This window comes from Streptomyces bluensis (genome assembly GCF_014650715.1).
GTDB classification, from domain to species: Bacteria; Actinomycetota; Actinomycetes; order Streptomycetales; family Streptomycetaceae; genus Streptomyces; species Streptomyces bluensis.
The window spans coordinates 57,182-114,852 of the sequence record NZ_BMVM01000019.1; the positions used below are offsets into that span (position 1 = coordinate 57,182).

42 protein-coding genes and 1 pseudogene (2 of these 43 running past the window's edge) are annotated in these 57,671 nt (G+C 72.9%); 13 read left to right on the top strand and 30 right to left on the bottom strand.

The features are described 5' to 3' along the window. From IE262_RS32895 to IE262_RS32915, 4 genes are all read left to right on the top strand, one after another. Nucleotides 1–279: the 3' portion of a DUF6317 family protein gene (locus IE262_RS32895; RefSeq protein ID WP_189878864.1), read on the top strand. The gene continues 48 nt to the left of window position 1, outside the view; the window shows 279 of its 327 coding nt (coding positions 49–327); its start codon lies beyond the left edge, outside the window; its stop codon occupies nucleotides 277–279. After that, the gene (locus IE262_RS32900; protein ID WP_189878866.1) at nucleotides 279–1,559 is read left to right on the top strand and encodes a putative T7SS-secreted protein; all 1,281 of its coding nucleotides are present in this window, start codon (nucleotides 279–281) and stop codon (nucleotides 1,557–1,559) included. Before IE262_RS32895 ends, IE262_RS32900 begins: the two co-directional genes overlap by 1 nt. A 270-nt stretch (nucleotides 1,560–1,829) precedes the next feature. Further along, the gene (locus IE262_RS40390; RefSeq protein WP_308432825.1) at nucleotides 1,830–2,864 is read left to right on the top strand and encodes a CBS domain-containing protein; all 1,035 of its coding nucleotides are present in this window, start codon (nucleotides 1,830–1,832) and stop codon (nucleotides 2,862–2,864) included. After that, nucleotides 2,861–4,795 carry an NAD-binding protein gene (locus IE262_RS32915; RefSeq protein ID WP_229877714.1) on the top strand — a complete coding sequence of 645 codons (1,935 nt, stop codon included), beginning with the start codon at nucleotides 2,861–2,863 and terminating at the stop codon, nucleotides 4,793–4,795. Before IE262_RS40390 ends, IE262_RS32915 begins: the two co-directional genes overlap by 4 nt. 302 nt (nucleotides 4,796–5,097) lie before the next feature. Here IE262_RS32915 and IE262_RS32920 read toward each other — a convergent pair whose 3' ends face one another. Beyond that, the gene (locus IE262_RS32920; protein ID WP_189878870.1) at nucleotides 5,098–6,672 is read right to left on the bottom strand and encodes a hypothetical protein; all 1,575 of its coding nucleotides are present in this window, start codon (nucleotides 6,670–6,672) and stop codon (nucleotides 5,098–5,100) included. 199 nt (nucleotides 6,673–6,871) lie between these two features. On the opposite strand from IE262_RS32920, the pseudogene IE262_RS39870 reads away from it, so the two are divergent. Next, nucleotides 6,872–6,952, top strand: a pseudogene (locus IE262_RS39870) (PIN domain nuclease); the annotation flags it as partial. Nucleotides 6,953–7,039: 87 nt separating this feature from the next. Here the strand turns inward: IE262_RS39870 and IE262_RS32925 are convergent. From IE262_RS32925 to IE262_RS33010, 18 genes are all read right to left on the bottom strand, one after another. Continuing rightward, the gene (locus tag IE262_RS32925; RefSeq protein ID WP_189878872.1) at nucleotides 7,040–8,437 is read right to left on the bottom strand and encodes an NADase-type glycan-binding domain-containing protein; all 1,398 of its coding nucleotides are present in this window, start codon (nucleotides 8,435–8,437) and stop codon (nucleotides 7,040–7,042) included. Between the two features lie 4 nt (nucleotides 8,438–8,441). Further along, a complete protein-coding gene (locus IE262_RS32930; RefSeq protein WP_189878874.1) occupies nucleotides 8,442–9,005 on the bottom strand; it encodes a phage tail protein in 564 nt (187 codons plus the stop codon). Further along, entirely contained in the window at nucleotides 9,002–10,972 is a 1,971-nt protein-coding gene (locus IE262_RS32935; protein WP_189878876.1) for a putative baseplate assembly protein, read from the bottom strand. Before IE262_RS32935 ends, IE262_RS32930 begins: the two co-directional genes overlap by 4 nt. Continuing rightward, nucleotides 10,972–11,394: a GPW/gp25 family protein gene (locus IE262_RS32940; RefSeq protein WP_134034321.1), complete on the bottom strand. Its 423-nt coding sequence runs from the start codon at nucleotides 11,392–11,394 to the stop codon at nucleotides 10,972–10,974. The genes IE262_RS32935 and IE262_RS32940 overlap by 1 nt, the downstream gene beginning before the upstream one ends. Next, nucleotides 11,394–11,702 carry a PAAR domain-containing protein gene (locus IE262_RS32945; RefSeq protein WP_134034318.1) on the bottom strand — a complete coding sequence of 103 codons (309 nt, stop codon included), beginning with the start codon at nucleotides 11,700–11,702 and terminating at the stop codon, nucleotides 11,394–11,396. Before IE262_RS32945 ends, IE262_RS32940 begins: the two co-directional genes overlap by 1 nt. Nucleotides 11,703–11,727: 25 nt before the next feature. Then, nucleotides 11,728–13,551, bottom strand: a complete 1,824-nt coding sequence (locus IE262_RS32950) for a VgrG-related protein (RefSeq protein WP_189878878.1) — start codon at nucleotides 13,549–13,551, stop codon at nucleotides 11,728–11,730. Beyond that, nucleotides 13,548–14,270, bottom strand: coding sequence for a CIS tube protein (locus tag IE262_RS32955; RefSeq protein ID WP_134034312.1), 723 nt, complete (start codon nucleotides 14,268–14,270; stop codon nucleotides 13,548–13,550). Before IE262_RS32955 ends, IE262_RS32950 begins: the two co-directional genes overlap by 4 nt. Before the next feature lie 96 nt (nucleotides 14,271–14,366). Beyond that, nucleotides 14,367–14,792 (bottom strand): phage tail protein, encoded by a 426-nt coding sequence (locus IE262_RS32960; protein ID WP_134034309.1) that lies wholly within the window; start codon nucleotides 14,790–14,792, stop codon nucleotides 14,367–14,369. Nucleotides 14,793–14,869: 77 nt separating this feature from the next. Next, nucleotides 14,870–17,899, bottom strand: coding sequence for a hypothetical protein (locus IE262_RS32965; RefSeq protein WP_189878881.1), 3,030 nt, complete (start codon nucleotides 17,897–17,899; stop codon nucleotides 14,870–14,872). 4 nt (nucleotides 17,900–17,903) lie between these two features. Then, the gene (locus tag IE262_RS32970; protein WP_166681600.1) at nucleotides 17,904–18,062 is read right to left on the bottom strand and encodes a DUF6760 family protein; all 159 of its coding nucleotides are present in this window, start codon (nucleotides 18,060–18,062) and stop codon (nucleotides 17,904–17,906) included. After that, nucleotides 18,059–18,550 carry a zinc-ribbon domain-containing protein gene (locus IE262_RS32975; RefSeq protein ID WP_134034302.1) on the bottom strand — a complete coding sequence of 164 codons (492 nt, stop codon included), beginning with the start codon at nucleotides 18,548–18,550 and terminating at the stop codon, nucleotides 18,059–18,061. Before IE262_RS32975 ends, IE262_RS32970 begins: the two co-directional genes overlap by 4 nt. Beyond that, a complete protein-coding gene (locus tag IE262_RS32980) occupies nucleotides 18,547–18,987 on the bottom strand; it encodes a phage tail protein (RefSeq protein ID WP_134034299.1) in 441 nt (146 codons plus the stop codon). Before IE262_RS32980 ends, IE262_RS32975 begins: the two co-directional genes overlap by 4 nt. 71 nt (nucleotides 18,988–19,058) lie before the next feature. After that, a complete protein-coding gene (locus tag IE262_RS32985; RefSeq protein WP_134034296.1) occupies nucleotides 19,059–20,618 on the bottom strand; it encodes a phage tail sheath family protein in 1,560 nt (519 codons plus the stop codon). Nucleotides 20,619–20,782: 164 nt separating this feature from the next. Next, nucleotides 20,783–22,705 (bottom strand): eCIS core domain-containing protein, encoded by a 1,923-nt coding sequence (locus tag IE262_RS32990; RefSeq protein WP_189878883.1) that lies wholly within the window; start codon nucleotides 22,703–22,705, stop codon nucleotides 20,783–20,785. A gap of 144 nt (nucleotides 22,706–22,849) precedes the next feature. Beyond that, complete coding sequence (locus IE262_RS32995; RefSeq protein WP_189878970.1) at nucleotides 22,850–24,946, bottom strand: ATP-binding protein; 2,097 nt, start codon at nucleotides 24,944–24,946, stop codon at nucleotides 22,850–22,852. A 26-nt stretch (nucleotides 24,947–24,972) separates the two neighbouring features. Continuing rightward, the gene (locus IE262_RS33000) at nucleotides 24,973–25,680 is read right to left on the bottom strand and encodes a Pvc16 family protein (RefSeq protein WP_134034293.1); all 708 of its coding nucleotides are present in this window, start codon (nucleotides 25,678–25,680) and stop codon (nucleotides 24,973–24,975) included. Continuing rightward, nucleotides 25,677–28,877, bottom strand: a complete 3,201-nt coding sequence (locus IE262_RS33005; RefSeq protein ID WP_189878885.1) for a DUF11 domain-containing protein — start codon at nucleotides 28,875–28,877, stop codon at nucleotides 25,677–25,679. Before IE262_RS33005 ends, IE262_RS33000 begins: the two co-directional genes overlap by 4 nt. Nucleotides 28,878–29,032: 155 nt before the next feature. Next, on the bottom strand, nucleotides 29,033–29,704 hold the full coding sequence (locus IE262_RS33010) for a helix-turn-helix transcriptional regulator (RefSeq protein ID WP_229877737.1): 672 nt from the start codon (nucleotides 29,702–29,704) through the stop codon (nucleotides 29,033–29,035). A 256-nt stretch (nucleotides 29,705–29,960) separates the two neighbouring features. On the opposite strand from IE262_RS33010, the gene IE262_RS33015 reads away from it, so the two are divergent. Next, complete coding sequence (locus IE262_RS33015; protein ID WP_229877716.1) at nucleotides 29,961–31,319, top strand: COG1470 family protein; 1,359 nt, start codon at nucleotides 29,961–29,963, stop codon at nucleotides 31,317–31,319. A 451-nt stretch (nucleotides 31,320–31,770) separates the two neighbouring features. Beyond that, nucleotides 31,771–32,673 (top strand): hypothetical protein, encoded by a 903-nt coding sequence (locus IE262_RS33020; protein WP_189878889.1) that lies wholly within the window; start codon nucleotides 31,771–31,773, stop codon nucleotides 32,671–32,673. Between the two features lie 19 nt (nucleotides 32,674–32,692). Here the strand turns inward: IE262_RS33020 and IE262_RS33025 are convergent, their stop codons facing one another. Then, nucleotides 32,693–36,538 (bottom strand): nSTAND1 domain-containing NTPase, encoded by a 3,846-nt coding sequence (locus IE262_RS33025; protein ID WP_189878891.1) that lies wholly within the window; start codon nucleotides 36,536–36,538, stop codon nucleotides 32,693–32,695. Between the two features lie 391 nt (nucleotides 36,539–36,929). Between IE262_RS33025 and IE262_RS33030 the strand changes: the two genes are divergently transcribed. Continuing rightward, the gene (locus tag IE262_RS33030; RefSeq protein ID WP_189878893.1) at nucleotides 36,930–37,403 is read left to right on the top strand and encodes a hypothetical protein; all 474 of its coding nucleotides are present in this window, start codon (nucleotides 36,930–36,932) and stop codon (nucleotides 37,401–37,403) included. Between the two features lie 6 nt (nucleotides 37,404–37,409). Beyond that, on the top strand, nucleotides 37,410–38,861 hold the full coding sequence (locus tag IE262_RS33035) for a hypothetical protein (protein WP_189878895.1): 1,452 nt from the start codon (nucleotides 37,410–37,412) through the stop codon (nucleotides 38,859–38,861). 229 nt (nucleotides 38,862–39,090) lie between these two features. Here the strand turns inward: IE262_RS33035 and IE262_RS33040 are convergent, their stop codons facing one another. After that, nucleotides 39,091–39,858 carry a hypothetical protein gene (locus tag IE262_RS33040; protein WP_134034275.1) on the bottom strand — a complete coding sequence of 256 codons (768 nt, stop codon included), beginning with the start codon at nucleotides 39,856–39,858 and terminating at the stop codon, nucleotides 39,091–39,093. 398 nt (nucleotides 39,859–40,256) lie between these two features. Between IE262_RS33040 and IE262_RS33045 the strand changes: the two genes are divergently transcribed. After that, nucleotides 40,257–41,324 carry a hypothetical protein gene (locus IE262_RS33045; RefSeq protein WP_189878897.1) on the top strand — a complete coding sequence of 356 codons (1,068 nt, stop codon included), beginning with the start codon at nucleotides 40,257–40,259 and terminating at the stop codon, nucleotides 41,322–41,324. Nucleotides 41,325–41,393: 69 nt separating this feature from the next. On the opposite strand, the gene IE262_RS33050 is transcribed toward IE262_RS33045, so the two are convergent. From IE262_RS33050 to IE262_RS33060, 3 genes are all read right to left on the bottom strand, one after another. After that, on the bottom strand, nucleotides 41,394–41,828 hold the full coding sequence (locus IE262_RS33050; RefSeq protein ID WP_189878899.1) for a patatin-like phospholipase family protein: 435 nt from the start codon (nucleotides 41,826–41,828) through the stop codon (nucleotides 41,394–41,396). Nucleotides 41,829–41,880: 52 nt separating this feature from the next. Then, entirely contained in the window at nucleotides 41,881–43,884 is a 2,004-nt protein-coding gene (locus IE262_RS33055; RefSeq protein WP_229877718.1) for an aconitate hydratase, read from the bottom strand. A 145-nt stretch (nucleotides 43,885–44,029) separates the two neighbouring features. Continuing rightward, on the bottom strand, nucleotides 44,030–44,608 hold the full coding sequence (locus IE262_RS33060) for a YceI family protein (protein WP_229877720.1): 579 nt from the start codon (nucleotides 44,606–44,608) through the stop codon (nucleotides 44,030–44,032). A 239-nt stretch (nucleotides 44,609–44,847) separates the two neighbouring features. Here IE262_RS33060 and IE262_RS33065 point away from each other — a divergent pair, with 239 nt between their 5' ends. Continuing rightward, complete coding sequence (locus tag IE262_RS33065; protein ID WP_134034263.1) at nucleotides 44,848–45,372, top strand: hypothetical protein; 525 nt, start codon at nucleotides 44,848–44,850, stop codon at nucleotides 45,370–45,372. A 68-nt stretch (nucleotides 45,373–45,440) separates the two neighbouring features. Here the strand turns inward: IE262_RS33065 and IE262_RS33070 are convergent, their stop codons facing one another. Beyond that, a complete protein-coding gene (locus tag IE262_RS33070; protein WP_189878902.1) occupies nucleotides 45,441–46,184 on the bottom strand; it encodes a DUF4232 domain-containing protein in 744 nt (247 codons plus the stop codon). Between the two features lie 214 nt (nucleotides 46,185–46,398). Between IE262_RS33070 and IE262_RS33075 the strand changes: the two genes are divergently transcribed. Both IE262_RS33075 and IE262_RS39875 read left to right on the top strand, forming a co-directional pair. Next, entirely contained in the window at nucleotides 46,399–47,793 is a 1,395-nt protein-coding gene (locus tag IE262_RS33075; protein WP_229877722.1) for a helix-turn-helix domain-containing protein, read from the top strand. A gap of 187 nt (nucleotides 47,794–47,980) precedes the next feature. Beyond that, nucleotides 47,981–49,603, top strand: coding sequence for a serine/threonine-protein kinase (locus IE262_RS39875; protein WP_229877724.1), 1,623 nt, complete (start codon nucleotides 47,981–47,983; stop codon nucleotides 49,601–49,603). Nucleotides 49,604–49,629: 26 nt separating this feature from the next. Here IE262_RS39875 and IE262_RS33085 read toward each other — a convergent pair whose 3' ends face one another. The 5 genes from IE262_RS33085 to IE262_RS33105 form a co-directional block, all read right to left on the bottom strand. Then, on the bottom strand, nucleotides 49,630–51,954 hold the full coding sequence (locus IE262_RS33085) for an ATP-binding protein (protein ID WP_189878905.1): 2,325 nt from the start codon (nucleotides 51,952–51,954) through the stop codon (nucleotides 49,630–49,632). Between the two features lie 98 nt (nucleotides 51,955–52,052). Continuing rightward, nucleotides 52,053–53,843 (bottom strand): VWA domain-containing protein, encoded by a 1,791-nt coding sequence (locus IE262_RS33090; protein WP_189878907.1) that lies wholly within the window; start codon nucleotides 53,841–53,843, stop codon nucleotides 52,053–52,055. Next, nucleotides 53,840–55,048 carry an AAA family ATPase gene (locus IE262_RS33095; protein WP_189878909.1) on the bottom strand — a complete coding sequence of 403 codons (1,209 nt, stop codon included), beginning with the start codon at nucleotides 55,046–55,048 and terminating at the stop codon, nucleotides 53,840–53,842. Before IE262_RS33095 ends, IE262_RS33090 begins: the two co-directional genes overlap by 4 nt. Nucleotides 55,049–55,132: 84 nt before the next feature. Further along, entirely contained in the window at nucleotides 55,133–56,587 is a 1,455-nt protein-coding gene (locus IE262_RS33100) for an MFS transporter (RefSeq protein ID WP_229877725.1), read from the bottom strand. Nucleotides 56,588–56,610: 23 nt separating this feature from the next. Next, nucleotides 56,611–57,671, bottom strand: the 3' portion of a protein-coding gene (locus IE262_RS33105; protein ID WP_189878911.1) for an FAD-dependent monooxygenase. Its footprint extends 685 nt past the window's final position; the window shows 1,061 of its 1,746 coding nt (coding positions 686–1,746); its start codon lies off the right edge, out of view; its stop codon occupies nucleotides 56,611–56,613.

Sequence of the window (57,671 nt, forward strand, 5' to 3'; positions counted from 1 at the left end):
AAGTCGCTCCAGCAGGCGACGAAGGACCTCGACGAGGCCCGTAAGGCGCTTTCGCACGTCCGCAGCGAGGAGGTCGGCACTGCCCGACTGGACGAGGCCTGCGACACGTTCCAGGAGAGATGGAAGTACGGGTCCGAACAGTTGAGCGAGCTCATCGGCAGCATCAGTGAGGGCGTGAAGTCCAACAAGCTGAGCTATCAGGAATTCGAGGAGAACCTTGAGAAAACCCTGAAGCAGATGGCAGATTCGGCTACTTCGGGTGACAGGGGGAAGAACTGATGGCTACGAACCCGTATCCGAATCTCGGCTGGAATCCGGTCCCCGGCATCCCCGCTGAGGTCGCCGCGCTGCAGCAGAAGGTGAAGGCCGCGGCGAACGCGCTGGACAGCTCCCACCGCCAGATCGAAAGACTGCTGGGGGAGAGCGCGCACTGGGAGGGTGACGCGGCGGACGCCTTCCGGGATGCACTCGACGGCGAACTGCCGAAGTACATGATGAACGCGGCGCGTTCGCTCGACAAAGCCGCGGCGTCGCTGGATGGCTGGAACGGCGACCTCTCCTCCCACCGCGACCTCGCGAAGAAGTACGACGAGGAAGCCGGCGAGAAGAAGTCCGCCGCCGAGAAGGCAAAGCAGCACCATGACGAGGCTGCCAAGCACCCCGACCTCCAAGCCGGCAAGGAGTTTCCCAGTCAGCAAGAGGCCGACGCCGCGACAGCGCGCCTGCGTGCGGCCGAGCGCTCGCTGAACGAGGCGGCCACCCAGCTCAACAACGCCAACCAGGCGTACGAGGACGTCCTCACCAAGGCCCGCACCCTTGAAAGCGAGAACAAGGAGAAGGCCGAAGCCGTCGCCAAGAAGCTCGACGAGGCGGACGACAAGCTGGCGCCCAAGGAACCGGGGTGGTTCGGCAAAACCCTTGAGGCCATCGGGGAGGGCCTCAAAGCGGTAGGACAGTTCCTTCTGGACCACGCCGGAACCATCGGCGCCATCGCCGGCCTCCTCGCGCTCTTCCCGACCCCCCTCGCCCCCGCCTTCGCCGCCATCGCCATCGTGGCCAGCGCCGCCGCGCTGAGCAAGAATCTCGCGAGCGAGGACTTCAGGGACTCGCTCATGGGTGAGCACGGGTGGAAAGCGGGTCTGACCGCATGGGGTTCCGTCGTCGGCGACACCCTGGGCGTCGTACCCGGAGTCGGCATCCTGGCCCGGGCGGGAAGCGAGGTGGGTCTGGCGGCAGCGGTTGCCAGGGAGAGCGGCGAAGCCATGTCGCTGGGTTCGAAGGTCACTTCCTTCGCCAGCGAAGTGAAGGCCGTCAACTGGGACAGGGCCGTGGATGTCGCCACCGCCCCCAGCAAGCTGCGCGACTGGGCCCTCAACGGTGTCAACGCGACCGCGAACGTGGTCTCCTCGGCGGAGACGATCACTGCCAGTCCCCGGCAAGAAGGAGCCGGTCCGAGTTGGGCCGCCCCACAGGCGAGCGCCCGACGCGGCGTCTACGCTGCCCGCACGTGCGCCGGGAAGTCTGGTCGGCGGCCACGTGGGCCTGCCCCGAGCCGCTGACCAACCTCTTCCGTTTCCGCCGCCGGCAGTCGGTTCCCCGCACAGCAAGGCTGATCATCATGCACCCCAACGATCAGGTGCGGTCCGCCATGTGGAAGATCGGCCTGACCCGGGCCCGCGCCCGCCCCCATGCCCGACGGGGGTGATACATGCTGCTGAAACACGTCTCGGGCGGTGCAGTGGTGCCGGGATCCGGCAACGTAGGGGTTCCGCGGCTGCCCGCCATGAGCCTGTCAACGCCGCGTAAAGAACGTGTACGGTGCCCCTGGTGTGCCGGGAAGTCTGGTCGGCGGTCTGGGAGAGCTCTCTTCGCCGATCGAGGTCGTGGTCATGGTGCTTGTCGTGGTCTTCGGGGTGGCGCTGCTGGTCGCGGTGCTGCTGTCGGGTCTCGCCGCCCGCACGATGCTGTCCACGTCGCTGCTCTTCCTGGTCGGCGGCGCTCTCCTCAGCGACGGTTTCCTGGGCTGGATCCACCCCTACCTCGCCGCGTTCGGCGCGTTGCTGACGCCGCAGCTGTTCGGTGACCTGTCCTTCGGTGGATACGTGGCGGTCGTCCTGGCCATCGTCCTGATCCGCCCGGCGTCACTGCTGCTGTCGCTGCTCGGCACCCGGTTCACCCGGCAGGAGAAGCTGGTCGCCGCCTGGTTCGGGCCCAAGGGCTTCGCGTCGGTGGTGTACGGGCTGCTCGTTCTCCAGGCCGGTATCCCGCAGGGCGAGCCGGTATCCCGCAGGGCGAGGAGGCGTTCACCCTCATCGCCGTGTGCATCGCCTTCTCGATCGTCGCGCACAGCTCCACGGACGTCCCCATCGCACGGCTCCTCCACGTCGACAACCTCGCGGGCGTACCCTCCCGTACCGCCACGCCGCCCGCAGCCAGGGAGGCGGCCGACCGTGTTGGCGCGTGACCTCGCCGAGCCCTACCCGTACGTCACCACCGACGAGGACGCCGCCGTCGCGATCCGGCTGCTGAGCCTGCACGGGTTACCCGCGCTGTTGGTCGTCGACACCGACACCGCGCCGTACGCCCTCGTGCCCTGCGCCCACCTCGTCGGACGACTCGTGTCCGACGGGCGGGGCCACGGCGAGGCACCGACGAAGATCGCCGGTCCAACCGTCGCGGACTGGCTACCCCCCGACAGTCCCACCCCGAGCATGAGCAGCCGGAAGAGCCGCAGGAGCGTCGCCGCAGGCGCGGCTGAGCGCGGCCCGGCCCTCACCCGTGCCACCCCGGGGGCTCCCGGCCGTCGGGGCCGGACGTCCACAGGGCCCCGTCCGGGTCCCGGTCTGCGGGGAGGCCCCGTATGACGGTGTTCCCCCAGCCCGCGCGGCGGGTTACCCGATCAGGGCACATGATCGTGTGCGGTGACGACGCATTGGCCGAGCGGCTGGCCGGTGAACTCACCACGGTGTACCAGGAGCGGGTCACCCTCGTCGTACCGCCGGAGCCCCGGGCCGGCCACGTCGCGCGAGCACGTGCCTCGGCTCTGCTGGGCCGGATGCAGTCCGTGATCGGGCGTACGGACACCGGCCCGGACGCACCGCGCGTGCTCGCAGCCCCCGAGCTGGACGAGAGCGTGCTGACCGAGGCCGGGGTGCACGGGGCCGCCGCACTGGCCCTGGTTTATGAGGACGACGAGACCAACATCCGCGCCGCGCTCGCCGCCCGCCGGCTCAGTCCCCGGCTGCGCCTGGTCATCCGCCTCTACAACCGCAAGCTCGGCCAGCACCTGGAGGAACTCCTCGACCAGGCCGCCGCCCTGGCCGTCCCCGGGCTGGACCCGGCGGCCCTGGACACCTCCACCACCGTCCTGTCGGACGCGGACACCGCCGCCCCCGCCCTCGCGGCCACCGCCGTCGCGGGCACGAGCAAAGTCGTCCAGGCAGACGGGCTGCTGCTGCGCGCGGTGGAACGCACACCACCGGCCGCGGGCGAGGTGGCCGACCCCGGCCTGTGCACACTCGCCCTGCTGTCGTCGACCACCGACGACCCGGCCGGTGCGGAGGGCTCGGACGCCAGCGGCCGGGAAGGTCCGACTCTGCTGCCCGACGACGAGACGGTGGCCGCCGCCACCGGACGCGGCACGGTCGTCCTGGAGACCGTCACGCACACCGGCGCCACTCCCCCGCCGGGCCGTCTGGCCGGACGGGGTCTGCCGTTCGGCTCCCTGTTCCCGGCCCGGCTTCGCTGGTCACTGGCCGGGCTGCTGCTCTCCGTGCTGGCTCTGGCGGTCGCCACCTGGCTGACCATAGACGGTCACCCGCTGCACGCCGCCTACCTCACCCTGCTCGACCTGTTCGCCATCAACGACCCCGCCCTCGACGAACCCACGAGCCGTCAGGTACTCCAACTCCTGGCCGGTCTGGCCGGACTGCTGTTCCTGCCCGTGCTGCTCGCCACCGCCCTGGAGGCGTTCGGTACCTTCCGCACCGCCTCGGCGCTGCGCCGCCCGCCCCGCGGTCTGTCCGGCCACGTCGTCCTGCTCGGCCTCGGCAAGATCGGCACCCGCGTCCTCGCCCGGCTGCACGAACTCGGCATCCCCATGGTGTGCGTCGAGGAGGATCCCGAGGCACGCGGCATCCCGCTCGCCCGCCGCCTGCGCGTGCCGACCGTCCTCGGCGACGTCACCCAGGAAGGCGTGCTGGAAGCCGCCAAGATCCACCGCGCTCATGCCCTGCTCGCCCTCACCAGCAACGACACCACCAACCTCGAAGCCACCCTGTACGCCCGCTCGGTCAAACCCGACCTGCGCACAGCACTCCGCCTGTACGACGACGACTTCGCCACCGCGGTCCACCGCACGCTGCGCGCCGCCCACCCCGACGCCCTCACCCGCAGCCGCAGCGTCTCCACCCTCGCCGCGCCCGCCTTCGCCGGCGCCATGATGGGCCGCCAGATCCTGGGCGCCATCCCCGTCGAACGGCGTGTCCTGCTCTTCGCGGCCCTGAACGTCGCCGGGCACCCGCAGCTGGAGGGACGCACGGTCGCCGAGTCCTTCCGGCCCGGCGCCTGGCGCGTCCTCGCCCTGGACACCGCCGCCCCCGACGACCGCCTCCCCGACCTCGCCACCACCCCGGCCCACGACGACACCGAACGACCCGCCGGCCTCGTCTGGGAGCCGCACCCCGGGTACGTTCTGCGCCCGCAGGACCGGGTGGTCCTCGCCACGACCCGGCAGGGCCTGGCCGAGCTCCTCGGACGGCAGCCACGACTCTGGACGCGGTCCCCCGACCCCTGAAGCGGACACCGAGCAGCACCCCGGCAGCGACCAGCCTCGGAGACGGATCCGGGCCGTCGGCTCAGAGGCACACCGTTCGCCGTGTGGTCACCCCTGGCCCTGGGAGTCATCGCCTTGGCGAGTCCGTTCTCCTGACGGCGGCGCGCGGGCCTTCCCCGGCATTCACTGAACCACTCAAGGCGTGTCGCCCGTCACCAACGTCCCCGGACAGCACACCAGGGCCCTTCTGATGGATCTCCGTGGGAGAAGGAGCGGCGCACGTGCATGGCGTCGCGAGGCAGACGGGAGTTTGACGACAGGCCCTAGCGGACGTCGACGAAATCCTCTCGTCCGTAGTCCGCGTAGTGGGTGCTCGGTGTGTCGATGTAGCGCATCTGCCAGGTGCCGTCCTGCTGCGCGGTGAACTTCTTGCTGAAGGTGCCGTCGGTCCGGGTCGTGGCGGTGCCCAGTTGCTTCCAGGTGGCGCCGCTCGTGGAGGGCTTGAAGTAGATGCGGACCGTCTGGCCGGGGAACACCTTCCAGGAAGTACCGCTCTGCTGCATCAGGCCGCCCTTGGCCGTGATCAGCGTGCCCTTGCGCACGCCTTCGGGCGTGACGTCGTCGTTGTAGAGCTGGGTGGACTTGCGGCCGAGCTTGAAGGACGTGCTGGTCAGGCCCGCGTTCGTGTGGCGCAGGCGCCAGTAGCTGCTGGTCGAGCCCTTCTTGGCCGGGGACTGGGTGAAGGTGGCGCCGTACTGCGCGGTGAAGGTGCCGGCATTCGACCAGGTCCGGCCGTCCGTGGAGTGCTCGATGGTGATGGCCGCCGTCGTCCCTGCGGGGTACGAGCCGGCCGTGACGTCCAGTTTGCCGGTGAAGGTCACCTTCCGGTACTTGTCCACACTGGCCTTCAGCGACGAGAACGTGCTCGTCTTCGCAGGCGTGGCGACCGTGAAGGAGTGCGTCGGCGGCGTGTTGAACCAGCCCGATCCGCTGGGCGCGATCTTCACCGTGCCGCCCTGCTTGACGGTGAACTTGTCGGAGAAGGTGCCGTCGTCCCGGGTCGGCACCGTCTTCTGGCTGCCGATCGCGATGCTGTGGCCGGGCATCGGCTTCTCCGTACCGTCATCGGCGATACGGGTGAGCCTGCCCTTCACGGGAACGTCGCTCCCGTACGGGGCGTTGACGGTGCTGAGGGGCGCGTCCACCTTCAGTTTCAGTTCCTGCCTGCGGAACGGCAGGGTGAGCGTCTCGTCCTCCGCGTCGAAGATGAACTCGACCTGGGTGTCCGTGCTGTACTCGGAGAAGGTCAGGCGCTTGGTGAAGCTCCCCTTGTCGTTCGTCCGCAGCCAGCCCTCGGAGCCCGTCGCGCGGCTGCGGTAGTAGAGCCCGGCTCCTGCGAACGGCTTGACCTCGTGCGTGTGCGGGTCCTCGGCCACGAGGGTGCCGGACGCGTTGATGAGGAAGTTGTCGTAGGAGATCCACGGACGGTCGCTGGTGACCGTCAGGTGAGGGTCGAGCGCGTAGTTGAGTTCGCCGTTGTCACGGTCGACGAGCTCGTCCGACTGGCCCTCCCGGACCACGACGTCCATGGTGTAGACGCCCATCTTGGGGAGTGTGACCGGCTCCGAGAGGAACGTCATGTCCCAGCAGTCGCTCTCGGGGGCGCACTGGTCGGTGCCGGCGAGCCCGACAGTGGCGAGGACTTGGTCGCTGCCCTTCTGCCGGACACGGATGCTGACGTCCTCAGGGCGTACGTCGTCGTAGGACTCGTAGACGGCGTGTATCTTGCCGTCCTTCACCTCGGTCGAGGTACGCGACTGGAGGTTGACGTCGACCGCCTGAGCGGCCGGCGCGGCGATCAGTGTGGAGGCGAAGACCGCGATGGTCGTTGTGCCCACCGCAGCCGTGATCTTTCTCAAGGATTCCCCCGTCAGGTGTGTACTTGTGGATCTACCGCGGCTCTGACTCCTACACCGGCTCAATGGTTGTACACGCGAACGTTGAGGGCTCACCGAAGATGAACGCGCTCACCGAGCCGGCATCATCGATGGCGGACGGAGCAGTCCCTCGCCTGCGCCGTCGGCCAACGTCAGCTGAAGCGCCGGAGCCGTCGACCTCCGGGTGGCCGCCACAGCCGAACTGCAAGGGCTGGCCCTCCTGCATCGTGACCGGGACTTCGCGGAGAACGTGCAGGGAACACCCCGAATCACCGCGTCGGCACAACGAGACCAGACCTTCTCGGCCAACACTCGCGGATGTACTGGGTCAGCTTCGCTGGAAGAACTCCACCTCCGCCAGGGCCAGGTGACGGCCCGGGGTCAGGCCGACGGCCGAGCGCAGGACCAGGCGTACCGTCTTCGCGTCGCTGATCCCGGTGGGGATCGTCTGTGGGCCCGGTTTGTCGCTGAGGGTGAGTTCCTTGTCGTGCCGCCGGCCGTCCTGCGTCGTCACCTCCAGGTCCAGCTGGAGCGCGCGGGCCTGGCGGGCGTAGTCCTCCGGAGAGGCGGAGGCGCCGTTGGTGATGATCAGGTCGACCAGCCGGAACGGCTTGCGGAAGGTGTAGGTCACCGAAGCGCCCGGCGCGGGCGCGCCCCAGTAGCGGTTGTTCAGCCCGTCCGTCGTGTTCGTCGCCGGGTGTCGGGGTACCTCGGCGCTCGCCTCGATGTCGACCGGGGTCACCGGTTTGGCCTTGCTCAGCTTGTCCCGGGTGTCCTCGACCAGGGCACGTCCGGCCGGCAGCAACAGGAGGCCACCCGCGCACAGAGCCACCACCACGGCCAGGATCACCAGGAGCCGCACCGCCCGGCCCGAGCCCGCCCGTACCCGGCGGCGCAGCGGCCACACCGTCCGCCACCACGGCAGCTGGGCGGGCTTCGCGGCGGGGTTCAGCGCGGTCGCGCAGCGTCGGCAGAACCGGCGGTCCGGCAGGTTGAGCGCGCCGCAGGCGGGGCAGGGCACCCCCGCCCCTTCGTCCGGCACCGCCGCGGGGCGTACGACGGGGCGCTGGGCCATCGGCTTCGCGGGGCGTACGGGCAGCACAGGGTCCGGCGTCGGCGCCTCGGGGGTGGGGACGGCCGGGGCCGGAGCACGCGGGGTGGTGGAGGCCGACGGTGCGGCCGGTGTCCCCGGTGGGCGTGCCGCCGTTCCGGCTGCGGCGGGTCCGGAGTCGGAAGGTCCTGGTGTCGTGGTGGGGGGAACCGCTCCGGGGTGGGGGGTTTCGCCGGCGCTGGTGGTCGAGCGGTGCGCGGGAGCGGAAGGCCCGGTGCGGACATCGTCGGGTCCGGTCCGGGGCGGAGGGCTCGTGGTCTCCTCCTGGCCGGGGGTGGCGCCGGGACCCCTGTCGTGTCCGGGGCCCTCGTCGCCGCCGGAGCGTGAGCCCGCGGCGTTCGTCACACCCGCCCCCCTCGCCTCACTGCGGTTCCGGCCCGTCAGCCGGGTGCGCAGCGACGAGGTGCGGGGAGGCGTGGCGGAGGCGGGCTCGTCCGCCGGGGGAGGTGCCTGTGCCGGAGTGGGGCCCGGCGGGGTGGGATCCGGTGCGGCCGGGGGCTCCGTGGGCGTGCCGGGGGCCGGTGTGGTGTCCGACCAGCCCAGGTACGCGCCACAGTTGCCGCAGAAGTCGTCCGTGGGGCCGTTGGACGCCCCGCACGAGGGGCACGCGCGCATGACGTCACCTCCCTTCGTCGGCGGGCGGGCCGGGCAGGACCTCCACCCGGCAGACGGTGTGCACCGGGCACATGGCCCGGACGATCTCGCGGACCTTGTCCGGGTCCACCCGTGTCCCGCGGCCCGGCCACACCCGGACCAGGGGCCCGGCGGGGGGCTCCGGCGGCAGGTCGGCACCGGAGATGTTCGACCACGCCGCGCCGCCGTCCTCGGTCACCTCGGCGTGCACTCCGAGCGCGAGCCGCAGGCCCTCGACCAGGCCACGCCTGGTACCGCGCCAACGGTGCAACTCCACCGCGCGGACGACCGCCTCGCGGCGCAGTTCCTCGGGCCACTGCCGGTCGTCGGCTGCACCCACCCAGGACGCCAGCCAGGCCAGGAAGTCGGTCGGGGCCACCCTGGGGTCGAGGTAGGCGGGCAGGTTGTCCAGGGTCGCGAACACCGGGGCGAGAACGGTGTCGAGGCCGGCGGTGAACCGCTGCGCGAAGTCGTCGGCGGCGTACAGGGCGGGCAGTTGCCCGCCGATCGGGTACCTGCTCGGCAGACCGGGTACGGCGGCGCGGCTCATCCTCGTACCTCCGGCTCCACGGCCGTGACGACCACCTGGTGCTGGTAGGAGAAGACCAGGGCGCCCGGGGCCACGTCGATGCGGTCCGTCGGCGCTCCGCGCCGACCGGTGATCGGGTCGGCGGGGAAGAGGCGGATCTCCTCCACCAGGGCGTTGCCGGTGGCGCGTTGCAGGACGCCGAAGACATCGCCGTACTGCACCGGCCGCCCGAACGGCCACCCGGTGCCGTCCGGACCGCCGACCAGCGGGTTGAGGTGCCGGAACAGCGCGGCGAGCGCCGCGTCGCGCACCCGGTCGGAGTCGCCCGGCGCCGTCGCGAGCCGGGCCACCACGGTGACGCCTTGGTAGACCGGCGGCTCCACCACCAGGCGGGTGCCGATCAGGCGCCGCTCGTCGAGGCCGGCGGTGATCGCTTCGAGGACCTGGTCGGAGGGGATCAGCTGCTCGAAGCGGAGCCGGTCGTCGCCCTCGTCGGCCACCGCGTCCGGCACCACCAGGACCCGTACCGCGCCCGCGCCACGCCCACCGTCCGCGGCCGGCAGACAGCGGACCCGGCGCACCGAGGGCGCCGCCTGGCGACTGATGATCTCGTAGTCCTCGGCGGTCACCGCGCGCTCCTGCATCCGCAGCGCCTGAGGTGCCCGCAGCTTGGCGTTCTCGACGGTCTCACCGGCGACGCCGCCGCGCGCCGCCTCCCGGTTGGTGACCCGGGCGACGTACGGAACGGAGCTGCGCAGCACGGAGATCGCCCCGCGGGCGACGTTGCCGGCCGGGCCGCCGCCGGTGCGGTAGCGGGCCACCCGCACCTGGGCGCCCTTGGGCGGCACGGCGCCGCACTGCCGCAGCGTGCCGTCCGGCTCGCGCAGCGCCGGGGGGAAGGTGAACTCGCCGGTGGTGGCGTCCACCCGGACGTGCCGGTCGGCGGGGCCGGAGCGGCCGAAGTGCTCGACCACGTCCCAGCGTTGCCATCCGTCGGCCGAGGACACCTCCACGGCCGGGGGTTCGGCGTCGAGGAGGACGGGCGGGCGGCCGAGCCGGAACGTCTGCCCCGCGACGCCCTCCGAGGTGCCGAGCGGTACGTCCGTCACCGTCTCGGCGTGTTCGACGGACATGGTGCCGCCCACGGTGAACACCGCCGCCTCGCGTACCGTCGGGGACTCCGAGTAGAACGGCTGGCCCGGTTCCGCCTCGGTGACGCGGCAGCGCAGCCAGCCGGCCCGCGTCCCGCCGATCACCGACGCCGTGTGCCCGGCCGGTACGTACACGATGACCTCGCCGGGCCGGTTCAGCCCGCCGGTGGAGTCCGTGCCGGTCTCGCACACCCGCCAGCCGCCGCCGTCCCACGCCTCCCATACGAGCGGGGGCTGGCGCGGGTCCACGCCCACGCCCTCCACACGGCTGTCCAGGCGCACCGCGACGATGCAGTGGGGCACGGCTGTCGGCAGGCCGAACAGCAGCGCGTCGCCCGGTTCCGGAGCGGCCTGGAAGCAGGGGATGTCGCGGCCTTCGGCGAGCGTCCCGGTCCGGTCGGTCTGTTCACCGGACCGGTACGCGGTCACCAGGCGCGTCAACTCGCTGGGCAGGATGTTGAGTTGCCCCGTGGTCGTGAACACCACGGCCTCGTCGTTCTCGCCGCCCGCGGTGGTCACCTCGGTGCCCGCGGGCAACGCCACCGTGTCGGGCTGAGGCGCCGACAGCCAGAAGTCGACCTCGGCCACGGCGGCAGCCGGCGGGAACAGGCGGATGCCCAGCAGGTCGAGGAAGGCGGTGTAGTTCTTGTCCGGGACGCGGTTCAGCCGGTAAAGCAGCTGGTCCACGAGGTAGGCGAACGTCTCGATCAGAGTGACGCCCGGGTCGGAGACGTTGTGGTCGGTCCACTCCGGGGCGCGCTGCTGCACGTACCGCTTCGCCTCGTCGACGAGTTGCTGGAACCGCCGGTCGTCCAGGTTCGGGGAGGGCAGGGCCATCAGTCCGCGACCACATCCTCGGCCCCCTCCTCGGAGGGGATCGTGTAGAAGGGAAAGACCAGGTTGCGCCGGTCGTTGGTGGAGCGCACGGTGTAGTGCACGTCGATGTAGAGGGTGCCGTCCTCCACGGTGTCGAAGGCGACCACCACGTCGTCCACCGCGACGCGCGGCTCCCACCGTTCGAGGGCCTCGCGTACCTGCTGCGCGATGCGTCCGGCGGTGGCGCCGTCGCCGGGGGCGAAGACGTAGTCGTGGATGCCGCAGCCGAACTCGGGGCGCATCGGGCGTTCGCCGGGCGCGGTGCCGAGCACGAGGCGGATGGCCTCCTCGATCTCCCGCTCCCGTTCGACCATGGCGATCCCGCCGGTCGGCCCGACCCGCAGCGGGAACGCCCAGCCGCGCCCGATGAACCGCTCGCTCATCACACGCCCCCGATCAGGACGTTGGGGGCGCCGGTGAGGATCATCGCGCCGCACGCGGTCCGGTCGCGCGCCCGCGCGGCCGGCACCCCGCCGATCAGGACCGTGGCCGCGGCCGGGCTGGGCAGGATCACGTTGGCGGGGCCCGTGGCCGCGTGCGGTGGCATCGGGCAGGTGTGCAGGCTGCCCACGACGGCGGCGGGGCGGCCGCCGATCAGGACGGTCGCCACCCGCACGGCGGCGCCGGGCGGCGGGGTGGCGATCACCCCGCCGTGGTCGGTGGGGTCACCGGTACGGGCTGCGGCCGGCATACGTTGCTCCTCAGGAGAGTCGGGGTCAGTTGATCCGGATGAGCTTGGCTTTCAGGACACCCAGGAGGCCGCCGTCGACGGTGACGTCCGAGCTGCCGTTGACGCTCACCGAACGGCCGCCGATCTTCACCCCGACCCTGCCTTGGATGTCCACGTTCCGGCCCGACACGCTCACGTTGCCCCGTCCCGCGTCCAGGGTGATGCCCGTCCTGTCGAGCAGGACGGAGGTGAGCGGTTGCCGGCCCCTGGCGTACACCGTCAGCTCGATCCGGTCCCGCCGGTCGTCCAGGAACACTTCGAGGCGCTCGTCACCGGTCATCAGCCGCACCCCGGAGCGACCCGGCGCCCTCGCGTCCAGCAGTTCCACCCGGTGCCCCGAACGCGACACTACGGAGCGGCGGTTGACCTTCCCGGTGGTCCCGTCGATCAGCGGGACGTCGTGGGGCGAGGGCTTGTCGACGCCGTTGTAGAGCCCTCCGATGACGTACGGGCTGTCCAGCAGGCCCTGTTCGAAGCCCACCAGGACCTCGTCGTTGACCTCGGGGCTCACCACGCCTCCGCCGCCCCTGCCGCCCCACTGCACGGTGCGCACCCAGTCGGTGGTGTACGTGTCGTCCAGCCAGGGGAACTTCAGCTTCACGGCACCGCTCTCGGCGCCGCCCGGCTCGCGTACGTCCGTCACCACGCCGATCGCCAGCCCCGGCATGCGCGGGCCGCGGCTGGGCGCGTCGGCGCCGGTCACCAGGCCGGTCAGGGAGCGGTCCGGGGTGGCGCTCACCCACACCGTCGTCCGGTATCCGCCGTGCGGCTCCAGGACGTGCTGCACCGCCGTCGCCGTGTACTTGCCCGAGAACGCCGGCCCGACGTTGCCGAGCGCCACCGGTTTGCCCGCCCGCAGCCGGGGGTTGCCCTCGGCCACCGCCTCCAACTCCCCGAAACCGGCGCTCACCTGCGCGGCCGTCGCGTCCGCGACCGCCGTCGTCTCCGCCTGGGTGCGGTACGGGGTGTCCGTGACGGTCAGCTTCGCCGGCTTCCCGAACCGGGCGGCGAACGCCGGGCTCAGACCCGGCACCACCGTGTCACTGGTCACCGACGGCTGCCGGGCCACCAGCGGCCGCTTCGTGGTGACGTCCCAGCCGCGCACCTCCACCTGCGAGGCGCCGTCCGCGGCCGACAGCGAGGCCCGCAGCGCCAGCAGGTTGCGCCCGTACTCCAGCACCATCGGGTTCCGGGTGGCCGAGGTCGACGGCGCGGGCGCCCCGGACGCCTTCTGCGGCTTGGTGAACTGGAGCAGCCCCTTGTCGTCGACGCGCACCTGCGCGCCGCTCTCGGCCGCCAGGTACTGCAGGAAGTCCCAGTCGGACACGTTCGCCTGCGAGAGCTGCTTGTACGTGACCGGGGCGGCCTCCACGGTCCCGCAGGCCAGCCCTGCCCCGGCGGCCACCTTGCGGACGATCGCCGCCGCCGTCATGTTCCGGTACGCCACCACCTTCCGGCCGCGCTGGAGGCGGTGTGCCGTGGAGTAGGCGCGCACCACCGTGAACGAGCCCGTGCGGTCCCGGTCCACCTCCAGGGCGGTCACCTCGCCGTTGAACAGCCGCTCGCGGGCCTGCCCGGCCACGGTCACCACGGACACCCGGAGCGGGGTGCCGATGGTGATGCCGGTCGCCCTCAGGAACTCGTGGTCGGGGTCGCGGAAGGTGAGCACCGCCGCGTCCGGCAGACCCACGTTCTCGTCCACCACGCAGCTCACCAGCTGGGCGGCCCAGACGGGCGGAAGTTCGCCAGGTGTCTCCACGACGGGATCCGCCGCGAACGACCGGCCGCCCCGCTCTCCGGGTGTGGTCATCGCTCCTCCTCACCGCCCGCGTCCCGGAGCCCCGGCACCACCAGTTCGGTGCCGGGTACGAGCGCCATCGGGTCGTCGATTCCGTTCGCCGCCGCGATGACCCGCCAGGCTGTCGCGTCGCCGTACTCCCGCCAGGCCAGCAGGGCCAGGCTGTCGCCCGCCACCACGGTGTGCGTACTGCGGGCGGTGCGCGCCCCGGACGTCGGGTTCTGGCCGGGCGGGTCGACGCTCGCCTCCTCGACCGACAGCGAGCACGTGGCCCGCAGCGGCTTGCCGTCCACGTCGAACAGGGTGTACGTCACCGACAGGCTGGAGACCACGCCGTCGAACGAGGTCGTCCGCGCGGTGCCCCACTCGAACCGCACCCAGGGGCTCGCCGGCTTCTTGCGGCCCAGGCTGGCCGGGGTCGGCACACACGCCTTCATCAGCTTTTCCACCGCCTGCTCCACGGAGTTGTCGTGGGTGGCGGTGGCGTCCAGGAACACCTCCAGGCTCAGCTCGCGCGGGCCACTGCCGACGAACTCGGGCAGCGCCGACTGCCCCGCCATCCGGGACGGGGAGCGCCGCCACTCGGTGGTCTTGCGCAGCTCCAGGGTGGAGGGGTTGAACTGCAGGTCGAGCCGCGCGATCGTCCCGCCGGGCTTCGCGCCGACCGACGCGGGGGGCTCCTTCAGGGTCAGCTGGGCCCTGGCCCGGCTGGAGCGGAACGCTGGGGACATACCGGGACCTCCTTTCCGGGGCCTCTGGGGGGCTCAGGGGTCTTCTGGGGGCTTCTGGGGCGGATACGTGGCTCTGGAGCGGCGTATGAGGGCGGGTCAGGACGGGCGCAGGCCCTCGTGGGCGATCTCCAGGGTCTCCACCGCCGGCTCCGAGCTGGCGGGGTCGAACGACGGCCCCTGCCAGCGCACCGGGACGATCCCGAACACCTGCCAGCTGATGATCCGGCTCAGGTCCGGTTTCAGTGCCACGATCTCGCCGTCCTTGGGCTCCACCCGCTTCAGCGTCTCGTCGAGCCAGCGGCCGATCTTCGCCGTGTCGGCGGTCACCGGACGGGTGAGCGTGATGTTCGACCAGGTCACGCGTCCGGGCAGCTGCCAGGTGAAGCCGTTGTTGCCGCCCTCGGCGTAGCTCTCCATCTCGACCTCGGCGCCCATGCCGGAGCAGGTGTGGAAGGCGCCCAGGTCGTTGCCGCCGATCGCGAGCCGGAAGAACACGCTCGTCGCGAAGATGCTGTCCGTCATTCGTCCGTCATCCGTTCCGTGACCTCATCCCGTTCCGTGACCTCATCCCGTACTGGGGCCTCATCCGTTCCGTGGCCTCAGCGGCGCCCGTCGTGGGGGCGGCCCGCACGTTCCCGGCCGCGCCGCAGTTCGGCGCGCAGCAGCCGGGCCACCGGGTCGAGCAGGCGGCGCGCCAGGTCGTCCAGGTCGAGACCGGGGTCCGGCGGCGGCTCGGCACTGCGGGCCGCCGCGGCCTTGTCGGAGGCGGACGACGTGGCGGACGCCGGCCGCGGGCGGCCGCGCTCCGGTACCGCCTTGGCGGGCACGCCGCCCGGCGCGGCACTCCTCCGCTGGACCACGGGGACGGCCGGTGCCGGTGCGGGCGCCGGCGTGGCCGACGGGCGGTCGGTGAGCGGCGGCGCCTGCGGGGCGGTCACCGGCAGGGGGCTCGTCGGTACGGCAGCGGACGGAGCGGGCGCCCCGGACCCGGGAGCCTGAGAGTGGGGCGGCGCGGGCCGGATGACCGGGACGCGCTGAACGGGCGCCGCGGAGCCGGTGGTTCGTACGCCCGGGGCCTCCCGTCCGTGACGGACGGCCGCGGTCCGCTGGATCCGCGGCGTCGCCGGGGCGACCGCGGACCGGGCCGGCGCCGGACGCGCGGGGTCACGGGCGGGTGGCACGGGGTTGCCCTGAGCGGCGGCCGCTGTGCCGGGCCAGCGCGCCGCCACCACGGGACGGCCGCCGGGGCGGGCGGCGGCGGGCCGTGCCGCCCCTTCCGGGGGCCGGGTGTTCAGGGAGAGCGGGCGCGCGGCGAGCAGAGAGAGGGTGCGGGGTGCCGCCGGGGCGGAGTGCGCCGCGGAGCGGCTCACGGTGAAAGGGTGCGGCTCGGCCGGGCCGAAGGGCCGGGCGCCCGGAACACCTGACGTGCCTTCGGCCACGGTCCGGGCGACGACGACCGGTCCCGGGGCGGCGGGGCCCCGGTGCCGCTGCCCGCCGGAGCCGGGCCCGCCGCCGGGCGTCGTGCCGGGCCCTCGTGCGTCTCCCGCGGCGCCGGCCGTGCCCGCCTCACCCACGGCGGTCACCAACGGTGTGGCGGGGCCGTTTCCGTGGTGCGCGGGGCCGGGCTCCGAGGTGCTCCGGCCGGCGGAGTCGGCTGCGAGGCGGCGCTGCACGTCGCTCGCCCCCAGCAGCGGTGCGTCCGCCCCCTGTCCTCCCGTCGGGCGGGACGCGGTCCCGGTGGGCGTCCGTTCGCGATCCGTCGTGGGCCGCGCCGGAGCGTCCGCGGGGCCACGGTCCTGTCGTACCGGGGCACCTCGGCCGTCCGGGGCGGGCTCGGTGGGGGAGGTGCGGGCGCCCGACCGGGTGGCACGCGCCAGGTCGGCGCTCGGCGGCAGCGCGGGCAGCGGCGCGCCCAGGCCGCCGCGCACGCGTGTCCCGGTGGGGACGGAGGGCCGGTGCGGGGTGTCGGCCGGTGCGGCGCCGCTGTCCGGAGTGCCGTGGGCCGTTGCCCTCGCCCCGCCGTCGTGTGGGGCCGGGGTACCGGCCGTGCCTTCCGCGCGGCGCTGGACGACGGGAAGCGCCGGACCGGACGCGGCGCCGGCGCCGGACGCGGAAGGCGGGACGGCGGCACCCTCCGCCAACGCTGCTGCCGTGGAGGGCAGTTCACTCAGCGGGGCGCCGAGAGGCGCGCGGGTGGCCGCGCCTTGTGCGGGGGTGGCCGAGCGCGCCCTCGTCCCGGACGGTGCGGTCGTGGTGGAGGGGCGGCCGGACCCCTCGGTGTCGTTGCCGAAGGCGGGGGTGGTGGCGGGCCGCAGCGCGGGGACGCGGCGCACGGGTCCGGCCGGGCGCCGGGCGACGGTCAGGGAGGGCCCCGCCGGTCGGAGCCGGATCGCCGGGTGGGACGCGTCGGCGCCGGAGGCGCGGGGTGCCTGCGGCTGCCCGCCTCCCCGGGTGGGCCGTGGCCCGGTCGTCCCCGTCGCGGTGCGCCGGCCGTCCGGGCCGGAAGGCGTACGCGCCCCGGTACCGGCCGGAGACCCGGATACGCGCCCGGAGTCCGGCTTGGGCGGGCCGGACCGCGCCTGTGGGGCGGGGCCTTCGGGATCGGGCCGGGTCGCGGCTCGGTCGACGGCCCGGCCCGGGACCACCGACACACGCCGTACCAGCGGGATCTCCGGCACGACCGGACGGCGGCCGGTGTCGGCGGGAGTCACGACCGGGCCGATGCCGGGCTCCGCTGCCCGTTGGACGGAGGGAGGTGACGAGGAGGCCGACGCGGACAGCACGGCGGGGGAATCCGCGGACGTGATGCCACGGCTCCGCTGAGCGTCGCCCGAACGTCCCTCCCCCGCAGCGCTGTTGCCGCCGGGACTCGCCACCACGGGCTCCGGCCCGGAGCCCGCGTCCGCGGTTCCGGCCCGGCGGGAGCCGCTGAGGGAAGGCCGTGGGTCCGAGGGCACGGGACCGGACGAGACCCCGTCGGACAGCACCGAACCGGATGACGCGGTGCCGGACGACTCGGTGCCGGACCGCGCCCCCGGCCGCGTCCGGTGCGCGACCTGCGGCACCCCGGTGGATGACGGGCGGGCCGTGCCGCCCGAGGTTCCGCCCCTCGCGGTCCCGGCATCCGGCACACCGGCATCCGACGCACCGTCATGCGGCCCGGCCGGCCCCTCCGGCCGTAGCGCCCGGAGCAGCAGCGGCCCCCCGCCGGTGCGGGTGGCCTGCGGGGCGGCCGGGCGCGCGACGCCACGCACCAGGCCGGTCGGGGCCGTGGGCAGCAGAGCGTGGCCGAGGCCGGCGTCGAACGACGGGTTCTGCCAGGCGGCGAGGCCCGCCCGGAAGGCGAGGCCGTCGCTGACGCCGAGCGGGGCACGGGAGACGGTGAGCTCCGGCGCCGTGGTGCGGCGCCAGCCGCCGTCCCAGTCCCCGGGCACGGAGGGTCCCGGGCCACCGGTCCCGGCAGCGCCCGCACGGCCGGGCACGTCGGAGCCCGAACCACGGGCCACGCCCCGCTCCGAGTCCCCGCCGGACGGACCGCCCGCTGCGGCGCCGTGGCGCTCCGTACGCCGCGAAGGGGCCGCGGCGAACGCCCCGGCGGCCCGGCGGCGCAGCCTGTCCCGCCATGCCATGTGCTCAACCGCCTTCGTTCACGCGGGTGTTGATGCGGGCGATCTCGGCCACCCACTGCCGGCGTTCGCCGTGGGTCAGGTCGAGGATCTCCTCGCGTGGCCAGTGGAAGTGATAGGCGATGTACGCGATCTCCTCCCGGAGCCGGGGAAGGGCGTACGTCACGATTCCCCCAGGCGCCCACCCGAGAGGTCGACCTCGAAGCCGCCCTCGCAGTGCGGGCAGGTCACCGCCGCCCGGGTGTGGCCCTCGCTGTTGACACGGCGGTAGAAATCCTGGAGGAAGGCGACGTCGGTGGCGTACATCCGTTCCACGATCCCGGCGTGCACATCGGTGAGGGAGCCGATCCGGGTGATCACCTGGCTCAGCAGCACCACGCTCAGGTACGCCGGGTTCTCCTTGACCCGCAGGTCGATCTGGGGCCGCAGCTCGTCGCGGGCCGTGGCCAGGCGCATCGCGCCGTGGCGGTGCACCGTGCCCGCCTCGTCGACGTATCCGCGCGGCAGCTCGAACTCGAACTCGGTGCGCAGCCCCTGGTCCTCCCGTGGCGGCGGGGCGGCGGGGGGTGCCGCCGCCTGCTCGGTCTCCGGGGCGGGCGCCGTCACCTGGAGGATCTCGTCCAGGTTGCCCGCCGTCACCGTACGGCGCCTCATTCGACGACGATCTCCTCGAACACGATCGTGACGGACTCCGTCGCCGCGGACGACTCGCCCGCCTTCAGGGACGGGCCCTCCCACTTGGAGGCCCATCCCTGCATCAGCTGGATGCGGCGGACCGTGTTGCCCTCGGTGTCCTTGATCTCGATGGTGAGGTTCTGGCGCGCGGAGTTCACGGCGCCGTTGTTCAGGGTCTCCTTGATCCAGTTGGTGAACTCGCTGCTCTGGTCGAGTCCCCGGGTGATCGTGATCTCGCCTGCCTGGCGGCCGCCCGGCTGCTTGCGGATGATCTGCTTGCCCTCCGCGCTGACCTGCTTGACCTCGACGACGTCCTCCTCGACGGTCAGTCCGCTGATCTCCTGGATCGACTCGACCAGGTAGCCGCCGAGTTGCACGCCGAAGACATGGGTGGAAAGAGCATCGCCCGTTGCCATGACTGTCTGTCACCTTCCGTTGCCGACCCGCGGGTCACTCGTCTCACCGATGAGGTCACTCGTCGATGAGGTCACTCGTCGATGAGGCTGGTGCTGTCGGAGAACTGGGCCAGCCGGAACACCACGAACTCCGCGGGCTTGACCGGCGAGACGCCGATCTCGCAGACGACCCGGCCCTGGTCGATGGACTCCTGCGGGTTGTTGTCGCGGTCGCACTTCACGTAGAACGCCTCCTCCGCGGTGCGGCCGAACAGCGCTCCCCGGCGCCACTCCTCGGTGAGGAACGCCGTGACGTTGCGCCGGATACTCGACCAGAGCCGGTCGTCGTTCGGCTCGAAGACCACCCACTGGGTGCCCAGGAGGATGGACTCCTCCAGGTAGTTGAACAGGCGACGCACATTCAGGTAGCGCCACGCCGGGTCGGAGGAGAGGGTGCGGGCGCCCCACACCCGGATGCCCCGGCCGGGAAAGGCCCGTACACAGTTCACGCCGATCGGGTTCAGCAGGTCCTGCTCGCCCTTGCTGAGCCGGAGCTCCAGGTCCACCGCGCCGCGGATCACCTCGTTGGCGGGCGCCTTGTGCACGCCGCGCTCGGCGTCGCTGCGCGCCCACACACCGGCGATGTGACCGCTCGGCGGAACGGTGGTGTTGCGTCCGGCGGCCGGGTCGAAGACGCGCACCCACGGGTAGTAGAGGGCGGCGTACCGGGAGTCGTAGCCCGCCTCGTCGTTGCGCCAGGTGCGTGCCTGCTGGGCGGTCAGCCCGGGCGGGGTGTCCAGGACCGCCACCCGGTCGCCCATCTGCTCGCAGTGCGAGATCACGGCGAGCTGCACGGTGCGCACGCCCTCGGCGTCGATGTCGCCGCGCTGGTAGGCACTCATCAGGTCCGGCACCGCGACCATGGTGATCTCGTCGATGGTCTCCAGACCACCGAACCCGGTGCGGGCCCCGGCGTCCCCGACGTACTCGGCCGGGTCGATGCGGGCCACCTCGCCGGAGCCGGGGGCGGCGGGCGCGGCCGGGGCGTCGGCCAGCGTCACGGTCTGGTTGGCGGGCCTGCTCTGGGGGGCGCCCCGCTGCTCGGTGACCTCGATCAGCTTGGAGGCGCGGGCCTGGTTGACCAGGTACCCCTTGACGTTCTTGCGGGTGGAGACCTCGTACGTCTCCGCCACCTGGTCGCCCTGACGGACCAGGACCCTGAAGCGGTCCTCCGGCGGGTTCTCGCCGTCCGCGTCGGCGACCTCCACCGACACGCCGGATGCGCCCGGCCGGGCGGTGACCAGGAAGCCGCCCAGCTCCACCGGTTCCCCCGCCTTGGTTTCCCGCCGCCGGGCGCCGCCGGCCGCCGGGGCGGAGGCGTCCTCGGCCAAGCCGCCGATCCGCACCACGTACGCGGCGCCACCGCCGTTGGCGAAGTACCCGTAGACCGCGTGGGCCAGGTAGGTGCCCTCGGTGAAGCCGCCGAACAGCTGGGTGTACTGGTCCCAGCTGGTGACCAGCGTGGGCGCGTGGAACGGGCCGGTCGCGGCGAACCCGACGAACGCGGCGACGGCGGTGCCCACCCCTTCGATCGGTCGGGCACCGGACTGCACCTCCTCCACGTACACGCCCGGGGTGAGGTACGTCGGCATGCTCGCTCCTTCGGGTCCTCGCGGGTCGGTCGGTTGTGTCCAGAGCGAGTCTGCGGAGCGGGTCAGGCCCGGCGAAAGGGACCGACGGGCCCTGCCGAGGGCAAGACCACTGCCTTTCCGGACGCCCCGGCACTGCCCCGGGCGCCCGTCGGCCCGCGCAGCCGCTACGGGTTGTTGACCTGGCGGATGATGTCGAACGCCATCAGCGCCAGGGCGGCCCACTCGGTGTGCGGCACGTTCTTGCGCATGCGGCGCAGCTCCAGGATCGGCATGTTCCCCGGGTCGGTCTTCGCCCCGTAGGAGCCCATCGACTCGAACTCCGTGGCGAGTTGGTCGTTGTCCGTGCGACCCCAGTCGTGCGCTCGGTAGCCCGCGGCGGACATCAGGTCCTGTCCGGCGACCATGCCGCCCAGCCAGATCCGGCGGGTCACATGCCGCAGGTCCACCGGGGCGGTGGTGCCGATGGTCCCGGCGAAGACCGGCGCGTCCGCGGTGGGCAGGCCCGCAGCCCGCAGCGCCAGGTCGACGAAGATGTCCGGGGAGGCGGCGAAGTTCGCCCGCTCGTCCTGCGGGAGCTGGCCGTACATCGCGGCGAAGTCGGTGCGGGCGAGCAGGGGCGCGATGCCCTTCAGATAGGCCTGGCCGCCGGAGCCGGCGCCTCCGACGAGATACGTCGCGACGAGGGTCAGCAGGCCGCGCAGTTCCTCGCTCGGCGCGGCCGGTGCCTGGTTCTGTACGGCGCTCGGGACGACGAAGCCGCCGCCCAGGAACGCGGTCACCCGCTGCTCGGCCGTGGCCTGGACCTTCTTGATGTCCTGCTGCGACATCGGGTGCAGGGCCGGCGCGGCCCCGGCGGCCGGCGGCTGCGGGGTGGTCTCCTGGATCAGGTCCGGGATGCGGGAGAGGCCCACTCCGGCCGTCGTCTGCGGGTTGGCGGTGACCGCGCCCAATGCCTTCACCACGTACTGCGGAGGCGGGAAGCTCTTGAACGTCTTTCCGATCGCTCCGCGCGGCTTGCCCGTCGCCAGTCCCGACGGGGCGGGCACCCGGGCCGTACCGCCGACGAGGGCGGCCAGTTCCTCGGCGTCGAAGGGCCTCTGGCCCTGTTGCAGCGCGGCCGCCACCGCGTCGATCAGTGCCATGGCCTGGACCAGCCGGGCCCGGCCCGCGTCGGTCTCCGGGAATGCCTCCGTGACGAACTCCAGGTCGGAGCCGCCGACGATGGCCTCGTCGGCCTCCATCGTGAAGAGGTTCGCGACGGTGACGAGGTTCTCCTTCTTCGTCAGCCCACGGCCCATGTACTCCTGGGAGGGGGCCTGCGCGTCGCGCCCCTCCCAGGTGCCCCTGGTGGTGAACTGCTTGATGAACCTCTCGTTCCTGCGCTCCGACTGGCGCAGTCCGGGATCGGCCGCCAAGGTCTCCATGGGTGTCTCGAACTCGAAGCCCACCGCCCGCTGCACCACCCCGGCGGCCCGCTCGTGGCCGGGCCCGTCCGCGTGCGGGGCCGTCGCGCCCGGTACCGGGCCGGACAGGGCGCGCCGCGCGTTGGTCTCGGCCGCGCGCTCGAAGCGGTCGCCGGGATCGCTGACCCGCAGGCCGGCCCCGTTGTCCGTGCCCGAGACCGGGCCGGAGCGCTGCTGGATCACATGGGTCAGCTCATGGGCGAGCGTGTGCCGGTCACGGCCGCCCGGCCCGATGACGACGTGCTCCCCGGACGTGTAGGCCCGCGCGCCGATCTCGGTGGCGGACCGCTGTGCCAGCGGCCCGTCGTGGACGCGCACCGAGGAGAAGTCCGCGCCCAGCCGGGCCTCCATCTCGGTGCGGGTCGGCGCGTCCAGCGGACGCCCGGCGGACCGGAGCACCTCGGGCACGGCAGAACGCCGCACAGGGGCGACGGTCCGCGCCGCCGGCTCGGCACCCGCCCCGCTCGCGCGGGCCAGCAACCGGGTCACCGCGGCATTGCCCACCGCGCGTTGCAGGGCGAGGAGCGACGCCGGGGGGCGCGGACCGGCCGGCGTCCGTGCCTGGCCGGGGGTGCGCCGCGCCGGGCGGCCGACGGACTCGGTGCGATGTGTGCGGGCATGCATGACGTCGGCCCTCCGCGCTCAGGACAGGGTGCGCATCAGCTCATTCAAGGGACCCTCGCGTGTGCGGGACAACAGCAGCGGGGCACGCCTCGGGGCAGTGCCGTTGCCCTCGCGGGCGGCTTGCGCTGCCCGTCCGGTCGCCTCTCAGACGTCGTTGACGTCCGCCAGATACGGCCCGAACTCGCCCTCCAGTACCAGCCGTCCGAGCTTGCGGTACTCCTGCGCTATCGCCGTCACCAGCTGCCGCATGGTGAGCGGTTCGCCGGACTCCGCCGCGAGGTAGGCCGCGGTCACCGCGCAGGCCCGGATCGAGCCGCCGGCCAGTTCGAAGCGGTCCGCGCAGAAGCGAAGGTCCAGGTCTCCGGCCCGGGGCAGGCGGTCGCCCAGGCAGCGCTCCCACAGGGCGAGGCGCTGGCCGGGGTCGGGCACCGGGAAGTCCGCCACCACGTCCAGGCGGCGCGTGAACGCCTCGTCGAGGTTGGCCCGCAGGTTGGTGGTCAGCACCGCGATCCCGTCGAACGACTCCATGCGCTGGAGGAGGTAGGCCGACTCGATGTTGGCGTGCCGGTCGTGCGCGTCCTTCACCTCCGAGCGCTTGCCGAAGATCGCGTCGGCCTCGTCGAAGAGCAGCACGGCGTTGACCGCCGACGCCTCGGTGAAGATCCGCTCCAGGTTCTTCTCGGTCTCCCCCACGTACTTGTCGACGACCGTGGAGAGGTCCACCACGTACAGGTCCATGCTCAGATCCGCGGCGACGACCTCGGCGGACATGGTCTTGCCGGTGCCCGACTCGCCCGCGAACAGCGCGATGACACCGCGCCCCCGCCCGCCGCCGGGCCGCATCCCCCACTGCCCGAGCACCTGCTCGCGGTGGCGGGCCCGTAGCGCGAGTTCGCGCAGCCGCCGGTGGGTGAGCGGCGGGAGCACCAGGTCGTCCCAGGCGACTGACGGCTCCACCCGGCGGGCGAGCCGGTCGAGCCCGGCTCCGTTCTGGGCGCGTACCGCGGTGCGCAGATCGTCCGGGCCGACCGGGCGGCCCGCGAGGGCGGCCGTGCGCACGGCCACGTCGGCCGCGCGGCGCACCTGCCCGGAGTCCAGGCGGTGTGCGGCCACCGCCCGGGCGAGCGCCTCGGCGTCGCCGGTCACGGAGCCGTCGGCCCAGCCGTCACCGGCGGCCCGCTCCAGGGCGTGCCGCCAGCGCTCCGCCTGCCGATCGGGAGAAGGCGCCGGCACCGTCAGGACGACGGGGGTGTCGGGCGCCCAGGCCGGGTCCCAGCCGACGGTGCCGTGCGTCAGCAGGGGGATCCCCCGCAGCGCCGTGCACACCGTCCTGAGGGTGCGGGCCCGTTCGGCGGGTTCCGCGGGCAGCGCTTCCAGCGGGCCGAGGACGACCCCGGCACCGGTCAGGTGGGCTTCGCGTGCGGCCACCCTCGCCAGCTCCGGTATGTCGCCGGAACGCCGGGCGAGCGCCGCAGCGTCCAGGACGAGGGGGCCCGGCCCGGCCGAGCGCAGGGCGGCGGTGGCCAGACCCACGGCGTCGCCGCCCCGGCCGCGCAGGTGGACGAGACCGGTGCCGGTCCCGGTCGCGGCCGCCGTCCGACGGACCTCCGCGGCGTCGGCGGTCGGGTCCTCGCGGGCCTCGTCGAGCACGTCGGCGAGCGCGGCGTCGGGCCGCGTGTTCCCCAGGAGGTGCGCGGTGACCCGGTCGGGGACCACCAGGACACGGGACAACGGCGGCCGTTCCGGCTCGGTGACCTCGACCAGACCACCCGCGACCAGCGGCGCTCCGGGGGCGAGCCGGAATCGGCCGGACGCCGCCCCGGCGAGCCCGCACAGCTCCAGGGCCAGCCCGACCGTGGGCCGACGGCGCGTCAGGTCGTCGTTGAGGTAGCCGTAGAGCCGTTCGAACCGCGCGTCCAGATCGGGCGCCACCGCGACCAGGAGCAGGTCCATGTCCAGCGGCGACAGCCCGAACCGCGCGGCGAGTCCGTCGAGGACGGAACCGGCCGACGGCTGCCAGGGTTCGGGGGCGGGTACGTCGAGCCCACCCGGTTCGTCCAGGATGCGGGCCGCCGCCTCGGGGGTGAGGTACTGGCCCCGGTACGGGTCGTCGGGGTCGGGGTCGGCGGCACGCCGGATCGCCACCGCGTGCCGCACCCGCTCCTCGACCACGCGAAGCCGCGTCCACAGGGGATCGACATCGGCGGGGACGGTTTCGTCGGCTCCGATACCGGCCCGGATGTCCGCGACGGGTTCGGCGGTGTGCGTCACGTCCGGCGGTCCCCCCGGTGGCGGCGTCGGGCGGGGGCGGGTCCCCGTTCACGCGGAGCGGCGAAGCCCTGAGGGCCCGGGTCGCTCGTCTCCGTGTAGCGCAGCCGACGCCCCGGCTCCGCTTCCCCTCCCTCGCGCCGGACGGCGGAGCGCACCACGAGCCCGTCGGTGACCGGCGGCGCGACGGCCGCCGTCGCTCCGGCGAGCGGCGCCCTCACCCGTACCCCGAGCGACGCCTTCAGCTCCCCGCCGAGCGCCGACCAGACATCGGCGGCGGCCGGTGCGTCGGCCCCCGCGCCGGCGGTGTCCAGTGCCACGGTCAGGCCCAGCTCGGCGAGCGTACCGGTGAGCAGCCGCGCGGGCAGCGTGTCAGTGGCCACCAGGCAGGCGAGCACCTGCGAGAGCAGCCGGTGTTCGTCCTGCGGGCGGCTCGCCCACGCCGTGACCAGATAGGTCAGCTCGAACCAGCGCGGTGGGGTGCGCCGCGCCACGAGGTGCCCGTCCGCGTCGTACACCTCCCCGGCGCCGCTGCCGCGCCGGGTCGGGTCCTCGCGGATGTCGTACAGGAAGGCGCAGACCGTCGGTGCGCTGCGGCGCGCCGCCCAGTCCCGGGTGGGGGCGTCGAAGACCACCTCGACGCCCGATGCCTCCAGGCCGGACTCGCCGAGCAGCCGGCGCAACCCTTCGTCGACCTCGTGGATCACCGGCGGGTCACCTCGTCGGGCGGCTGCACGGTGCCGCTGACCACCAGGAAGTCGGTCCTCACCGGTGAGAAGCCGGGGCCCCTGGCGGTGATGACGCGCGGTCCGGTCTGGTCCTTGGCGAGGATGAGCAGCTGGCCGATGAACGTGCCGTCCGTCTTCGGCACGGTCGGCGCCGCCGCCGCGGTGATCCCCGGCTTCCAGGTGAACCGCACCGGCACGCCCGGCGGGAAGTCCTTGCCGCGCACGGAGGTGACGAAGCCGGGCTTGCCGATCTCCGGGACCGCGACGATGCGCGGCTGGAGGATGCGCAGCCGCTGCCGGGCGGTGTTGTCGCTCCGGTCGGCGTCCGTCCCGGTGGTGGTGAGGGTGCCGGTGACGCGGCCGGTCAGAGCCTTCTTGGGGCTGAGGACGACGCGGACCACGGTGCTCGCGCCCGGTTCCAGATCCGCCAGCGCGCACACCCAGGAGGTGTCGCAGCCCGCCGGTGGCCCGTTGTCCGGGATGCCCTTGGGCAGCCCGACGCGCAGCCGCAGCCCGGTCGCCAGCGCGTTGCGGCCGTTGCGCACGGTGTACGTCACCACGACCCGCCCGCCGACATAGCCGGGGTTCGGCTGGGCCGTGATCCGCACCCCGGGCCCGGCCTCCGGCTCGGCGGGCTTCGGGGGCACGGTGGTGGGCGGCGCGGGCGTGGGCGGCGGGGAGGTGGGTGGTGCGGAGGTGGGCGGCGGGGAGGTGGGCGGCGGGCTCGTCGGCGGCGGCGTGGCCTCGCGCACCGGCACCACGGTCCGGCCGGCGTTGTCGCTGGGCCGCGGGTCCAGGACGGTGCCGATGACCGACCAGCCGACCGGCGCGTCGCCGGGGGTGACCCCGGTGAGGGTGACGTCCACCGGAACGCGGGCGCCGGGCGGCACCACGCCGACATCGCATTGGAGGGAGGCGGCGTCGCAGGCACCCCCGGGCCAGGTCAGCCCGGTGATCCGGACGCCGGACGGCGGAGCGGCGGTCAGCCGGGTGCCGGGGGATGCGGCGGGGCCGTTGTTCACGACGTCGACGCGGACCGTGGTGGAGCGGCCGACCGCGACCTCGGGGGCGGTGCCCGGCGCCTGGACCGCGAGGTCCACGGACTGCTGGACGCTGGGTTCCTTCTGCCGGCCCGGGAGACCGGTGGTGAGGGGGGTGAGGTCGCCGGACGCGATGTCCAGGATCCGAAGTTTCTCGGGGCTGTTGACCGCGACGCCGGCGCGGGAGCTGAACACCAGGCCCGTGCCGTCGGCCGTCCAGGCGGCGTCCCGCGGCTGGTGCGGGCCGGTGGCCGAGGTGTCCGGAAGCTCCCGGCCGCAGGCGCCGGGGAGGTCGCGGGCGGCGGCGGGCAGCAGCACCCGGCACTCGTCGCCGGACAGGGACGTCAGGAGGATGCCGTTCCGCTCGTCGATCCGGCCGCCGCCGTTCTTGCGGTTGAAGGCGATGCTCTGCCCGTCCGGTGAGAACGCCGGACTGTCGTCGATGACCTCGCAGTCGTCCGGGCAGTTCGTGATGCTCAGATCGCGCTGCTGGGCGAGGTCGTTCACCGGCACGGTCCAGATGTGCTTGTTGCCGCCGCCCCCGTCGATCACCTCGTTGCGGGTGAAGGCCAGGGTGGTGCCGTCGGAGGACCAGGTGGGCTGGGCGTCCTGGCCCTGGAGTTGGTCGGCCGGCGGGGTGATTCCCCCGGTGATCGCGCCGGTGGCGACGTCCGCGATGAGGATACGGCTGGGTCCCGCGGCCTCTCCGACGCCGCCGGGCGAAGTCCGGGTGAAGGCGAGGTACTTGCCGTCCGGGGAGAACGTCGGGTCGGTGTCCCAGTCGTCCGGGCCGCGTCCCGCGAGCGGCATGGGCGCCGCGTTCGAGCCGTCCGCGTCCGCCATCCAGATCCGCTCGATCCGGCCGTCGGCGGTGTCCTCGAAGCGGGTCACCACGATCCGGCGGCCGTCCGGCGTGTAGTTCTGCCGCTCGGTCCACGGGTCGTGGCCGGACGCGGGCCGGAACAGCGGGTCCTGGGCGGGATCGGTGTTGGTGTCGGCCGCCGGGTCCTCCTTGAGGATCGTCAGCCCCAGGTCGCGTGGGTCGGCCCCGTCCGACCGGACGTCCTGGAGCGTCACCACGTGCGGTCCGGGTGCCGAGGTGCGCTCCACCACCACACGGCCGCCGTCGAGCGGGCCCAGCCAGGTGGGCGAGAGGACCTCCCGGTCCTCGTTGAGCACCAGGGAGGGGACCTGGTCGGAGTGGGCGGTCGACCGGAACACGTGGTCCCAGTCGCCCTCGCACTCACAGGTGATCTCGGGGCTCAGGAACAGCACGCCGTCCCCGTCGGGCAGCCACGCCGCCGCGTGGGCACGCCACTGTGCCTGCGCGCCCCCGAGCAGCGGTTCGTCACCGGTCCCGTCCGCGTTGGTCACCCGCAGCCGGGGCACGCTCTGCCCGTCGACGTCGGTCGTGGCGGTGTACGCGATCCAGTCCCGGTTCTCGTCGTCGTCGACCGGGTTCCACACCGGTTCGCCGGCCGTGCCGTTCGCGGGGTCGGTGACCCGGGTGGCGGTGCCTCCGTTCAGGGGGCGTACGTAGATCTGCTGTCCGGCCGTCGGGTCGCTGTCGCTGGAGTACGCCAGGCGCCGCCCGTCCGGGGAGACCGTCGGCCACTCCTCGCCGGAGGGGGTGTCGGTCAGCCGCGTCAGACCGGTGCCGTCGGTACGCACCAGCCACAGGTCGCGCTGCGTCCCGCCGTCCGGGCCGCCGGGTCCGGCCGAATCGAAGACCACGGACCGGCCGTCCGGCGTCAGCCGGGGGTGTGCCGCGTCCATGCCGCTGGTGAGGCGGCGTACGGAACCGTCGGCGGAGCGCAGGTAGACCTGCGGGTTCTTCTCGTCGCGGCGGCTCGCGAAGACCAGTTGGTCGCCCAGGGCGGACGGCTGGACGTCGAGGTGGGCCGGGCCCGCGCCGAACAGCGGTGTGCTGGAGGTGGTGGTGGCGACGTCGCCGAGACTTCTGTGCCGGGTACCGGCGTACGCGACCCGGGTGTCCGCGGCGTCGGCCACCCGCTGCGCGGACTCGGCGCTGCCCCGGCCGGAGGCCGCGGTCACCCCGAGCAGCGGGATCAGCAGCAGCAGCGACGCGCCGAGCCGCCCCAGGCGGTACCGCCTGCCGGGGCCAGCGGTTCCCATAGCGGTCTCCCTCGCGGTCTGTGCGGCATCCGGACGTGCCCCCACCACCCTGCGACGGCCGCGCGCCGGGCGGCAGGGCGGCGGGGTCATACCCGGGGGAAGCGTGCGGTGCACTTTCGAGCAGTGCCCGTTCCCGGGCCGGGCGGGTCATCCCGTCAGATCAGCCCGTTGCGCAGGGCGTAGCCGACCGCATGGGCCCGGTTGCGCAGGTGCAGCCGCGTGATGACCTCGTGGAGGACGTTCTTGACGGTCCGTTCGGAGTACGCGGTCTTGCGGGCGATCTCCGCGGTGTCCAGGCCCTCCGACACCATGCGCAGCATGTCCGCCTCACGCGCGGTCAGCGTTGACAAGGACAGGCCGCGCGGGTCGAGCGCCGAGCGCTGGAGGCTGCCCACGTGGGTGAGCAGCTTGCCGAGCAGGTCGCCGGGCAGCACGCCTTCACCGTTGGCTATGGCCAGGACCAGGCCGAGGAGTTGGTCCTGGTCGGCTTCGGCGCGCCGCATCACCGCCGCCACACCGCACTCGATGACGCGTTGCAGCGAGCCGGAACCGAGGGTGGCGACCACGAGGCCCGTGCGGGTGGCGGTGTTGTGCCGCAGCCGCTGCAGCAGGGCTGCCACGTCGTCGTCGACGTGGTCCACGACCACCAGCGACACCTGGGCCCGCTCCGCGTCGACATCGGTGAGGAGCTCGACCTCGGGACGCTGACGCAACTGCTGGACGACGCCTAAGCGAAGGACCGGATCGGCGGCGTAGACGGCCACGGTCACTCGGTCGGGACGATCGGAACGGGAGGTTCCTTGCATGGCCCAAGCCGGAGCGGGCATACGTGACGTGGTCGCGGACATGGCCAGTCCGGCTTTCTCTGCGCTGGACATAAGGGCTTACCTGCCTCAAGGGTTCGAAAAGGGGATGATGCAGGGGGCGTGGCGACCGCCGGAAGGCGGCGCGCGCGAGGCGGCGAGCCGTATCAACGGCTCACCGGCGCCGAAGAGTTGTCCTTGGCCTCCAGGGCACCGCGACTGCCCGGACGTTGCCCTCGCGCTTGTCGTGGCGGTCCGGGCGCGGTCCTACCGTGAGGGCGTGACGCCTTCCGCAGCCTCTTCCAGTCCCGATGCACCCGGCCTCGGCATCCCGGCGGTGACGGTGGCGCCGGGTGACACCGCCACGACCAGTCTGACCGTCCGCAACGACAGCGACATCGTCGAGGCGTACAACCTGGAGGTCGTCGGGGACTGCGCCCCCTGGACGACCGTGGAACCCGCACGGGTCTCTCTCTATCCCGGCACCTCCGAAACGGTGACGATCCGACTGGAGCCACCGCGGTCTCCGGAGATCCGGGCCGGTGAGATGCCCCTCGGAGTGCGGGTCCTGCCGGCCGAGCACCCCGAGTCGGTGAGGGTTCTCGAAACCATCGTGCACGTCGAGGAGTTCCGCGAGCTGCACACCGAGCTGGCCCCGCGCCGTCGGCGCGGCTGGCTGCGCGGCCGCTACCGGCTGGCGGTTCGCAACCAGGGCAACTCGCCGGTGGAGGTGGGCTTCACCGCCGGCCAGGCGGGCGAGGAGCTGGGGTTCGCCTTCAGCCCCGCGGAGCGGAAGCTGGAGCCCGGTGAGTCGGCGGAGACCGGCCTGCGTGTCCGCACGGGCAAGCCGGTATGGTTCGGCACCCCCGTGGTGTGGCCGTTCACCGTGGACACGGTGGACACCACCGACTCCGGGGACCAGAAGGAGCCCCGGCGGGACGAGCCCGCCGTACGGGCGCCGCTGGACGCCGAGTTCGTCCAGATCCCGGTCTTTCCCAGGTGGCTGCTCGTGGTGCTCGCGGCGCTGCTCGCTCTGTTGCTCGCCTGGTTCGCACTGGTCCGTCCGGCGGTGCGCAGTGCCGCCAAGGAAGCGGCCGACGAGGCGGTCCAGCGGCGTTCCTCGCCCGCCGGGGAGCAGGGAGCGGCGGGGCAGGCTCCAGGCACCGGTTCCGGTGCCGGTGCCGGTTCGGGCGCCAGTCCCGGCGACCGGGGGACGGGCGCGCCGCCCGGAGCGGGCGGCGACGGCAGCCCGGCCGGCGGTGACAGCTCGGTCGGCGGTGGTCAGCAGAGCTCGGAGACCATCGACGTGCAGACGTCCGGTGGGGAGACCAAGACCGGTACCTACCGGGTGCCCGAGGGCAGTGTCTTCGGGGTCACGGACATCGTTGTAGCCAACTTCCAGGGCGACGAAGGGCTGTTGACGATCACGTTCGGCGATCGCAAGATCACCACGATCGCGCTGGAGACCTTCCGTAATCAGGACTATCACTGGGTGACCCCTATCAAGATCCCTGAGAACGACACCGTGACCGTCGAAGTGACCTGTGAGAAACCCGGCACACCGGCCACCGGCCGTCGGGCGCAGGGGTGCCACGAGGTCCTGAACGTGAGTGGTGTGCTCAGTCGTATCACTCAGTAACTGCGTCCTCACGCCTCGAAGAATTGTCGATCTGCGTTAGGTGTATGTGCCAGAAGTTGGCCATGCTCCGTCCGGAAAACAGCACCATGGGACTGAAAAACGGCACCCGGCCGAGGGAGGAAGCGGTCCCGCCCCGCGTCGTGCCCACGCCGTGCCAGCCACCCATCCACTTCCCACCGGCCCACCGGCCTCGCAGGAGATCGGATCCTCGCTGCGACCCCTTCGCCGTCCAGGACGGCGACCAGGGCTTGCCGCCCGCCCCGCACCGCCGAGCACCATGGTTGGTACGTCACCACTCGGCTGATGACTCGGTGGGCGTTCTCTCGGCCACCTGCATTTGTTCACTGCTGCCGAGCGGGTGACTGAACAATCCGTACCGCGTTGGACTGTGCCTGCGGTGCCGGCTTCCGGCCCGCGCAGGCCGGATCACGGTACGGAGAAAGGTCGTTGGATGGTCAAGGCGGGGAGCGTGGCCGTGGTGGCCGCCGGGCTGGTACTGGTCCTCGGCGGCTGCGGGGGTGGCGGCGGGACGGACGAGGATGCCGAGGCGTCGGGCAAGGGGGCGGCGAAGGCGACCGCGACGCCACCGCCGTCGGAGGAACTGGTGGCGTGGGTTGGCGGCATGTGCGAAGCGACGGCCGCGATCGGCAGTCTTCGGGCGGACAGCGCGGCGGATCTGAAGGAGATCCGGAACTCGGGCGAGGCCGATCTGACCGCCCAGGCCAAGGCCGCCGGCTACCTCGCCGGGACACCGCAGGCGGTGGAGGACGTGGAGAGCGACCTGGAGGATCTCGACTCCTCGGGCGTTCCCGCGGCTGACCGGCTGCGCGATGCCTGGCTGAAGAAGGTGAGGGGCGTCGTCACGGGGCTCGAAGGGGTGACCCCCGGCGATGCCTTCAAGGACACCGAGGGCAGTACCGCGGACGTCGACAGGCTCGTCCAGTCCCTCACCCCACCCGAGCCGGACCTGCCCGCGCTGACGAAGAAGGACACGCGGCTCGCGGCCGCGTACAAGAGCGCCGAGCAGTGTGCCCCCGGCTGGCAGCCCGGAGAGGAGACGGAGTCGCCCTCGCCCGACCCCACCGGTCCGCTGCCCAAGGCGGCGGACGGCAAGAACACCGACGCGTGCTCGGACGGCGCGTGCGAGGTCCTGGTGACCTCCACGGCGGACATCACCGCGAACGGGGTGAACGTGCATGTCTCCGTAGGGAAGGACTACGTCACCTTCCAGACGGCGGGCACCCTCATGCAGCTCGGTGGCGCGGGCGGTGAGGCCGGATTCGGTGACGACCTGAAGGCGACCGTCGTCGCGCACAACAAGGACGGGGCCGTGCTGAAGTTCACCACTCCCTGAGTGCCCCTGGCGGCGGCCCCTAGGGTCCCTCGCACGCCTCCCGGTAACCGAGTTCCGGCAGGCGCTCCTTCCATTCGGTGCGGCTGAGGACCCCGCCGGTGCGGTCGCAGACGTAGGCCGCGGCGCGCTCCGGGTCCAGGATCCACACCCGGGCCGTCAGGTCGTAGCCGACGGAGGCGAGGGTGTCGCCGCCCGGGCTGAACGCGACGGAGGTGACGGTGTCGATGTGGCCGGTGAGTTCCTGGCCGGCGGGCTCGGCGCGGGCCGGGTCGGCCACGTCCCACAGGCGGACCGTGTGGTCGCCGCTGCCGGTCGCCAGCGTCTTGCCGTCCGAGGCGAAGGCCAGGGAGGTGACCGACCCGCGGTGCCCGGCCAGCTCCTCCCCCACCTGACGTGCGCGGTCGAGGTGTTCCACATCCCACAGCATCACCGTACGGTCGTCGCTGCCCGTCGCCAGGGTCTTCCCGTCCGGGGCGAAGGCGACCGCGGCGACCTCCGCGACGTGCCCGGTGAGGACATCGCCCGCGGGCCGCACCGGCGCCCCGCCGCCCACGTGCCACAGGCGCGCCGTGTTGTCCTCACTGCCGGTGGCCAGCGTGCGGCCGTTCGGGGAGAAGGCCACGGAGGTGACGGCGTCCGTGTGGCCGGCCAGCGGTTCGCCGAGCGGCCGTGCACGGTCCGGTCGCCGTACGTCCCACAGGCGCGCCGCGTTGTCCTCGCCGCCGGTGGCCAGCGTGCGGCCGTCCCGGGAGAAGGCCACGGCGAGAGTGCCGCCTTCGTGCGCTGGGAGCGGTTCACCGAGCGGGGCAGGACGTTCGGGGGTGGAGACGTCCCACAGCCGTACGGTGCCGTCCTGTGAGCCGCTCGCCACCGTACGGCCGTCCGGGGAGAACGCGACGGTCAGCACCGCGTCCTCGTGGCCGGTGAGCGGCCGCGGGATGCGGCGCGGGCGGTCCGGCCTGTGCACATCCCACAGGCGGACCAGGCCGTCGTCGGTGCTGGCAGCGGCGAGCAGACGGCCGTCGGGGCTGTAGGCGACGGCCGTCACCGGGTTGGTGAACTCGGTGAGGACGGTCGGCGGCCGGTGCCAGAGGAGGACACCGCCGTCGGCACCCGTGCTGGCCAGGGTGCGGCCGTCCGGGCCGAACGCCACCTCCCACACGGCCTCCGTGTGACCGGCCAGCGGCTCCCCGAGCTGCTGCGGATAGGCGGGGTTGGCCACGTTCCACAGGAGGGGCGCGTCGTCCTCACCCGCCGTCACCAGGGTCTCGCCGTCGGGGCTGAACGCCACCGACATGACGGCCGCGGTATGCGCGGTGAGCGGTTCGCCCAACGACGTGAGGCTGCCGGGGTCGGACGCGTCCCACAGCCGTACGGTCTCGTCGAAGCCGGCCGTGGCCAGGGTCCGGCCGTCCGGGGAGAAGGCCAGCGTCCAGACGGGCTCGGTGTGTGCGCGCAGCGGCTTGCCGAGCGGTGCGATCCCGGTCCTGTCGTCCTTGCCCAGTCGCCACACGCGTACCGTCCCGTCGAAGCCGGCCGTGGCCAGGGTGTTCCCGTCCGGGGCGAACGCGACGGCGCGGACGCTGCCTTCCTCGGAGTCGTCGGCCTGGGCGGGTTCGCCGAGCGGAGCGGGGTGCGCCGGGTCGCGCAGGTCCCACAGCCGTACGGTCCCGTCGTCGCCGGCCGTGGCCAGGGTCCGGCCGTCGGGGGCGAACGAGGCGGAGACGATGTTCTGCTCGTTGTGGCTCACCAGCGGCCGGGCGACGGCGCGGGGCCGCGCCGGGTCGCGTACGTCCCACAGCTGGATGACGCCGCCTTCGCCGGTGGCCACCAGCAGGTCGCCGTCCCCCGGCGCGAAGGCGACCGCGCCGACCCTTCCCGTCCGCAGACGCAGCGGTTCGCCCAGCGGCCCGGCGGCCGAGCCCGGCCCCGCGGCGGTGCTCCACAGCCGGACCGTGCCGTCGTGGCCGCCGCTGGCGAGGGTGCGGCCGTCGGGCGCGTACGCCACGGAGCTGCCGACACCGTCGTGGCCGGGCAGCCGGGTGGCCTGCACCCGGCCCGCGTCCGAGGCCAGCCGCGTCCGCAGGTCCGGGGTAGAGCGCATGCCGTACGCGGCGATGTCGAGTCGGGCGGCCAGCCCCGCGTCGGTCTCGCGGACACGGTCGGCCTCGGCGGTGATACGGCCGAATACGGCGTCGTCACGCTCGGCCTGCGCGGTCGCGCGCGCCTGGAGGGCGACGACGGCGGTGCCGCCGGCGAGCAGCACGAGCGCGGCGAGTACGGCCACGACCGTGTTGCGCAGGAGCGCCCCGCGGCGCCGGCGTCGAAGGGAGGCAGCCAGGAACTCGCGTTCGAGCGGGGTGAGTTCGTCGCCGCGACGGTGCTCGGGGTCGTCCGGTGCGGCGTCCTGCGGGAAGGCGTCGCGGGCGGCGTGCAGACGAGAACCGGCGTAGAGCGCGGCGCTCTCCGAACCGAGCGCCTGCCAGGTGCGGGCCGCCTCGGAGAGCGAGCGGTGCACGCGCAGCCGGTCGCGTTCGGCGTCGATCCATGCGCGCAGGCGGGGCCAGGCGGTGATGAGGGCTTCGTGGGCGAGGTCGACGGTGCCGTCGTCGAAGGTGATGAGACGGGCTCGGACCAGGCGTTCCAGGACCACTCGGGTGTCGGCGGGACTGCCGAAGTCGAGTTCCCCGTGCTCGGTGGGGCGACGCGTGTCCGGTGTGCCGTCGCCGGGGGCGACCAGACGGAGCAGGATACGGCGGGCCAATTCGGCCTGGTGAGCCGTGAGTTCACCGTACGCCTGCTCGGCCGTACGGACGACGGCGCCGTGCAGCCCGCCGGCCGCCTCGTACGCGGCGACCGTCAGGACGCGGCCGCTGCGGTGGCGCCAGGTCTCCAGCAGGGCGTGGGACATGAGCGGCAGTCCGCCCGGTGCGCCCTCGACCTCGTCCAGGAGGCGGTCGGTCAGGGCGCGTTCGACGATCAGTCCGTCCGCGGCTGCCGGGCGGACGATGGCCTCCCGCAGCTCCGTGCGGCTCATCGGCCCGGCGAGCAGCGTGGCGTCCTGCAACGCCGCGGTGAGGCCGGGGTGTTCGGCGCAGCGGCCGAGGAAGTCGGCCCGCACCGCGATGACGACCCGCAGCCGGCTGTCGGCGTCGGTGGCGGCGACGAGGCGGTCGATGAAGGTGTCGCGGTCGGCCGGGTCGGCGCCGAGGGTGTACAGCTCCTCGAACTGGTCGACGATCAGCCAGGTGTCGGCGTCGGTGCCCGGTACGGGCCGGAGCCGGTCGGCGTGGGTGTTCAGCGGGTCCGCGCCGGGGGTGAGGATCCGTACGGCCGCGGGAGGGGCCTCGCGGTCGCCGTCGCCCGGGGTGCGCAGCCGGGGGATCAGGCCGGCTCGCAACAACGAGGACTTGCCGCTGCCGGAAGGGCCGAAGACGGCGGTGAAGCGGTGCTTGCGGTTCAGCTCGGTCAGCCGCTCCACGAGCTGGTCGCGGCCGAAGAACAGTTCGGCGTCGCCCGGTTCGAACCGGGTCAGGCCGCGGTACGGCGGCCGGGACGTCTCCTCGGCGGCGGCTTCGGCGGCCACCTCGTCCGACACCTCACGCCAGCGCCGCTCCCACTCGATCACGTCACCGCCGCACGCCTTCACGTAGGCGAGCGTCACCGCGCGCGTGGGCAGCTGCTTCCCGGCCGCCGCCTGCGACAGCGCGGTCACCCCGTACCGCGCCCGCTGGGCCATCGCCCGGTACGTGGGTCTGCCCGCGGCCTCCCTCAGCGCGCGCAGCTCGGCGGCGAACCGGGGCACCGGTCCGGCCTCCGGGTCCAGCTCGCCCTCTGTGCGCCCCGGTCCTGGTTGTACCGACACGTGCCCGCCCTGCCTTCGTACGCCCCCGCCGCCGGGCCATCACCCAGCGCGCCCACCCGGGCACCCACGGTAGGAAGCGGCGGAGGCGGCCGCAAGCAAACGGTCGACGAATCCGCGGCTACGACCCGGGAGTTCACTCGATCCTCACACTTCCTCCCGGCCACCTCGCCCTCCTGGCGTCTCCGGGGTTGTTCGGCTCCGAGGGAGGGCCTGCTGAACAACCCCGTACGGCAGTCGAATACCTGGGGGGCGTGGCCGGGACGGGCCGCGGCGCGGTCCGAGCTCGGCACAGGGGGGAGGGCTCGGACCGCCTCCTGCCCCGCACAGGCACGGCTGGGGGCCGGCCGCCCTCCACGACCTGCCGGACAACGAAAACGAGAGGTGAACCGCCATGCAGAGTCCTCCGAATCCGAACGCCGCGACCGAGACGGTACGGATGCCCAAGGCCCTCGTCCTCGTCCTCGTCCTCGTCGCCGTGCACGCGCTGGGCGCGGTCTTCGGCGGCTGGGCGGTCATCGAGGAGAACCAGAACAGGCAAGAGCACGGGCAGGACCTGATGCTGCCGTGGGCCCTGGCCTGGTTCACGGCGCTGTTCTGCTGGGGGCTGGCGGCGCTCCTGCTCGGGTGCGTCGTACTGGCCCGGGGGCGCCGCTCCTGGATCCGTGTGGTGCTCATCGTCTGCCTGTCCTTCATGGCGTTGTCGACGGTCTTCGGCTTCCTCGGCTCACTGGCCTCCGGGGCACCCAGCCTCGCGGTGTTCGTGATCGCCGGTCTCGATGTGGCGGCGCTGAGCCTGGTGTGCGGCAGGACCGGCCGCCACTACCTCTCCGTACGCGGTTCCGCGCCCACGTACCTTCAGGGGTGACGGCCCATGGACTCCTTGGCCTCCGCGCACAGCCCCTACGGTCCGCCCGGCGAGCCGCCGCGGCCTCCCACCCCGCCCAGGGCGCCGCGCCCGGCCGATCCGGTGGCCGCGGCACTCGGCAACGCCACGCTGCTCGGCATCGGCTATCTGCTGCTGGGCCGCTGGAAGCCGGCCGCGGTCGCCCTGATCGGCACCGGCTGGCTGCTCAACCTCACGGCATCGACCGCCGAGACCTGGTGCGAGATCCTGCTGCTCCTGTGGTGGGTGGCCGGCATCGCCCACGGCTGGTTCCTGGCGCGCCGGCACGCCGAGCACGTCGTACGGCGCGGGCAGCGCGTGGGCACGCTTGCCGTCACCGTCCTGGTGCTGCTGACCGCCGTGCTGGTGCGCGTCGACGCGTACGGCATCGAGGACCGCGTGAACGAGGCCCGCGCGGGCGGCGACTGCGCGACGGCCGTGGCCGCGCAGGGCGAGGTGGGGTGGGGGCACCGTCTGGCGGGCGCACCGGTGGTCGAACCCGGCGAGGCGGTGGTGGAGATGTGCCACCGGCTGGAGCGGGCCGCGTCCACGCTGGCCGGCGCGGCACGGGACGGCGACACCGAGGCCCTGGAGCGAGGCTTCGGCATCCTCGCCGGCGTGCTGCGCGAGCCCGGCAACGAGCAGACCGTCCACGCGGCCCTGAACGCCTTCCTCGACGGCCTGCCCACCGAGGACGCCTGCCACACCGCCGACATCGCCGGCTGGCTCCGCGACCGCGAGCCCACCCGCGACGTACTGGACCGCTCCGCCGACACCGCGGCGCGTACGGAACCCGGCGCGCTGGTGAGATGCGGCGACGACATGATGGCCGAGGACGTCTGGTCGGAGGCGCTGGCGCGCTACCAGGACCTCCTCGACGCGTACCCGGACGACACCCGCGCGGACCGGGCACGCAACGGAGTGCGGAAGGCCACCCTCGCCATCGAACTGGACCGGGTACGCAGTCTGATCAGCAGGACGTCCGACGCGGAGTCCGGCTACTGCGACACGCCCACCCAGTACAGCGGCGCCCCGCCCTACCGCAAGGGGTTCAACCGCGCCCTGTTCCTCGGTGACACCGAGTACACCGAGGGGCTGCCCCGCGACTGGCGCACGGGCGACCCGGCCAAGGCCGCGCTCGTGGTCTGCGCGGGCACCGCGGAGAACGGGGCCGCCGTCGAGAAGTGCTACTACGAGAACCCCAAGTCCAAGTACCTCCCCTATGGAGTGACCTTCTACAAAGCCAAGATCCCGTTGAAGGTCTTCGAGTTGCGCACCGGGAAGCGCATCGACCCGCGCTCGGTGCAGATCAGCGGCAGCAGCTGCCCGAGCTCCCTGTACTACGAGTACTACACGTACGACCTCGGGCCGGGCGACCAACTGGTCACCTCCTCCAAGTCCGACGTGAGGAACGCGTTCCGTCCGGTCGTCCAACGGTGAACACGCTCTGCGGCTGACAAGCCGGTGCGGCCGCCGGTGTCACGAACTCCACCCTGACGAGGGACACCTCGGCCCGCCATGGCCAACCACCAAACCAGCAACTGCGACCTCGCCCGCACAGGCTCAGCGGTTCGCCCGCCGGTGGGGCGGCACCTCGGCGCCCCGCTGAGGCCCGGCGTCGCGCCGGAACGGGTGTGCGGCCGGCGGGAGCCCTCGCCCCCGTCGGCCGTCAGTAGCGGTGGCCGGGCCAGTGCGGGTCCGTCCAGCGGGCCTCGCCCGTGAGCCCGAGCAGCCGTATCCGGTGCCGCAGATCCGCCGACGCGCCCGACGCGCGGAGCCGCACCGCGGCGTGGCCGAGGAGCCAGGCGACCAGTTCGGCGCGCATCTGCTCCTCGTCGTGCTCGTACCAGTCGGCGCTCCACGGCAGGCTGTCCCCCAGGAGCTCGTACTCCCATTCCGCGACCGCCTCGGCGAGACGCCGGTCGCTGAGGGACCCGGTCTGCTCCTCCCAGTCGGCAAGCCAGGGGCGGAGCGTGCCCGACGCCTCGGCGCACATCGCGAAGACCTCGTGCGCCGGGACGGCCGCGTCCGGATCGGTGAGGCTCTGGACCCACCAGGCATGCAGGAACTCGCGTACCGGACCGGCCTGATCGCCGGGCCACTGCTGCCAGCGGGCGCGGGCGAAGGAGCAACCGGCCTCTTCCAGTCCGAACAGGGGGTCCGCGCGGCCGGCGACCAGCACCGTGGCGAACTGCGGCAGGATGCGGCGCAGCACGGCCGCGTGATCGGTCCAGTCGACGGCCTTCCAGGTGCGGCGCAGGAGGTCCGGGTCCAGTTCCACGTCCGGCGTCTTCAGAAGGGAGAGTTCCTCTGCGCTGCCCCAGTGGCAGTCACAGTTGTACTCGTCCGGATGTGCCGTCATGCCGTGGAAGGTGACGGAGAGGTTTTCCAGGGCGTCGTTGAGGCGGCGGCGTGCCGGATGGTCGACGAGATGCATGATGCGCCCGGCCTTCGGGGACTCCGTACGGCTTCCGCCGGCCGAAGGTCGCGACTCTACCGGTCGAACACTTATTCGCTGCGGGCGGATCACGGTCACCGTGGCGGACCGGCAGACCTCGGGTGACGTCGCGGTCGGCCCCGGCGATTCACGCGATTCACCCGAATGCAGTAACCCCACGCGAGGGCCGCATCCACGGCCGGAACCCCGGGATCGCACGGGTGTGGACGCTGGAACCGCCGCACGACGCCCCTGCTCGCCAGGAGACCACCGCCGCGGGCGTGCACAGGATGGTTCCGGCCGCATCGATCGTGTCCGTGGCCGTCGTGCGGCCGTCGTGCGGCCCTTTCCGCGTGGCACTGGCGGGCCGCGGCCTCTCACCCTTCAGGGAGCAGCTCATGGCAGTGATGACGGACGTGCTCGTACCGGCGTTGGAAGACGCCTGCGAGGCGCATGCCTCGGTCGCCGACCGCTTCCGTTCCGACGCGACCCTCACACCCCCGGGGGTCCACCGGCAGCAGCTGGAGAGTCAGACCGCCGACACCGAGCAGAACCTCGAACGCATCGAGCATCGTGTACGGCAGATCCGGCCCGGTGGTCTGGTGGACGACACCCGCCGGATCGTCCGCGATGTCACCGGAAGGGCCCTTCGGGTGTCCGTGCTGCCGATGGAGGTCGGCATGACGGTCGTGACCGGGCTGCTGCGCGGCCAGGCACCGGGCGACGAGCGCCAGCTGCTGAGGAAGGCACAGGACGAATACGCGGCCGCGGCCCGGGCGCTGGCCGCCTGCCGGGCCGGCCAGAGCATCGCCGAACAGCTCGACGACCGGGAAACCGCCGACCTGCTCGCCCTGATGCGCCACCAGAACGAGGAGCTGCTGGAAGCCCTTGAGGACCGTGTGTGCCAGCGCGCCCGAGACGTGGCGGCGGTCGCCTCCGGGCAGCGCCCCGCGCGGCTCCAACCCGGCGAACGAGAGGGGCTGCTGGTCGCCCTCCCCCGCGCGGTACGCACCGCCCTGGAGCCGTTCCGGGCCGCGCTGCGCACCAGCACCAGGCGCATGGCGGCGACCGCCGAAGGTGCCTGGTGGGAGATGCCCGACACGACGGGCGCGGCCAACGAGGTTCAGGGCATGGGCACCCGGGAACGGGACCTTCCCATCCCCGGCTTCAGCCAGCTCGGCGTCAGCGAGATCCAGCAGAGTCTTCGGGGCCTGTCCCAGCGTGAGCTGACGGTGATCGAGGGCTACGAGCGGACGCACGCGGGCCGCCGGGGAGTGCTGAACTCCATCGAGCGCCTGCGCGAGCCGGAGCCCTGGCCCGGATACGACGCCATGGATCCCGAACACATCCAGCTGCACCTGCGCGACGTCCCCGACGACGTGGCCCGTCAAGCCCTGGAGTACGAGCGGCGTCACCAGCAGCGCCGGACGGTCATCAACGCGGTCGAAGAACGCGCACCGATGTAGCACCACTGGCACGGTGGTCGTCGCGGTCCGGCCATCGGCGTCCGCCCGCGGCTCAGCCGGCGCCGCGGCTCAGCCGGGCTCGGAGCGGGGGCGGCTCGTCGGCCGGATGCCCGGCCGGGTGCCGCCCTCCGCGTGCGTGGTGCCCGGCCCGGTGCGTCGATCGCCGGCGAGCCATTGGCCGGTGGCGTCCGTGGCCGCCTGGATCAGGTAGGTGGTCTGCCGGAAGTCGATGGGAAGGATCTCGACCGGGCACGGCGACGGCAGCACGTGCAGCCGGATCCGGGCGGGCGCGACCCTGAGGGAGGCGGCCATGCGTTGTTCCTCCAGCAGGTTGTAGGCGTGGATGGCCAAGGCCAGCACGGTGGACGGAGCGGCGGACAGGTGGCAGGAAAGGCCCGGCGCCAGGACGTAGACCTCGTCCGCCCCCAGTTCGATGGCATGGTCGAGCGTCGTCCGGTGGGCCACGGCACCGTCGATGAGGTGCCGTCCGTCGATCTGCAACATCCGACCTGGGCGGCTCCCAGGCTGCCACCCCCGGACAGAGCGAACGCCGTGGTCATCCGGTTCCCCCTCGGTGCTCGTCGTCCCGGCGCGCGAGGGCGGGGACGATGCCGCCGGCGAGGACGGTGCGGCGGCGGTCGTCGGGCAGGTGGTGGCGCAGCCGGTAGGTCTCCTCCTTGGTGGTGTTGTGCAGCCGCAGGAGGGGCTCGGCTCCGGGGGCCAGGGCGGCGTGCAGGTTCTCCAGCCGTAGCCGGTCGCCGACATCGATGCGGTGGTAGTCGGCCGGGTCGGTGAACTCCAGCGGCAGGACACCGAAGTTGGCCAGGTTCTGCCAGTGGATGCGGGCGTAGGACAGGGCGATGACGGCGCGCAGGCCCAGGTGGCGTGGGGTGATGGCGGCGTGTTCCCGTGAGGAGCCCTGGCCGTAGTTGTCCCCTGCGAGGACGAAGTGCGGGCCGGGCCGCCCGTCGGTGGCGAGTTCAGCGGCACGGCGCGGGTAGTCGGGGTCGATGCGGGTGAAGGTAAACTCGGCGAGCTTGGGGATGTTGGAGCGGTAGGGCAGCGCTCTCGCCCCGGCGGGGGAGATCTCGTCGGTGGAGACGTTGTCGCCGCACTTGAGCAGGACCGGCCCTTCCAGCACGTCGGGCAGCGGGTCGAAGGAGGGCAGGCCGGAGATGTTGGGTCCGCGTTCCAGCTCGACGCGGGCGGCCTGCTCGGGCGGAAGCGGCGGTTCGAGCGTCATGCGGTTGACCGACGCGCGTCCGGGAAGGTGCAGGCGCGGGTAGGGAACGCCCTCCTTGGCCGCCCACTCGCGGGGGTCGGTGATCTCGCCGGTGAGAGCGGAGACGGTGGCCGTCTCCGGGGAGCACAGCCAGACCGCGTCGTCCTCGGTGCCCGAGCGGCCGGGGAAGTTGCGCGGGAAGGTGCGCAGACTGTTGCGTCCCGGGACGGGGGCCTGGCCCATGCCGATGCAGCCCAGGCATCCGGCCTGGTGGATACGGGCCCCGGCGGCGATCAGGTCGAAGGTGTACCCCGTCCTGGTGAGGTCGGCGAGGATCTCGCGGGTGGTGGGGTTGACGTCGAAGCTGACGGCGGGGTGGGTCTGGCGGCCGGCGACGATGGCGGCCGCGATGGCGAAGTCGCGCAGCCCGGGGTTGGCGGAGGAGCCGATGACGGACTGCCCGACGGGTTCTCCCGCGACCTTGCGCACCGGTACGACGTTGCCGGGCGAGGTGGGGCGGGCGATGAGGGGTTCGAGCGCGGAGAGGTCGATCTCTTCGGTGAGGTCGTACACGGCGTCCCGCTCGGCGGCGAGCTCCTGGTAGTCGGCCTCGCGATCCTCGGCGCGCAGGAAGTCGCGCACCGCGTCGTCGGCGGGGAACACGGAGGTGGTGGCGCCGAGCTCGGCGCCCATGTTGGCGATGACGTGCCGGTCCATGGCGGTCAGACCGGCCAGGCCCGGCCCGTGGTACTCCAGGATCCGGTTGACCGCGCCCTTGACGCCGTGCCGCCGCAGCATCTCCAGCACCACGTCCTTGGCGCTCACCCAGTCCGGCAGGCGGCCGGTCAGCCGGATGCCCCAGATCTCCGGCATGGTGAGGTGCAGGGGCCGTCCGGTCATGGCGAGCGCCACTTCCAGGCCGCCGGTGCCGAGCGCGAGCATGCCGAGCGACCCGGCGGCGCAGGTGTGCGAGTCGGAGCCGGCCAGCGTCCTGCCGGGAACGCCGAAGTACTGCATGTGGGTGGGGTGCGAGACGCCGTTGCCGGGCTTGGAGTACCAGATGCCGAAGCGGCGGCAGGCGGAACGGAGGAAGGCGTGGTCCTCGGCGTTGCGCTCGTCCGCCTGGAGCAGGTTGTGGTCGACGTACTGGACGCTGACCTCGGTACGCACCCGGTCCAGGCCGAGAGCCTCCAGCTCCTGCATGACCAGCGTGCCAGTGGCGTCCTGGGTGAGCGTCTGGTCGATCCGCAGCCCGATCTGGCAGCCCGGCTCCATCCGGCCGTCGACGAGATGCTCGGCGATCAGCCGGTGTGCCAGCGTGCCGTGGGAGACCGTCACAAGGCCCAGACTGCGCGCCCGGCCCGTGCGCGGCAACTGATCTCAGCCGGTACGCCTCGTCGTCGGGCGAGCGCGCCCGGCGCGGGCGCGCCGGCAGGGGCAGGTCCGGCCCCCGGCAGCGGCCGACCGTGCGGAGCCGTCGTGGCTACTCGGGTGCCGGGCCGGAGCCGGGCAGCGGTTCGAGCCTGGTCACCGCGTACTCGATCCGGACGTCGTCGGCCAGTCTGAGGGCGCCCAGGAACGCGGTGTACGGCTTGATCCCGAAGGCGGACTGGGTGACGGTCGCCCAGCCGCAGACCATCCCGTCCCCGTCGCCGCCCCCGTGCACGGTCACCGGACGGGTCCGGCCCTTGAGGGTGAGGTCCCCCGTGATCTCGAAGGACGCGAACGTTCCCGTGATGCTCGTGGAGCGAAAGGTGATGGTGGGGTGCTCCGCGGTGTGCAGCAGTGCGGGGCTCTCCAACGTCCGCTCGATCTCCGCCCTGTCGCTGTCACTGAGGGGCTTGAGCCCTCCGGTCCCCTCCCGCACGCTCAGCGACCCCGTCTCGACCGTCACGGTCACCGACGACTTCCCGGGGTCGCCGGCGACGACCACCGCGGTCCCGGACCACCGGGTCGCCTCGATCGTGAGGTCGTGCCCCGCCTTCCGGCCGAGCCCGGCACGGCTCGTCCTGACGAGCAGCCGGCCGGCCTGTGGCCCGAGGCCGTAGGTTCCCTCACTCACCGTCACAGGATCGACCGTACGTCATGTCCGCGCTGCCCGCGCCCTGAGGTACGCGGGCAGGGCCGACGCGGGGGGTCCGGCCGCGCGGTCGCGCATGTCACGGGGGCCGCCCAGGATCTGACGCTTAATCAACTCTTTTTGCCCTCTGGTCAACCCGCGTAGACCTCGGGCACCATCTCCATGCGCCCCCCACAGTCGCCCCATAAGAAGCACGGCCCGACCGCAGGAAAGGTCCCGCCATGAAGATCCGTTCCGCTCTCACGGCCCTCGCCCTCACCGTCGCACCCGGGTTCGCCGTCCTCGCCGGCGCCGGGGACGCCCTCGCCGCCCAGGACGGTGCCCAGGTCGCCGCCGTCACCAAGATCTCCCACTCGACCGCCACCTCGATGTTCCGCTCGGTCGGCATCACCTGGTCGTCGTCCGGCGGCTGCTCGGACCGCAACAACCCGACGTGTACGTCCTTCGAGCAGCTCAACCTCGCCACCGCTCAGGGCGCCCAGACCCTCAAGCAGTCCTCCGGCTGCGGGCTGAACATCACCGGCGGCACCGAGACCGGCCACGCCAGCGGCACCTACTCCCACTGGAACGGCTACAAGCTCGACTACGGCAAGAACACCTGCATCACCAACTACATCAAGGGCAACTTCACCTACATCGGCGTCCGTGGCGACGGCGCCCCGCAGTACCAGTCCGGCGCCGGCAACATCTACGCCGACGAGGGCAACCACTGGGACGTCCTCTACTACAACTGCGGCGGCTGCTGACCCAGCCACCTCCCAGGGCCCGGCGGTGGCACCGCCGGGCCCTTCTGCGCGGCTGCGTTGGGCGCGCGTCACCAGGCCAGGGCGTCGGCCATGGTCGACTGCCAGTACGAGACCCGGATCGAGTCGTCGACGTGCACGCCCTTGCCGGGGAGCGACGGGTGGGCGGCGGCGCTCGCCCCCTTGTCGAAGTAGACCGCGAGGGACTTGGCCGTGTAGCCGCCCGAGCCGCTGCCGTCCACGGCCGAGAGAAGGACGCTCGCATAGCCCGACTCACCAGGGGCCAGCGTGACCACCGCCTGCGGCTTGGAGTCCTCGAACGCCGGCGGGACGGACTGGGCCTCGCTGAACCGGACCGCCGGATAGCCGATGAGGTCGCAGTTCTTCGAGCCGGTGTTGGTGACGGTGAGCAGAAGGTGGTTCAGGGGGCGGGAGACCTCCGTGGCGGTCGTCCGGGTGGCGGTGGTGGAACAGCGGGTCGAGGTGGACTCCGCGCCCTTGGAGCCCGTGGAACCCGACGAGCCCGTGGAGCCCGACGAGCCCGTGGAGCCCGACGAGCCCTTGGAACCCGTTGTGCCGCCCGAACCGGCCGCGCCGCCCGTTCCCGGGTCGGACTCTCCCGCCCCGGTGGAGGTTCCCCCGCTCTCCTCGGACGAGGACGTGCCGGAGTCCTGGGACGCAGACGTGGACGCGGATCCTGTCGATGCCCCCTCGTCGACGACGCCCTTCCCGTCCTCGCACGCCGTCAGCGTCAGTGCGGCGGCAGCGAGCGCGGCAGCGGCGAACATACGGGTGCGGCGGGTACGTGTGGACATGGGATCCCCCTTGTGCGGTACGGGCGTTGGGACGGGCCGCTTCTCCGGTTGCCGGGAGCGGCGTGCTTGGATGACCCCAGCTTGTGAGGTGATCCGTCCCGACCGCCACGACTGCCGGGGTATCCGGGACGCTGGAACGCCTGCGATAGCTCTGACCTGGGGGAATGACCTCCCCCTGGAACGGGGTCCCGGGACATGGAGAGAGAGCGGAACAGTGGCGGGAGACGAATTCTCGGAGCTGTTGGGCCGGTTGAAGGAGCGGTCCGGGCTCAGTTACGGGGTGCTCGGGAAGCGGCTGCACACGAGTGCGTCGACGCTTCACCGGTACGTCAACGGGGATGCCGTACCCACGGATTACGCGCCCGTGGAACGGTTCGCGCGGGTGTGCAAGGCCACGCCCGAGGAGCTCGTGGAACTGCACCGGCGGTGGGTTCTCGCGGATGCCCGGCGGGGGCAGAAGGCGGGCGGGGCCGCGGGAGTGGCCGCGGGCGGGGCCCCTGCGGAGGAGGAACCGCGGGCGCGGACAGCGGCGGAGTCCGGGTCCGGGTCCGGGTCCGGGTCCGGGGCAGCAGCGGAGGCCGGGACCGGAGCGGTGGAGGCCGGGACCGAGGCGGTGGAGGCCGGGGCGGCCGAGTCCGGTCCCGCGGGCGGGGGGCGGCCGCTGACCGGGGCTCCCGTGGCGCGGCGGCGTACGCGTACCGTCGTGCTCGCCGGGGTCGCCGTGACCGCCGCCCTCGTGTCGGCCGCGCTCGTGGTGAATCTTGTGTCCGGCGAGGGCGATGACGAACGGGGCGGGAAGGAGGCCACCGGGGTGGCTGCCTCCCGGTCCGTCGACGCGAGTCCCGGCGCATCCCGGTCGGCCGACGCGAAGGGCCGTTCCTCCTCGCCGTCCACCTCGCCGTCCGCCTCGCGCACCGGACGTCCCCCGGCTTCCGCCTCCCCCTCGCGCGGCGGTGGGGGCGGGGCGGCCCAGGGCGGCGGTTTCGAGGACGGCGCCACCGCACCCACCGTCGCCGTCAATCCGTACAAGTGGGAAGACCCGTGCAGCCAGCACTACCTGGTCGACCGGCAGCCCGAGCAGGTGCCTCCGCCGCCGGGCGAGCCGGACGCACGCGGGTGGGTCACCGCGCTGGGCGGGGTCGCCGCCGGGCAGCAGATGATCGCGCTGACCGTGCAGGGCACCGGGAGGGCCACCGTCGTCCTGGAGGCACTGCATGTGCGGGTGGTGGAGAAGAGCGGGCCGCTCGCCTGGAACGACTACGCGATGGGCGTCGGGTGCGGTGGGGGCGTGGGGACGGCGTCGTTCGGGGTGGACCTCGATGCCGGGCGGCCCGCGATCTCCCCCAAGGCCGGTCAGCGCGACTTCCCGTACAAGGTGAGTGAGTCCGATCCCGAGGTCTTCTACGTCTTCGCGGACGCGCGGACGCACAACGTGAGCTGGTACCTGGAGCTGGACTGGTCCAGCGGTGACCGGCAGGGCACCGTGCGCATCGACAACAACGGCAAGCCGTTCCGGACGAGCGGGAACGTGGGACGGCCCGCGTACACCTATCCGATCGGTTCCTCGGAGTGGGGGCGGAACGAGTACGAGCCCGACATTCCCGGCTGAGCGCCCGGCGGTGTGTCACCTGCCGGTGGGCAGCCGGTTTTTGAGTAGTTCCCCCGTGGCGGATGCTTCACCCCAGTCCCGAGACTCGTGTCACGACCAACTGGAGGGCGCCGGTACGCCGGTTGCCCCTGCGGACGGGACGGCCGGTGGCGGCCCGTGACGGTGCAAGAGGGAGACGGAAACAGGGATGGAGGCACTCGGACCGGGTGATCCACGCCGGATGGGCGCGTTCCGGCTGCTGGCGCGGCTCGGCGGCGGCGGTATGGGGACGGTCTACCTGGGGCGGACGTCGGGCGGGCGCAATGTCGCGGTCAAGCTGATCCGCGACGAGTACGCGCACAACGAGGAGTTCCGGCACCGTTTCCGCAAGGAGGTCGACACCGCCCGCAAGGTGAGCGGGCCCTGGACGCCGCCGGTGCTGGACGCGGACACCGAGGGCCCGCAGCCGTGGGTGGCCACGGCCTACGTCCCGGGCCCCGACCTGGCCCAGGCGCTACGGCAGTTCGGGCCGCTGCCCGCCTCCACGGTGCGCACGCTGGGCGCCGGTCTGGCCGAGGCGCTGGCGAGCGTGCACCGGCTGGGCCTCGTCCACCGCGACATCAAGCCCTCCAACGTGCTGCTGTCCCTGGACGGCCCGCACCTCATCGACTTCGGCATCGCGCGGGCGCTGGACGGCGGCGCGACCGCCCTCACCCGGTCCGGGCACATCATGGGCTCACCGGCCTACATGTCCCCCGAGCAGGCCGCGGCCAAGGGCGTGGGACCGGCCGGCGACGTCTTCTCCCTCGGCGCGGTGCTCGCCACGGCCGCGACCGGCCGGAACCCGTTCGGGGAGGGCATGGACGCGATGGCGCTGCTCTACCGCATCCGGCACGAGCAGCCCGACCTGGACGGTCTGCCCGACACCTTGCGGGACGTCGTCACCGCCTGCCTGGACAAGGACCCGGACCGGCGGCCGACGCCGGAGCAGGTCCGGGAGCGGCTGCTGCCGGATCCCGACGCCACGGTCCGGCAGGGGAGCTGGCTGCCGCCCGCGCTCGCCGAGTCCGTGGCGCGGCTCGCCACCGACCTGCTCGACCTGGACGCGCCGGCGGCGCCGGACCCGCCGTTCACCCGCCCCGCACCTCCCCCGTATCCGCCGACGGCGGCCTACCCGGCGGCCTACTCCGCGGCTTACCCGGTGCCGCCCCGGCGGCCGCGTCGGAGGGCGGCAGCCCTTACGGCCTCGCTCGTCACCGCCCTGGTCACCGCCACCGCCGCCTGGGGGGTGTGGTCGAGCGGCGTTCTCAGTGACGGCGCGGACACCTCGTCGGACGCCGGGGGCACCAGCACACCGGACACCTCACCGACGACCAGCGAGGCCACGAGCCCGCCTGACACCACGGCGACGGCCACGGCCACGGCGACGGAGCCGGAGCCGGAGCCGGAGCCGGAGCCGGACAGGACGGCCGATCCGTCGGTGGTGCCCGACGGATTCGTCGGTACCTGGGAGACCAAGCTGACCGTGGATCCCACCAGCGACGACACCACCATCACGATGACCCTGCGCCACGGCCGGGTCGGCGCCGTCGTCGGCACCATGTCCCTCTCGTCCGCCCAGCTCATCTGCCGGTACGACCTCCGGCTCACCGTCGTCGAGTCCACCCGGATCGCCGTGGCGAACGCGGGTGTGACCGGAGGCAGCACGGACTTCTGCTTGGGTTCGCCCACCGGTTCCGACACGGAGGTCCTGACCTTGTTGTCCGCCTCCACGCTGCAGGTCGGCAGCGGGTACGACCCCCAGCGCATGACCAGGCAGGAGACGTCATGAGACCGGCAGGGCGGACCTGTCAGGCGTCAGTTGTCCCCCTGCTCGTTCCGCCACACGGCGAGCTGGGTGCGCGAGCGGAAGCCCAGCTTGGCCAGGATGCGTTCGACGTGGTTCTCGGCGGTACGCAGGGTGATCGTCAGCCGGACCGCGATCTCCTTGTTGGTCAGGCCCGCGGCCACCAGGTCGGCGACCTGACCCTCGCGCCGGGTCAGCACCCGGGCGGGCGCGTCGGCCTGTTCCTCTCCCAGGACGTACGCCATCGCCGACGGCACCGGCCGGCCCGCCCCGGAGCGGTACGCGCGGTCGTACGCCCTCGCACCGAGTTTCTCGCGGACGGCGCTCTCGTGGTGGCGGTGGGAGTCGAGCAGGAAGGGCGGCGCGGAGAGCGTCCCGCCGATCGTTTTCCACAGGGTGTGCAGGATGCCGAAGAGTTCGGCGGCCCGGTGGGCGTCGCCGGCCGCGGCGGCGCTCTGCGCGACGAGTTCGACGCACATGGCCATGTCCCACCAGTCGTTGAAGGGCCGCAGCCCCCGTACGGCGGTCCGGGCCTCGGCCGCGGCGGTGCCGTGGTCGCCGTCGGTCCACGCCGCCAGCGCCCGTACGAAGTGGGTGAGCGCGCCGACCCAGGACTCGCCGTGCGCGGACGTGACGGCCTCGCACTCGGTGCCGAGCCGGGCCGCGAGCGCCCCGTCGCCGAGGGCCGCGGCCACCAGGGCGCGTTTCATCGTGCACTCGGTGGCACCGCCGACGTCGCCGAGGGCGCGCAGCCCGGCGGCCGCCGCCGTGAACAGCGCGGCGGCCTCCGGCAGTTCCTGGCGCCAGGTGGCGACAACGCCCCGGTGGTGCCGTATCCAGGCGGAGGCGGCCCGGTCACCCTCCTGTTCGGCGGCCGACCGGGCCTCGTCGAGGATCGGCAGGGCGTCCTCCACGGCCCCTTGGAGAATCTCCAGGTAGGCCCGGGTGGCCAGCGCGGCGGCCCGGCCGGGGTCCGCGGCCGGGCCGGCCTCCAGCAGCCGTGACAGCCAGTGCCGGCCCTCCTCCAGGGAACCGAGGGTGATCCAGTAGTGGCGCGGCGCCACGGCCAGGACCATCCCCTGGGCCGTCTCGCCCGGTGTCTCCAGACAGAACTCCAGCGCCGCGCGCAGATTGGCGTGGTCGTGGCGCCGCCGGGTGAGCAACTCGGCCTGCCGGGGCCCGAACCACTCGCGTTCGGCGCGTACGGTCAGGTCCAGGAAGTAGTCGCGATGGCGCCGCCGAAGGCGCGCCACCTCACCGTCCTCACCGGCCAGTTGTTCCCGCCCGTACTCGCGGATGGTCTCCAGCATCCGGTACCGGGACCGGCCGCCGTTCTCCTCCCGGTCCTCCTCCCGGATCAGCACCGACTTCTCCACCAGCCCGTCGACCGCGTCCACCACGGCCTCCCGGGGAAGGCCGTCCCCTGAGCACACGGCCTCAGCGGCGGGCAGGTCGAAGCCGCCCGCGAAGACCGAGGCCCGCTCCCACAGCGCCCGTTCCCGCGCGGTGCACAGCGCGTAGCTCCAGCCGATCAGTTCCCGCAGGGTGCGCTGCCGCGGCAGGGCGGCGCGGCTGCCCAGGGTGAGCAGCGCGTAACGGTCGTCGAGCCGGGCCAGGATCTCCGGCACGGTGAGGGTCCGCATCCGGGCCGCGGCGAGTTCGATCGCCAGCGGCAGGCCCTCCAGCCGGTGCACCAACTCCGCGACGGCGCCGGCGTTCTCCGCGTCGACGGTGAAGCCGGGCCGGACGGCGGCGGCCCGCTGCTCGAACAGGGCGACCGCCGGGAACCGGCCGATGTCCCGCGCCGAGCGCCGGCCACCGGGTTCCGGAGTGGCCAACGCCGGTACGTGAACGACCTGTTCACCGGTGACGCCGAGGGCCTGCCTGCTGGTGGTGAGGACGCTCAGTCCGGGGGCGGCCCTGAGCAGGGCGTCCACGGTGCCCGCACAGGCGTCGATCAGGTGTTCGCAGTTGTCCAGGACGAGCAGCAGCCGTCGGGTACGGAGGTGTTCGACGACGACGTCGTGCAGGTCGCGGGCGGAGACTCCCCGCAGGCCGAGGGCGCCCGCGATGCCCTGGGCGAGCAGCTTCCCGTCGCGCAGAGCGGCCAGTTCCACGGTGTGGACTCCGTCGGGGAACGTGTCCACGACGGTGGCGGCGACCTGGAAGGCCAGCCGGGTCTTGCCCACTCCGCCGACGCCGGTGAGCGTGACCAGCCGGGACGCGGTCAGCCGCCGTCTGATCCCGGTGACCTCGCCGCGCCGCCCCACCAGGGCGGTGAGCGGGACCGGCACCCCTACGGCCGACGTTCCGTTGTGCGAAGCCCCCGTCGTCATGGTCACAACATATAACTCGGCTCAGGTTGGCTCCCGCGAAGTCGAGGCCGTCGCCCAGGACTCGGCTTCGTACCCGCTCCACGCCGCGACCGACCGGGTCAGATCACGCGGAAGAGGTCGGCGGCGGCGTGGACGTCGGTGAGGTCCTCGATGGAACGGAGGTTGTCGCACAAGGCCTGGAGGGCCGAGTCGGCCTCGGCCGCGCGCGGGGCGCCGATGACCACGCCGAAGACCCGGAAGCCCAACCGGTGCTTGGCGTCGTTCCAGCCGCGCATCCACTCCTCGGTGACGCCGCAGTCGTCGTCGGTGATCATCACGATGTCGCCGCGCGTGCGGGCGGCGTCGTTGAACTCCTCCTCCAGCAGTTCGCCGGCCGCTGACAGCGGCGTCTGGTAGCTGGTTCCGCCGCCGAGGAAGGTCTCCGCGAAGTCGAGGATTCGGTCGATGCCGGCGGGCCGGCCGGCCGGGAAACGGAAGACCTGGAGCCTGCCGGGGGCGGAGAACAGGATGCCGACGAAATCGCGCCCCGCGTGGCGGGCCTGGTCGAGCAGCGCGAGGGCGCAGGCCTTGGCCCACGCCTCCCTCGTGATTCCGCCGGGTCCCGCCTCGTACATGGAGTGCGAGGTGTCCACGCACGCGATGACGGCGCCCTTGCCGGTGGCCTGCTCTCCCTGGCTGTCGTAGAGCATCAGTTCCCCGGCGGCGTAACGCACGGCGAACACCGCACGCAGTTCGGGCAGGCCGAGATGGACCAGCTCCGAGGGAACGACGCGGGAAAGATCGTTGCCGAGCGTGACGCCGACCAACTCCCCGGTGGCGTTCTCCACCTTGCGGGCGCGCTCACCGCCGGCCATCTGCCGGAACCGGCCGATCAGTTCGGCCCACTGCGCGAGACGGCCGGTGCGCAGCCGCTCGGCGAGCCGGGCGCGCTGGTCGAACGGCATCCGCTCCAGCGCGCCGGGAGCAACGCCCCATGCCCGCATCAGCGCGGTCTCCTGCCGTACGGCCTCGGCGGCCTTCGCCGCCGCGTTCCGCGCGGCGGCCCGAATTCCGGGGGCTGCTGCCGTGAGGGCCTGATCGGCGGCCTGGGCGGCCTGCCGCGCTGCTGCCGCAGCGGTCTCGGCGGTCTCGGCTGTCTCGGCCGTCTCGGCCGTCTCGGCCGTCTCGGCCGTCTCGGCCGTCTCGGCCGTCTCGGCCGTCTCGGCCGTCTCGGCCGTCTCGGCCGTCTCGGCTGTCTGTTGTACGGCGTCGGCGGCCGGGGTCGGCACGGTGCCGTCCCCGTCGGACCGGTCCGCCTCGTCGGCGGCCTGCTGGAGCGCCTCGCCCACGGCAGTCGCCGCGGCTCGGGCGTCCTGCTGGGCCTTCTTCGCCTGCTCGGCCTGGTCCTGGGCCTGACGGGAGTGCTCCAGCATCCGGCGCAGCGCGGCGGCCTGGGCGAGTACGGCCATGGCGGCGGCGTAGGGGTCGCCGGCCGTCTCGCGGTGCAGCTCGGCGAACTCCGGTGACTCCACCAGTGCGCTGATGATCTGGTGGTTGACCAGCCGGGAGGGGTCCATCTCCGCGCGCTCGCGCAACCGCGGGCTGACCTTGTAGGCGGCGAGGAACGCGTCGGTCAGGAGGTCGGTGGTGAGATCGGTGGTGAGGGCAGTGGTGGGGTCAGAGGCGAGGTCCTCAGTGGTGTAGTCGTGGCGTCCGCTCAGTTCCTTGGACAGATCGCGCAGTCCGGCCGACTGTTCGTAGGTGTCGCGCCAGGTGATCCGGTCGAACCGGTCCGCGACCACGGCCGCGGTGTGCCGGTCGGGTGCGGCGGCGGAGGCGGACAGGCCCACCCGCTTCCCGGCCCTGCTCGTCGGCTCGTTGAGCTTGCTCGGTGCTGTTCTGTCCCTCACAGCTGGGCCTGCACCGTGCTCGCGTCCACCCCGAGGGCCTCGGTGAGAACGCGGGCGCGGACGGCGCGCTGGCGGCCGGTGACCCGGTCGATGGCGGCGGTGGAGCGGCCGGCGCCCGCCGCCTCCTCGCGCAGCTTCTCCAGGCGCTTCCCCGCCATGGCGAGCTTGTTGTGGGCCTTCTTGATGACCCACTCGCTCAGCGCCTCGCGGGACTGCCCGGCCATGGCGTCGAGTTGGGCCTCCAGTTCCTCGATGGCGTCGGCGAGGTCGAGGGCCTCCTTGGCGTCGGGGTTGACCAGTTGCAGCACCTCGCGTTCGACGGTCGGGCGTTCGGCGGGCGAGTCCCACAGCACATGGGTCAGCACCGGCAGGTCGGTCTCGGCGACCGCGGGGCGTCCGTCGAGGTACGCGGACGCCTGGAGCAGGCCCACCGCCTGCCGCCAGCGGCGGTCGGAGGCGACGAGTTCCTTGCGGCGCAGGGCGGCCCGCAGTGTGCATATGGCATCCACGATCGCGTCGGGGACGTCCACGGCCGGGACGGCCTCGGTCACGGCGTGCCGCAGCGCGGCCAGTTCGACGGTGGTGCGTGCCGGTGGCGCCGGGCGGCTGACGGCGGAGCGGACCAGTGCGGCGAAGTTCGAGGGGTCCTCCAGGTAGCCGACCTCGATCCGCACCAGCAGGCGGTCGTAGATCGCGGCCGCGTCCTCCTCGCCGGGCAGTTCGTTGCTTGCCGTGATGGCGCCGATCAGGGGGCAGCGGATCGGCTCGCCGCCGCTCTCGGGGTGGTAGATGCGCTCGTTGAGGTAGCCCAGCGTCTCGTTCAGCGCGGCCGTGGAGCACTTGAAGATCTCGTCGATGAACGCGACATGGGCGGTCGTGGCGCGGCCGTCGTAGACCTGGCGGTACTCGCCTTGGGCCAGCGCGGCGACGTCGATGGGTCCGAACATCCTCGTCGGCGCGGTGAACTTCGACAGGAGGATCTCCCAGTAGGCCGCCCCCTCGATTCTGCCCGTGAGCTCCCGGGCCATCTCGGACTTCGCCGTTCCGGGCGGGCCGAGCACCAACGAGTGCTGCCCGGCCAGCAGGGTCACCACCAGCGTCCGCACCACGTCAGCGCGCTCGTAGAAACGGTCCGACAGTTCGTCGCTGATCGCCCGCAGTCTCTTGGCGGTGTCCTGCGCGTCCTGCGCGTGCTGTGCGTGCACGTTCAACCCCTTGCCCGTAACGCCCTGTTGGCCGACGAGACGGCCCTGCTCCTCGAACCTACGGCCCCAGGAGCAACACGCGCATCAAGGATCCTCTGAGCCGGCCGACGGCGTGCCGCGCTGCCATCGGGCCAGGACGGCCGCCGCCACCGTGGCGGTCACGAACGAACCCCCGGCGAGCGCGATGTAGGCGTGCACGCCCGCCGCCGAGTTCTCCTCCTCCCCGCCGACGAACACCGTGGTGGACGTGAGCACCGCCGCGCCCATCATGTTCATCACCACCGAGCCGATCGCGAGCATGACCTGGACCAGGCCGGTCACAACGCCCTGTGAGGCGATCGGTGCCACGCTCGTCGCCATGTTGAAGCCGGACGTGACGATCGCTCCGGCCGTGAAGCCCAGCAGGGCGGCGAAGACGAGCGCGGCGTAGAACTGGGAGACCGAAAGGTACATCCCGATGGTTGCCACCGTGCCGAGCGCCACCCCGCCCGCCAGCGTCGGCGCCGGTCCGACGCGGGTGGCGAGCCATCCCGCCAGGGTGCCCCCGGCCATGATGCCGACGGCCGGTGCGGCGAACAGCAGGCCCCGTACGCCCTGGTCGGCGAGTCCGTAGCCCAGGCCGTCGGCCGGCGCGACCTCGGCGATCAGGCTGATGAGCTGGAGCAGGCTCTGGTAGGCGCCGGTCGAGAGGACGACCACCAGCAGGGTGAGGGCCAGTGGTCTGCTGAGGTTCCTGATGTCGATCACGGGCTCGGGGATCCGCCGCGCCCTCACGGCCCACCTGGCCAGTACCACGGCACCACCGATGAGGAGGGCGACCGGGCCCGCGGCCGACCAGCCGTACTCCGACCCGAGACTCACATAGCTGAGCACCGCCGCCAGGCCCCCGCCGAGGAGAACGGCCCCGACGACGTCGAGCTTGCCGCCGGTCCTGACCGGGGACTCGGGAATGAGGCCGCGCACGCACACCGCCGCGACGGCTGCGACGACCGCGGACACGACGAACACGCTCCGGAAGCCGTACTCCGCGGCCAGGACCTCGAAGAGGAACGGCGAGACGATGCCGAGGACCGCCGAGCCGGACGTCACCACGCCGACCGCCGTCATCGCGATGCGAGGAGCGCAGATCTGCCGGACGAGCGCGACCGAGAGGAACATGGCGCCCACGGCCGCGCCCTGCAGCAGGCGTCCCGCGATGAACACCCAGACGGTGGGCGCGACGAGGCACACGAGGGCACCCGCGCAGCACGTGAGCAGAGCCGCTACGAGGACTTTGCGCGTTCCGTACATGTCGGCGCTCCTGCCGAGCAGCGGCGCCCACATCGCTCCCGCCAGCAGCGCGCTGGCGTTGAGCCATGCCGCCTGGTCGGTGCCGAAGTGGTCGAGCATCTCGGGCAGGACGAGCAGCGGCGCCCCGATGACCGTGTCCACCATGACGTTCACGAGCATCAGGACGGCAACCCGGCGGACGAGCCGCCCGCTCCACCTCGTGTACCGCTCACCGCTCGGCGCATCCGTGCCGCCTTCGGTGCCGCTCATGCTGCGCGTCGGTAGAGGGGAGCTCATGTCAGCTCCTGTATCTGTCCAACGTGGTTGCCGAGCAGCCTGAACGGGGCCAGGTGCCGGATGATCTCCGTCGCCCGGCGGGCCGGGAGACGGGCCGCGATGTGTCCGTCGGGGCGGATGAGGATGAGTTCACCCGGGAGCGGCCGGTAGGTGCGCCGGAACTCGCCCTCGGCGTCGACGACGTCGCTGTCCGGGGCCCGGCCGATGCGATGCACATGGAGGCGGGTCGGGGTGGCTCGGTCGCGGGTGACCGGTTCGGGGTGCTCGTAGGCGAGGAGGGACCAGTGCGGTCCCCGTAGCAGGTCGAAGAGGTCGAAGACGTCGGGGAGGACGGAGAGATCGGAGGGTTCGGAGAGGACGCGGAGGTCGGTGATGTCGGAGAGGTCGGAGAGGTCGGCGGTGAAGGCCCTTCCTTTCAGCCCGCCGACGTTCGGTGCCCGGTCGCCGGGCAGGGGGCCGGGCGGGAGATCGTGCAGGGGGTCGTGCGGGAGACGGGGCCCCGGTTCCGAACCGGGTTCCGAACCTGGTTCCGGCGCGGGTTCCGGCGCGCCGTGTTGGGTGAGCGGACTGGTGCGATAACGGATGCCCAGGCCGGTGGTCATCGCGCCGTCGGCGATGCCCGAGAGCGCCGTGCCCAGTCCGTCCTCGCTGCCGCGGTCCGCCTGCCCGACGACCCTGCGCATCTTCTCCGTGCTGGCCGCCAGGACCGTACGGGCGACCGGGATGCGTTCGGCGGCGTACGTGTCCAGCAGGCTCGGGTCGGCTCCCTCGACGAGGACGCCGGCGAGTTTCCAGCCGAGGTTGTAGGCGTCCTGGATGCCGGTGTTCATGCCCTGGCCGCCAGCGGGGGAGTGCACGTGGGCGGCGTCTCCGGCGAGCAGGACGCGGCCCTTGCGGTAGTCCTCCACCATGCGGACGTTCACGCGGTAGACCGACAGCCAGGTCGCGCCGCTCAGTACGACGCTGCCCGCGCCGGCACGTTCGTCGAGCAGCTGCTGGTACAACTCCCGTGACGGGACGCCCGGTTCCGCACCCGGCGCGATCGGGCTCTGGAACT

What these genes read in the sequence shown, in the direction of transcription:
- IE262_RS33040 (WP_134034275.1), bottom strand. Translation starts at nt 39,858, where the DNA reads ATGCATCTCGTCGACCATCCGGCACGCCGCCGCCTCAACGACGCCCTG.
- IE262_RS33020 (WP_189878889.1), top strand. Translation starts at nt 31,771, where the DNA reads ATGGTCAAGGCGGGGAGCGTGGCCGTGGTGGCCGCCGGGCTGGTACTG.
- IE262_RS32925 (WP_189878872.1), bottom strand. Translation starts at nt 8,437, where the DNA reads ATGCGCGCGTGCCCCTCGTGCGGGGCGTCCAACGGCCCCACGGACGAC.
- IE262_RS33005 (WP_189878885.1), bottom strand. Translation starts at nt 28,877, where the DNA reads ATGGGAACCGCTGGCCCCGGCAGGCGGTACCGCCTGGGGCGGCTCGGC.
- IE262_RS32945 (WP_134034318.1), bottom strand. Translation starts at nt 11,702, where the DNA reads ATGCCGGCCGCAGCCCGTACCGGTGACCCCACCGACCACGGCGGGGTG.
- IE262_RS33100 (WP_229877725.1), bottom strand. Translation starts at nt 56,587, where the DNA reads ATGAGCGGCACCGAAGGCGGCACGGATGCGCCGAGCGGTGAGCGGTAC.
- IE262_RS32955 (WP_134034312.1), bottom strand. Translation starts at nt 14,270, where the DNA reads ATGTCCCCAGCGTTCCGCTCCAGCCGGGCCAGGGCCCAGCTGACCCTG.
- IE262_RS33045 (WP_189878897.1), top strand. Translation starts at nt 40,257, where the DNA reads ATGGCAGTGATGACGGACGTGCTCGTACCGGCGTTGGAAGACGCCTGC.
- IE262_RS33035 (WP_189878895.1), top strand. Translation starts at nt 37,410, where the DNA reads ATGGACTCCTTGGCCTCCGCGCACAGCCCCTACGGTCCGCCCGGCGAG.
- IE262_RS39875 (WP_229877724.1), top strand. Translation starts at nt 47,981, where the DNA reads ATGGAGGCACTCGGACCGGGTGATCCACGCCGGATGGGCGCGTTCCGG.
- IE262_RS32900 (WP_189878866.1), top strand. Translation starts at nt 279, where the DNA reads ATGGCTACGAACCCGTATCCGAATCTCGGCTGGAATCCGGTCCCCGGC.
- IE262_RS32940 (WP_134034321.1), bottom strand. Translation starts at nt 11,394, where the DNA reads ATGAGCGAGCGGTTCATCGGGCGCGGCTGGGCGTTCCCGCTGCGGGTC.
- IE262_RS32985 (WP_134034296.1), bottom strand. Translation starts at nt 20,618, where the DNA reads ATGCCGACGTACCTCACCCCGGGCGTGTACGTGGAGGAGGTGCAGTCC.
- IE262_RS33050 (WP_189878899.1), bottom strand. Translation starts at nt 41,828, where the DNA reads ATGTTGCAGATCGACGGACGGCACCTCATCGACGGTGCCGTGGCCCAC.
- IE262_RS32990 (WP_189878883.1), bottom strand. Translation starts at nt 22,705, where the DNA reads ATGCATGCCCGCACACATCGCACCGAGTCCGTCGGCCGCCCGGCGCGG.
- IE262_RS32950 (WP_189878878.1), bottom strand. Translation starts at nt 13,551, where the DNA reads ATGACCACACCCGGAGAGCGGGGCGGCCGGTCGTTCGCGGCGGATCCC.
- IE262_RS33010 (WP_229877737.1), bottom strand. Translation starts at nt 29,704, where the DNA reads ATGCCCGCTCCGGCTTGGGCCATGCAAGGAACCTCCCGTTCCGATCGT.
- IE262_RS32965 (WP_189878881.1), bottom strand. Translation starts at nt 17,899, where the DNA reads ATGGCATGGCGGGACAGGCTGCGCCGCCGGGCCGCCGGGGCGTTCGCC.
- IE262_RS32975 (WP_134034302.1), bottom strand. Translation starts at nt 18,550, where the DNA reads ATGAGGCGCCGTACGGTGACGGCGGGCAACCTGGACGAGATCCTCCAG.
- IE262_RS32960 (WP_134034309.1), bottom strand. Translation starts at nt 14,792, where the DNA reads ATGACGGACAGCATCTTCGCGACGAGCGTGTTCTTCCGGCTCGCGATC.
- IE262_RS33085 (WP_189878905.1), bottom strand. Translation starts at nt 51,954, where the DNA reads ATGACGACGGGGGCTTCGCACAACGGAACGTCGGCCGTAGGGGTGCCG.
- IE262_RS32935 (WP_189878876.1), bottom strand. Translation starts at nt 10,972, where the DNA reads ATGGCCCTGCCCTCCCCGAACCTGGACGACCGGCGGTTCCAGCAACTC.
- IE262_RS33065 (WP_134034263.1), top strand. Translation starts at nt 44,848, where the DNA reads ATGAAGATCCGTTCCGCTCTCACGGCCCTCGCCCTCACCGTCGCACCC.
- IE262_RS32915 (WP_229877714.1), top strand. Translation starts at nt 2,861, where the DNA reads ATGACGGTGTTCCCCCAGCCCGCGCGGCGGGTTACCCGATCAGGGCAC.
- IE262_RS32980 (WP_134034299.1), bottom strand. Translation starts at nt 18,987, where the DNA reads ATGGCAACGGGCGATGCTCTTTCCACCCATGTCTTCGGCGTGCAACTC.
- IE262_RS33070 (WP_189878902.1), bottom strand. Translation starts at nt 46,184, where the DNA reads ATGTCCACACGTACCCGCCGCACCCGTATGTTCGCCGCTGCCGCGCTC.
- IE262_RS32930 (WP_189878874.1), bottom strand. Translation starts at nt 9,005, where the DNA reads ATGAGCCGCGCCGCCGTACCCGGTCTGCCGAGCAGGTACCCGATCGGC.
- IE262_RS33030 (WP_189878893.1), top strand. Translation starts at nt 36,930, where the DNA reads ATGCAGAGTCCTCCGAATCCGAACGCCGCGACCGAGACGGTACGGATG.